The sequence below is a fragment of the Ureibacillus massiliensis 4400831 = CIP 108448 = CCUG 49529 genome (assembly GCF_000772965.1).
Classification (GTDB): domain Bacteria; phylum Bacillota; class Bacilli; order Bacillales_A; family Planococcaceae; genus Ureibacillus; species Ureibacillus massiliensis.
In genome coordinates, this window is record NZ_JPVQ01000002.1 from 173,015 (window position 1) to 230,685 (window position 57,671).

Here is a 57,671-nt window from a genome sequence, read left to right on the forward strand (position 1 = left end):
TATGGTCAACAGTTGTTAAATAGTCCCAAAGAGTTGCTCCAAAGCCCTTTTTGTTACCAATTGCGACAGAGCTCACAACCTTAACCTCCTTCAAAGTTTCAATCTAGATCTATTTATTGTTCTACAGATAAGCTCATGATATAGTCTGCTACTGCACTGATTTCTTCGTCTGATAATTCATTATACTTACCTGACATCAAGTTACCTGGTTTGTACTCTTCTGGATCATCAATCCATTTTACCAAGTTTTCTTTAGTATGATCTAAGAAACCAGCGATATGGCTACGATCGCCAAATGTAGTTAAATTTGGTCCCATTGCAGCTCCTGTAGGCATACCAGTTACAGATGTAACGGCGTGACAGCCTAAACAGTTTGCAGCAAATGTTGCTTCACCTAAATCAGTAGATTCAGCATCAGCTGTTTGTCCTTCTGTATCTTTCATTGAAGCAACCCAAGTATCGAATGCTTCTGGAGATAAAGTTTTAACTTTGAAATCCATTAAAGCGTGTGAAGGACCGCAAAGCTCAGCACATTTACCATAGAATACGCCGTCTTTTAAGTCTTCTGATTCTTCATCAAATTCTAGGTAGAACTTATTAATATTGTCTACGTTCGTATCCATCTTACCACCGATAGATGGAATCCAGAATGAGTGCTTAACATCTGCAGCTTTTAAATTGAAGTACACTTTTTCACCAGTAGGAACAACTAATTCTTGTGCTGTTACGATACCTAAATCAGGATATTCGAACTCCCACCAGTATAATTTTGCTGTTACATTTACTGTTAAAGCAACTTTTTCATTATTTTCATCCACTTCATCCATTGCCGCTACATCGGCAAATTTATAAGTAGACGTTAAAGTTGGTACAGCTAAGATTATTAAAAGTACAATCGGAATCACTGTCCAAATTGTTTCAAGTACATGACTACCTTCAACTTGTTTTGGCATGTGGTCTTCGCCTACTTTAGATCGGCGGAATTTAACAAAAGCATATAAATAAATAACAGAAACAACTACTACAACTAGCGTCATGATTGTAATTGAGAATAACAATAAATTAAATTGTTCTTTCCCAACTGCACCAGCTGGTTGAAGTGTAGAAATATATTCTTCACCACAAGCTGAAAGAAAAACTGTCATTACTGCCAATAGCGAAAATAGACGCCATTTTTTAAGCCCTTTCATCATAGCTTAATAAAACCCCTCTTTCTTTGTTGTATTATCATGTGTAAATTAGGACATTGGTATTTGCTATATATGTGAATTCTAATCTTAAGAAGAATCCCCTTAATTTAAAATGATTACACACGCTGTTTTAGATATTAAGTTGTGCTAATAAGTAATTCTTATGAATGATTCTAAGAAGAATTCAAATTAGCAAGCTAAATAAATATCGCAAAGATGATCATTAAAACAAAGGTTGTTGTCATGTGATTTAACGAATAGACAAACATTTTATTTGCCCATTTTATATCATCTTTTGTGCTAAAACCAGAAATCGCTAAACATAGCCATCCTAAGTTTAATAATGTTGCTAGTACTAAGAATACTATACCTAACTTATATAATAAGAACGGTAACGGTATTAACAACAAAATCCAAAGTAGCATTGATATTTTTGTCCTTCTAAAACCTTTCACAACAGGTAGCATCGGTATATTTGCAGCACTATATTCATTTTTACGTTTCATTGCAAGTGCATAAAAATGCGGTGGTTGCCATGCAAACATAATTAAGAATAATGCTAGTGTTTCCCAACTGAATGTAGGATCTACAGCAGCCCAGCCAATGATAGGTGGAATTGCACCGGATATACTTCCTACTACCGTGTTACTTACAAACCTTCTTTTAGCCCAAATAGTATAAAGAACTACATAAGCTAATATACCAATTAGTCCCCACATGCCGGCAACGATTGATGCCGTAAATAACAAAATTTCGCCTACAATTAAAAATGAAAGAGATATTGTCAAAACGATGTTTGGTTTAAATCTGCCAGTTACAGTTGGTCTTGCTTTCGTTCTTTTCATTATTGGATCAATATCCTGATCTATGTAATTATTCATCGCCGCAGATCCACCAATAATTAAAGCAGCACCTAACATCGTGTAAGCGATTAAATCAAGATATTGCAGAAAGTGCAAACCTGTAAACTGAAATGCTAACCACATACCAGTAAAGGTTGTTACTAAATTAGAATTAACAATTCCTATCTTGATAAGCGCGAGAAAATCTTTTAGAAAAGAATTAGTAACAGGACCTGTTTTTCTAGCAGCAGTTAGTGCTCTATCGTTTGACATAATTTCCTCCTTTCATTTTTGTAAGCATATTCCGCTCACAATAACTATATCGAAATTTGTTCTTGATTTCTAGATATTAAGTGAAATTTAGAACAAGATAGTCGAAATGGAATTGTTTGCAGGATTAAAAACACAATAGCACTATATTAACGCATTTTACTCCTATTTTTGTGAAAGTTAAGATACAAAGTTGTGAACAATTTGTGAAATAGCTCTACCTTCTATTATGTGAATCTCGTTTGAAGTTGTCTTTTATCCATTTATTCGCTATCATCATAAATGGCAGTAACGCTTTAATAGCGTTTTTTATAGATAAAGAAGGTGTTCTTTTATGCAACAAAGACAAAATAAACTATTAAAATGGATTGCAGTTGCAACAACACTCGGTATGTTATTTATTTTATTAGGTGGCGCACTTGTTACAAAAACAGATAGCGGTTTAGGCTGCGGTAGACATTGGCCTGGCTGTAATGGTGAGCTTATTCCTACAAAAATAACAACAGAAGTATTAATAGAATTTTCACATCGATTAGTTACTGGTGCTGTTTCAATCCTTGTACTTCTCTTAGTTATTATGACTTGGCGAAAGCTAGGACATATTCGAGAAGTGAAGTTTTTAGGTGTACTGGCAATCTTCTTCTTGTTAGCACAAGCGTTAATTGGTGCTGCACAAGTACTTTGGGGGCAAGGCGATTTCATTTTAGCCCTTCATTTTGGTATTTCTTTAATTTCATTTGCTGCGATATTGTTATTGTCAATGATCGTATTTGAAGTAGATACGAAGTTCGATGCTGATAAGGTATTTATAGATAAAAAACTTAAATGGCATACGGTCGGAGTCACACTTTATTCATATATTGTCATCTATACTGGTGCACTTGTTCGCCATACAGGGTCTTCCCTTGTATGTTTAGATTGGCCATTCTGTGACAACAGTCAGCCCTTTGCATTACCGAACAATATGTACCAATGGGTGCAAATGGGACACCGTATTGCAGTTCTAATTATCTTTATTTGGATCGCTTATATTACTTGGTATGCAGTGAAGCATTATAAAGATCAGCGCGTTATCTACTGGGGATGGATCGTAAACTTTACCCTAGTAGTATTGCAAGTCATTGCCGGTATGTTAGTAGTATTAACACTGCTTGATTTATTCGTATCATTACTGCACTCATTGTTTATTACATTATTGTTTGGAATGTTCTGCTACATGATTTTATTAATCGCGCGGAGCAATCATAATGAAAAGAGAAATATGTAATTATAATGGAGAAAGAGGAATCACATCTGTATGGTGAGATTCCTCTTTTTATATTTTGTCTATGAAGATGCTGTTTTGCGAAAGTTTTTTTCAAATAAAAAACCATAAACAAACTCGAATCTATGTTCCAGTTTGGCTATGGTTTAGAGAAAATCCTATAAATTAAATTCCTTATTCAAATTCTATCAACAAATCTCCAGTAGAAATGGCGTCTCCAGCTTTTGCATATACTTCTTTTACTACACCGTCTTTTGGTGCTTGGACAGTCGTTTCCATTTTCATTGCTTCAGTAATTAATAAATGATCTCCACGTTTTACGGGGCTTCCTTTTGATACAACTACTTTTAACACAGTTCCTGGCATTGTAGCACCAATTTGATTTGGATTACTTGGATCTGCCTTTAAAGTAATTTTACCGTCGACCTCAACAGTTAAGTCCTGAATAACGAGTTCTCGAGATTGACCATTTAATTCAAAGTAAAGAATACGTGTTCCATCATGTTGCGGTTCACCAATTTCAATCAACTTTATAATTAACGTCTTCCCTTTTTCAATCTCAACCTCTATTTCCTCACCGAGCTTAAGACCATAAAGGAATGTTGGTGTATCTAACACAGAGATATCGCCAAAAGAATCAGTAGCTGATAAATAGTCTTCAAATACTTTTGGATATAATGCATAAGCTAATACATCCTGCTTCGACATTTCACGGTTGAACTTTTGAGATAGCATATTTTGAATTTGATTGAAATCAACAGGCTCAAGTAATTCACCAGGGCGGACAGTTATTGCTTCTTTATCCTTTAGGATTACTTTTTGTAACTCTTGCGGGAATCCCCCATGAACTTGACCTAAATATCCTTGGAACAATTCAACTACTGAATCTGGAAAATCAATTGATAACCCTCTTGTATAGATATTCTCTTCATTCAAATCGTTTTGCACCATGAACAAAGCCATATCGCCAACGACCTTTGATGATGGCGTTACTTTTACAATGTCACCAAACAACATATTCACACGGGAATACATCTTTTTCACTTCTTCCCAGCGATCGCCTAATCCTACTGCTTTTGCTTGCTGCTGTAGATTACTATATTGTCCACCTGGCATTTCGTGAACATATATTTCAGAATGCGGACTCTTCATACCACTTTCAAAATCACTGTAGAAGCTACGAACATCTTCCCAATAATAGGATAGTTGCTCAAGTGCCTCGATATCTGCCTTAATCTCACGTTTACTACCTTTCATTGCATAATAAAGTGAATTGATGCTTGGCTGAGAAGTTAATCCTGACATAGAGCCTAGCGCAGTATCAATGATATCGACGCCCGCTTCAATTGCCTTGGCATAAGTGTAAATACCATTCCCACTTGTATCATGGGTATGAAGATGGATAGGTAAGTTCGTTGCGTCCTTCAACTCTGATACGAGGCGATATGCTGCTTCCGGCTTGAGTAAACCTGCCATATCTTTAATCGCTAATATGTGTGCACCCTGTGCTTCAAGCTCTTTCGCCATATCTTTATAGTACTGAACTGTGTATTTCGCTCTTGAATCATCCAATATATCTCCTGTATAACAAACTGCCGCTTCAGCGATTTTACCAGTTTGACGAACTTCATCAATCGCAATTTCCATACCTTTTATCCAGTTTAAACTATCAAAAATACGGAATACATCAACTCCAGCGTTAGCAGATTCTTTAATAAACTCTCGAATTAAATTATCAGGATAATTTTTATAGCCTACTGCATTCGCGCCTCTTAATAGCATCTGGAACAATACATTTGGCATTTGTTCACGAAGCTTTTCTAAACGTGCCCAAGGATCTTCTTTAAGGAATCTATATGCTACGTCAAACGTTGCCCCACCCCATAATTCAAAGGAGAAGAAATTGTGTAACAGACGGGCATTGTAATCAGCAATTTGATACATATCCTGAGATCTTACTCTCGTCGCAAGAAGTGATTGATGTGCATCACGGAAAGTAGTATCGGTAATTAACACATTTTGTTGTTCTTTTATCCATTCAACCAGACCATCTGCGCCTCGGCTGTCTAAAATTTGTTTTGTTCCAGCAGGAATATCTGTCTTTAAACTAATATTTGGCTTTGTAGGCTGAACGAAAATCGGTTTCTTCTGCTTTTCGATACCTGGAAAGCCATTTAGGGTTACATTTCCAATGTAGTTTAATAGTTTTGTTCCACGGTCTTTTCGAATAGGAAATTCAAATAATTCTGGTGTTGAATCAATAAAGCTTGTATCAAAGTCACCAGAAATAAATTTAGTATGCTTTACTACATTTTCTAAAAACGGAATATTCGTTTTCACTCCACGAATACGGAATTCTCGCAAATTTCTGTCCATTTTAGCTGCAGCTTCACTAAATGTATTTCCCCAAGTAGATATTTTAACTAATAGAGAATCATAGTACGGCGTTACAACAGCCCCTTGGAAGCCATTCCCCGCATCTAAACGAACACCAAATCCACCACTAGAGCGATAAACCATTATTTTACCTGTGTCAGGCATAAAATTGTTTGCAGGATCTTCTGTTGTCACACGTGATTGTATCGCATAGCCGAATAATGGAATATCACTTTGCTTTGGAATATTAATATAATCTGAATGTAATGCATATCCTTCTGCCACTTTAATTTGTGCGTGAACAATATCAATACCTGTAATCATTTCTGTAATTGTATGTTCAACTTGAATTCGCGGATTAACTTCAATGAAGTAAAATTCATCTTCAGCAACTAAAAATTCAACTGTTCCTGCATTGATATAATTTACATTTTTCATTAACTGAACAGCTGCATTACAAATTCGATCGCGAAGATCTTTTTGAAGCGCATTTGAAGGTGCAATTTCAACTACCTTTTGATGTCTACGTTGGATCGAACAATCTCTTTCATATAAGTGAATGATATTCCCAATGCTATCTCCTAATATCTGTACTTCTATATGCTTCGGTTTTATAATTGCCTTTTCAACATATACTTCATCTGATCCGAATGCAGCTTTTGCTTCAGATTTTGCCCGTTCATAGCTCGATGCCAATTCATCTTGAGATTGAACTAAACGCATTCCACGGCCACCGCCACCAAGAGCAGCTTTTATCATTAAAGGGTAGCCATAAGTATCCCCAAAGGCTTCTAATTCAGCAAGTGAACTGACTGGCCCATCACTTCCTGGAATTACTGGAATTTTAGCATTGATCGCTTGCTGTCTTGCCTTTACTTTATCCCCGAACATATCTAAATGCTCTGATTTAGGTCCAATAAAAATAATACCTTCTTCTTCACAGCGTCTTGCAAAATGGACATTTTCAGATAAAAAACCATATCCAGGATGTATTGCATCAACATTGGCATGTTTTGCGATTTCGATAATTCCATCAATATCTAAATAAGCATCGATAGGTTTTTTCCCAACTCCAACTAAATAGGATTCATCAGATTTATAGCGATGATGTGAACCGCTATCCTCCCTTGAATAAATGGCCACTGTTCGTATGTTTAGTTCATTACAAGCTCTAAATATACGTATCGCAATTTCCCCTCTGTTTGCTACTAAAATCTTGTGAATCTTTCTCATCTTCCCACCCCTATTGTTTTTTCTTTTCTAACTTTACATACATAGAGACATTTATCAGTATACCCATAGCTAGTGATAGCATGATTAAAGAAGAACCCCCATAACTGATAAATGGTAAAGTAACACCTGTTAAAGGAATCAAACCGGAAACCCCACCTAAATTAATAAAAGTTTGGATGGCTAACCAGCTAGCAATACCAGCAGAAATCATTCTAGCTAGTGGATCTTTAGTTTTCATAGCAATATATAAGCCTCTAAAAACGATAAAACCTAGACCACCTAATACTAGAATAACACCAAAAATCCCCAATTCCTCTGCTATTATTGCCATTATAAAGTCTGTTTGCGGTTCTGGTAAATAACCTAGCTTTTGTACTGATTGTCCTAGTCCGACCCCTTCTAGACCACCTGAACCTATTGCTATATAACCATTTATAACTTGGTGTCCTGAACCAGATTCATATTCAAATGGATTTAAAAATGACTGTAATCGACCTAATCGATTGTCAGTAAAAATACTATCCCCTTTTACAAGTAGTATAAAACCCATCAACGCGCCACCAAGTAACCCTAGAACGGAGAAGAATTTAAGATATGCTTTAAAGCTCATTCCACTTGCTGCAACTACCGCAAATGCTATACCAGATAATATAATAACCGCACCTAGATCTGTCTCATTCGCAACACAGAAAATGATAAAAATCCAGATGATAATAGGGTAAATAATATTGTTTGGCTGTAAATTTTCTAGAGGATTATTTAGACTTTTTCTATAAAAGGCACCAGCAAAATACAAAATTACAAATAGCTTTGCAACTTCGGATGGTTGGAAATTCATTACCCCTAAATCAATCCAACTTTTCGAACCGGTTTGTTCCATACCTACACCAAAAAACCAAAGCCAAACTAGTATGAATATCATACCCGCCGTCATTGCTACCATCAATTTCTTATTGCTATAGTGTTTATATGGTAAAAATGCGCCAAAAAGAAATACTAGCGATGAAATAACTAAATTTATTAACTGTTTATTATAAAAATAATCAGGTGGCGCTTCTTCTTGAACAATAGCAACCATCATGCTTGAACTATAAATCATGATTAGCCCAAATAAACATAAAAACACATATGTAAAAAATATAGGATAATCAAAATTCCTCACATAATATGCAATGTATTTTCTCATTACCTAAAACCTCTTCATTAGAAAAAAAACTCAAATCGCATCTACAGCGTTTTGAGTTGATTCTATTATTTGTTTGTATATGCATCGTGCAATAAAGATAGTTCTTTTTCGAGTGTATCTAGAATCTGTTTTCCCTTTTCACGCGAAATTAAATCTAGTTTTACTGCAAAATCAATTTCTCTAGATAGCCCAAACATCTGTGTATCTAATACTTCTTCATATAAAGGACAAGACGGCATTGTTAAATGATCCATCTGAACTTTTATTAATTTTGCAATTTTATCTGCATCATGAAGTAATAATTCTAAAGCTTTCTCTTGAAAGGAAGCTTGACTTTTCGTATCCATGAGGACGCCCCCATCATTTGATATTTCTTCTATTCTATCTTTATAAAGTTTATCTTTTGAAAGATAAAAAAGCAAGTGAATTCACACTAATTGAGTCATACTAAATTATATTTCTTTATTAATTTATCCTACAAGCGTTATACTGTACATGATATCTATTTTAGGGGGAGTAGTAGAACATGGAAAATATCATTCCTATAAAAGGTGCTGTTACATATAAAATCACATTAGATCCTACTGTTTGGATATTCGACGATCGTCGTCTTGATTTAAAAACATATTTTACAGAAAAAAATGAGCACGAATCAGAAGACTTAAAATATTTACTCGCTATGGGTAAACATTGGTCGAGAGAAATAATGGAAGGTGCTACATTTCCACCTACTTTAAAAACTGAAAGAAAGTTTGATCGCCAAGGTATGAAAACTGGTACATTTGGCATTGAAATAAAATATTTCCTTAAAAACGCAGGCGTACAAGATGATGCTACTCGTGTTGTTTTTGAATGTAAGGATGGTTCAGAGCATTCATTTTCCCTTGAAGAGGCAAATACATTGATCTTTAAATTCAGCCAGGATGGTAAACCGCTTACAGAGGATGGGCCTGTTCATTTATTATTAGGCGATGGTTCTAATGTCGATCATCCTATAAAAAATATTAGTGCAATTCGTGTTGAGTAGGAGGAACGTATATGCGTGTTAAATGTGTCATATGTGATACGATAAACAACATCAATGATGACTTACCACTTTCAAAAAAATTACGTAATCGACCTATTCATACGTATATGTGTGATAATTGTCATGACAGAATTTCTAAAAAAACGGAAGCGCGAATCGCAACGGGAAAATTCCGTTTCTACCGAAATTCAACAAGACAAGCAGAAGAGTATCTATAATTTTTTTAACATTGAGATATTGCTTTGATTTAACTAACAATTCCAGTCTCTAGCAAAGTGTTATTGTAATGAAATTTCACTATCGGTTAAATGACAAAAATCCTTGAACATTTTTATTGTTCAAGGATTTTTTATGTGTAAATGGAACCATCTATTCATCTTTAATTAACTTTTTTTCTAATAACTCAACCAGCTGGTACATAATCGTTGCAAAAATAGCTATTACCAGCAAGCTCATTAGTACAAGATTGAAATTAAATACTTGGAAGCCATAAATGATTAAATATCCTAATCCTTGTGATGACACTAAGAATTCACCTACAATTACACCAACCCAAGATAATCCAACATTTACTTTTAAGGTTGAGATAATCGTAGGAAAAGAGGCAGGTAATATCGCTTCTTTAAACATCTGTACACGTGTCGCATTAAATGTTTGTAGCACCTTTAAATAGTTTGAATCAACGGTTCTAAATGCTGTATAAATGACGATTGTTGATATAATAACTGAAATAATAGCTCCCATTGTGATAATCGATTTCATACCAGGACCCATTGCTACGATTAAAATTGGTCCAAGTGCAACCTTTGGCATTGAATTTAATACAACTAAATATGGATCCAGCACTTTTGATAGAAATGGTGACCACCAAAGAATAGCTGCTAATATTGTCCCTATAAAAGTCCCAAGGATAAAACCAAGGACGGTTTCAAATAATGTATAACTAGAGTGATAGAGTAGTGAATAATCACTTACCTTCTCAATAAGCAGTTCTACAATTTTAATAGGTGAGCTGAAGATAAGAGGATCTATCCAACGTAAATTTGAAGCCACTTCCCAAAGTCCGAAAAATAAGATTAAAATTAAAAGCTGATAAAATCGTACCCATCTTTTTTCTTTTCTTAGATTCGCTTTAAACTGTTCATGTAATTTATTGATGTTCAAGGCTCTCCAGCTCCTTCCATATAGTCTGGAATAGCTCGGAATAACTTGAATGTGAACGCGCTTCGAATGGAGTTAAATTTTTCAAATCAGCAGGAACTTCAAAGGTTTGATACAATCGACCAGGACTTGGAGAAAATAAGAAAATCCGATCACTCATGGCGATAGCTTCCCCAATGTCATGTGTGACAAGAACAGCAGTTTTCCCATATTCTTTCATTAGCTTATGGACTAGATCTTCAAGCTTTAATTTAGATTGGTAATCAAGTGCCGAAAATGGTTCATCAAGTAATAAAATTTTTGGGTCAACCGCTAAGGTTCTTGCTAATGCAACCCTTTGTCTCATTCCACCTGATAATTCTCTAGGATACTTTTTTTCTATCGAAGGTAAGCCAACATCTTCTAAGAGTGTTGATGCAATTCCCTTTGACTCTTCTTTATTTTTATTTAGTAATTTCAACCCCAGAGTTACGTTTTCCTCAATAGTCTTCCATGGAAATAAATAATCTTGTTGAAGCATATAACCAATTGACAAGTCAGCATTTGCAAAAACATCCTGATCCTCAATGAGCACTTTTCCTGCAGTAGGTTGGAACAATCCAGCGATAATTGATAAAAGTGTTGTTTTTCCGCAACCACTAGGTCCAACAAATGAAACAAACTCACTTTTTTCAATTGATAAATTAATATCTTGTAATGCTTCAGTCGCTGCTTCGCTAGAGAAATATGTGTGATGAACATTGCTGACAGTTAGAAAACTCATTTTAATCCGTAACCTTTTCTGCGAATGTAGTATCCACCAGTTCTTCGTATGGAATTCTTTCAGGTAATTCTCCAGCTTCATCCATAATATTTTGTAAATTGTTCCATTCTTCTTCATCTAAAATCGGATCTTTTGCAAATGATTCTTGAGCACGATATCGGTCAACAACTGTAGCAATTAAATCAACCTCTGTATCTTCGAAATATGGAGAAATTGCATTTGCAACTTCTTCTGCTGAGCTTGAATATACAAAATCTTGAGCCTTTTTAATGGCTCTTGTAAATGCTTCAACTGTTTCTGGACTTGCATTCATAAAGCTATCCTTCGCCATAAATACGGTATAAGGTACATGACCTGACTCAGTACCAAATGAAGCTACGATATACCCGACCCCTTCTTCTTCAAAAATACTTGCAGTTGGTTCAAATAATTGAACAAAATCACCAGTTCCTGAAGCAAAGGCTGTTGATATATTTGCAAAATCAATATTTTGAATTAACTCTAAATCCCCATGAGGATCAATACCATGTTGTTTTAAAACAAACTCCCCTACCATTTGTGGCATACCACCTTTACGTTGGCCAAGGAATGTAGAATCTTTTAACATATCCCATGTAAAGTTTTCAATTGGCTCACGAGAAACTAAAAACGTCCCATCAGTTTGTGTTAATTGCGCAAAGTTTTTGATTGGGTCGTTTGCGCCTTGAGCAGCGACATAGATTGACGTTTCTGACCCTACAAGAGCAACATCTATACCATCAGACAATAGGGCTGTCATTGTTTTATCTCCACCGGGAATCGTTGATAAATCAATTTCAAGTCCTTCTTCTTCAAAGTAACCATTTTCAATGGCAACATAAAGTGGGGCATAGAAAATGGAACGCGTTACTTCACCGACTTTTACTTTTTGCATCCCCTCACCGCCACCACAAGCTGCCAATACTAGTAGCATTAAAAATGAAAAGAAAACAAGTAAACTTGGCTTCAACCAATTTTTCACGTACTCTAACCTCCTCTTTCTCGATCTTTTATCTAGAGTAGATTATGCAAATACGAAAAAATGTGTTAATACCCAATGGAATATAGGCGGCAGGCTTAGAAGATTTATCGAAATTGGATTACTCTTTTTGCCGTTGTCTATTAAGCGCTTAGGGTTCTCTATTATCTTGGCGGCATTGTCTATTATCATTCCTATTGTATACAGCTTTTAATATAAAAATAAAAGCAAGCAGAGAAAACTTTCTATTTTCTCCACTTGCCTTATTTGTCAGGATATATCTAATAGCATTGATTATTTTGTATCTGCAGCAGATGCTTCTCGTTTTTCACGCCATAAGCGGATTTTGTAAACAATAAGAATTAATGCTGCTACAATTAGTCCTTCCATCATAGGTAATGAAAGGGCAAAGAATGTCAAAACAATACATCCTATGAACAGACAGATGTAAATAACAATGTTTTGCCAAAAATTTAATTTTCGTGCAAATCCTAGTTGATAAACAATTGCACATAAAATAAATATAGAAAAGAAAACGATATACCCAGCAACAGTATAGTTTGGTGCATTTTCATAAATGAATCGACTAATACCTGTTAACTCATTTAATACTTCTGTCTCCGTTCCATCTCTCATTTCAGATGCTTGTATCATCTTCCCCAACACCTTTCATCTTCCCCAATAGATATGCTATTCGTTTTTATTGTTCAGCGAATTTTTTCTTTTTCGCCAATTTTTCACGTTCATTTTTATCTAAAATTTGTTTACGTAGACGGATGGATACTGGTGTTACTTCTAAGTACTCATCTTCATCTAAAAATTCAAGTGCTTCTTCTAGCGTTAAGATACGAGGTTTTTTAATAACATTCGTTGCATCTTTCGTTGCAGAACGTACATTTGTTTTTTGCTTCATTTTTGTAATATTTACAGTAATATCGTTATCACGGTTATTTTCACCAACGATCATACCTTCATAAATTTCAGTACCTGGTTCAACAAATAGTGTACCACGGTCTTCAATTTGCATCATACCATAAGTAGTTGCTTTTCCTGTTTCCATTGATACAAGTGCACCTTGGTGACGTCCACCAACACGACCCGCAACAACTGGTTGATAAGAATCAAAAGTATGGTTAATGATACCAAAACCTTTTGTTAAAGACATGAATTCTGTTGTATAACCGATTAATCCACGTGCTGGAACCATGAAGATTAAACGAACTTGTCCGTTTCCTTCATTAATCATATCCAACATTTCACCTTTACGGTTACCTAAAGATTCGATAATTGAACCAACGCTTTCTTCTGGTACATCGATTTGTACACGTTCAATCGGCTCACATTTAACGCCATCAATTTCACGGATGATTACTTGTGGTTTAGACACTTGTAACTCATAACCTTCACGACGCATGTTTTCGATTAAGATCGATAAGTGAAGTTCACCACGACCAGAAACGATCCAAGCATCCGGTGAATCTGTATCTTCTACACGAAGAGATACATCTGTTTGTAATTGAGAACGAAGACGCTCTTCAATTTTTCTAGAAGTAATCCATTTTCCTTCGCGGCCTGCAAATGGAGAATTGTTTACTAAGAAAGTCATTTGTAATGTAGGCTCATCAATACGTAATGGTGTTAAAGCTTCTTGATGCTCCACAGGACATACTGTTTCCCCTACATTGATTTCTTCCATACCAGATACGGCAATCAAGTCACCAGCGTATGCTTCTTGGATTTCTTCACGTTTTAAACCGAAGAAACCAAAGATTTTTGTAACACGGAAGTTTTTCACTGTTCCATCAAGTTTCATTAGGGCTACTTGTTGACCAACATGAATTTTCCCGCGGAATACACGTCCAATTCCGATACGTCCAACGAAGTCATTATAGTCAAGTAGTGCTACTTGGAATTGTAATGGTTCTTCACGAGTATCTACTGGTGCAGGAATATGTTCGATAATTGATTCGAATAAGCATTTCATATTTTCTTCTTGTTTTGATGGGTCTGGATCAAGAGATGCAGTACCATTTACACCTGAAGCGAATACAACCGGGAACTCTAACTGCTCTTCATCCGCACCTAATTCAATAAGTAAATCAAGTACTTCGTCAACAACTTCTTCAGGACGAGCTGAATCTTTATCTACTTTATTTACAACAACAATAGGTGTTAATTTTTGCTCTAATGCTTTTTTCAATACAAAGCGAGTTTGCGGCATACAACCTTCATAAGCATCAACTACAAGTAAAACACCGTCTACCATTTTTAAAATACGTTCTACTTCTCCACCAAAGTCCGCATGTCCTGGTGTATCTAAAATATTAATTCTTGTACCTTCATAATTTACTGCTGTATTTTTAGCTAAAATTGTAATACCACGTTCACGTTCGATATCATTTGAGTCCATTGCACGTTCTTCAACATGCTCATTCGTACGGAATGTTCCAGACTGTTTTAATAATTGATCCACAAGTGTAGTTTTCCCATGGTCAACGTGCGCGATAATTGCAATATTGCGTAAATCTTGTCTTAAGTTTGACATTATTCCACTCCACATTCTTTTTTTCGTATGATTAACTGTGTTATTATAGCACATGAAGAAGTATCTTGTCTTTTAAAGTTTTTTTATCAAAATATTAATTACGTAAATTGATATGAATGAAATTTCCTAGCAAAAAGGGAGGCTTTTAAATGAATTTAGCAAAACTTGTCATGTTTATCTTTGCTTTAGCTGCAATTTTATCGATGGTTTCTATTGGCTATGCAATAGCTGTTCAAAGTGTATTTGGTGCGATAGCAGCAGTACTTGCTCTAATTGTAGTCTTTTTATTAGGATTTACAATGAAACGCAAATTTCGTAATCAAGGATTACTTTAATACAATTATTCCTTTTTATTTTTTCACTAAAAAAGAATTACATTCATTAAAGGACAAAACAAGACAAAATTCATTGTGTTGTTTTAACAAGCAAAACACCGCAATAGCTTTAAGTATCTACTTAAACGCTACTGCGGTGTTTTATTTTTCTTCAATATATTGTTCTAATATGAGTGGATGAATGGATGGGTTGGCGATGATAAACGTGTCTGTTGATAATAAATCAAATTTTTCTCCTTGGAAATTTGTTGCGACTGCACCAACTTCTTTTGCGATAATTATTCCTCCGCCAATATCCCAAGGAGAAAGTCTCATCGATAAATATGCATCCAACTTTCCACTTACGACAAATGCGATTTCCATTGCAGCCGAACCGTATGAGCGAGTACCACGCACAGTTTTTACTAAATCGATTATTTTTTCATGGTTTACTCGTCTATTGGGTGTAACCCAGCTTGCATTAATTCCAATAACAGCTTCTTTAATGTCGATTGGCTTTAACTTTCGTAGCGGTGAATCATTATACCATGCTCCCTCATCGGCGATGGCATAAAATAAATCCTCTCTCATCACATCAAATATGTACCCTAATTTGCCAATTCCATTAACAAAAAAACCGATTGTAATCATAAAATGACGATGTTGTTTCACGAAATTCATGGTACCATCGATTGGGTCAATTATCCAAACTGGCCCATCAAGGGATTCAACCTTTTCTCCCATCCCCTCTTCACCAATTATTTTATGATGTGGAGCGAAAGCGTTGATTTTTTCAATAAAAAACAATTCTGTTTCACGATCAATGTTTGTAACTAAATCATTAGCATCGGATTTTGTTTCAACTTTTAGTTCATATGAAAAGGCATCCCTTATACGTTTTCCCGCTTCAAATATCATTTCCTTTGCAAATTCATCAATACGATGTAAATCCATTTTCCCCCACCTTCCCAAACGGGGATACTGTATGAAATTATTGTAACATCCCCATACTTCATTATAACAAAAAATCACTTGCAGCTTGTGATTTGCAAGTGATTTTTAGTTGAATATGCAATTTTCATACATATGCATGAAGACCATCTAGCTCGTCTTGAATCTCCTTCAAGCGTTTTTTACATTTCTCCATTTCTTCTTCATTGTTTTCTTGCATAGCGGAATAAAGTGAGGCTAATTCATAATCAAGTTCTAAACGTAAAACATGTTCGTATTGCTTTTCAATGTCAACTTTACGTATAATTTTAATCATCTGTTTCATATGAATCACTTCCCTTTCCTTTTTAAAAAACTTTTTTCACGAAAAGCTATTGTTACAAGATTTTTCCCAAAAAACAATGAAAATAAACATCATTTTTGAAAGGTGGAACAAAGATGTTAAATAAAATTAAATGGACTAATGAAGATTTTGATGTTTTTAGAATTGATGGACTAGAGCAACGTATGGAAGCATTAACTACTATTGTGCGTCCAAAATTCCAAATACTTGGTGAGCACTTTTCTCAGTACCTTAGTTTGAATCAAGGCGAAGAGTTTTTCCCACATGTTGCAAAACACGCTAGAAGAACAGTAAATCCTCCTAAAGATTCTTGGGTTGCATTTGCTCCTTATAAACGTGGATACAAAGCTCTTCCTCATTTTCAAATTGGTCTTTGGGATACGTATTTATTCATCATTGTCGCGATTATCTATGAGGCGCCACAAAAAAATGTAATGGCGAAACGATTACTTGAGAATATTGAAATATTCGATAATCTTCCAAACAATTTCATCTTCTCAAACAATCATATGTCTCAAGATGCTATATCTTTAGAAATAGGTAGAGAAGAAAAATTGGAACATGCGTTAACCTATTTACACGACGTAAAGAAAAGTGATTTTCTGGTTGGACGTCATATTTCCCGTGAAGAGGCTGTTCAACTTTCGTCTGATCAATTCTTGTCGATTGCTGAAGAAACTTTTGAAGCACTCTTACCTATATACAACGTCATGATAAATAAATAGAAATTCAATTTTTGTTCAACTTTTTTGTGTGTTGTATAATTAATATGCACTAATGATAAGCAAACATTACATTTTTCTACTGATTTTCTTAATTCTTTTTTTATTTTTATTCAGTATATTTTTTAAACCCTTTAAGGAAAGGGAAAAAGAAAAGGATGTAGCTACAAAACTGATCTTGTAGCTACATCCTTTCATCTTTGAACTCGAATAATTTCTCCATCTTCTAATTCTTTTACTTTTTTCACAACTTGGTAGCTCACGTAGCCGCTCGCTTCTTCAAATTCGCGAAATACTGATTTTTCTTCAGCTTGGGATGGAACAATTTGCTTAAAACGACGATATAAAGCTAACATATCTTCACGTTTAATCCCTTTTTCATAAGCTTTTTCAATTCCTTCAAAAAATTGAACAACTGTTATAATCTCTTCTGTTGTCCAGTCTGGTGAAATCGGATAAGAGTATTCCATAAATGACCCTGCCTTTAATATTTATTGTCCCCATTTTACTCGGATTTTTTCAGCTTGTACAACCATTCGTTCAATTAACTCTTTGACGGTCGGTACATCTTGGATCATACCTGCAACTTGACCTGCCCAGCCATATCCATTTGAAAAGTCACCATCATAAATGAACCTTTTGTTTGCTTTCCCACTTATCAAATCCTTTAAAGCTTCATAAGTAGGAGATACTTTTTCAGTTTCTAGAATTTTTTCTGTAAATGCGTTTTTTAACACACGGGCAGGGGCACCAATTGAACGCTTTATAATCGTTGTGTCCGATTCACTACTATTTAGTAAAGCTTCAATATATTCTGGAGAAGCATGGACACATTCTTTCGTAGCTATAAATCTCGTTCCCATTTCAATACCTTCAGCTCCTAGCGCAAGAGCGGCCATCAAGCCTCTTCCATCACCTATTCCACCTGAAGCAATGACCGGTATGGAGACACTATTAACTACTTGCGGTACGAGAACCATTGTACCAACATCGTCTCGCCCTAAATGCCCTCCCCCTTCTTGACCAACTACCATAACCGCATCTGCTCCTAATTCTTCAGCCTTCTGTGCTTGGCGGCGTGCAGCTACGAGTACTAGCTTTTTACAATCTGCGTTTTCCAGTAATTTAAACAAAGGTGCTGGATTTCCACCAGTCATCGTGATTACAGGTACTTTTTCTTCAACGGCTACTTCTACCATTTCTTCATAGCCCTTCCCGTAATTCCCTATTGCAAAGTTAACACCAAATGGTTTATTTGTATTAGCTCGTACCTTATGTATTTCCTCACGTAAGCTTTGTGGTGATTTCAATGTTAAAGCGGTTATTTGGCCTAAACCTCCAGCTTCTGAAACGGCTGAAGCTAATTCTGAATAGGCTAAATATGCAAGTCCCCCTTGAATTATCGGATACTTGATGCCTAATAATTTTGTTACACGTGTCTCCCAATTCATATTTATCTCCCCTTTCGAAATACTAATAACATAATACTTTCTATTGATAAAGTAAAAATCCTTTATTTTTTTATAGTCACGAGTGTCAATAGGTGCTATAATTCTTCTTGTTTTGAATTTACGTAAAGCGAGGTGGTACCTGCGTTGTCACAATTAGAAACTCCATTGTTCGACGCACTACTCAAACATCGAAATAGACATCCAATCCAGTTCCATATCCCAGGCCATAAAAAGGGGCAAGGAATGGATCCGGCTTTTCGAGAGTTTGTCGGCGACAACGTTTTATCAATTGATTTAATTAATATTGCTCCACTAGATGATTTACATTCACCGAAGGGCGCCATAAAGGAAGCTCAAAGTTTAGCTGCTGAAGCCTTCGGTGCTGATTATACATTCTTTTCCGTCCAAGGTACTAGTGGGGCCATTATGACGATGATCCTGTCCGTCGTAGGTCCAGGAGACAAAATTATAGTACCTCGGAATGTTCATAAATCAACAATGTCGGCTATTGTTCTTGCAGGTGCCATTCCGATTTTTATCGCACCAGAAATTGATACAGAGTATGGGATTGCCCACGGTATATCTGTAGAATCTGTAGAAAAAGCATTGACTACGTATCCTGATGCAAAAGCGATGCTTGTCATAAATCCGACATATTTTGGATTTGCAGCTGATTTAAAACAAATAGTTGATCTTGCACATGAACGGAATATTCCTGTTATTGTTGATGAAGCTCATGGTGTGCATATAAAATTCCATGATGAGCTTCCCATTTCAGCAATGCAAGCAGGTGCTGATATGGCTGCTACAAGCGTTCACAAACTAGGTGGCTCATTGACACAAAGCTCTGTTTTAAATGTACGTGAAGGACTTGTTTCTATCAATCGTGTTCAGTCTGTTTTTTCAATGTTAACGACAACTTCAACGTCTTATCCGATCTTAGCTTCATTGGATAGCGCTAGACGCCAACTAGCAATTCATGGATTCGATTTAATTGATCAAGCAATTCGCCTTTCAAAGGATGCAAGAAAAAGAATTAATAAAATCCCACATTTAAAATGCGCTGGTCGCGAGTTATTAACTTCTTCAGCAACTTTTGATATGGATCCAACTAAGTTACTTATAAGTGTTAAAGATTTAGGAATTACAGGACACGAAGCTGAAGAATGGTTACGTAATAATGCAAATATTGAAGTTGAGTTATCTGACCTATATAACATTCTTTGTATTGTTACGTTAGGAGATACAAAAAAAGAACTGAACTTACTAATCAATGCATTACAACGTATGTCACAAGCCTATGATTCAGAAGCAATGGTTACAGAATCTAAGGTAAGTGTTCCAGACATTCCAGCCCTTGCAATGTCACCTAGAAATGCCTTCTATTCTTCAACAGAAATGATTCCTTTTAAAGAATCAGCGGGATATATCTGTGCAGAATTCATCATGGTGTACCCACCAGGAATTCCCATTTTTATTCCCGGGGAAATAATAACAGAAGAAAATATAAATTATATTCAAATGAATATTGATGCAGGTCTCCCTCTACAAGGACCTGAAGACAGAACGATGCAATATGTACGAGTAATTAAAGAACGTATGCCGATCTATTAAATAAAAAAGCATCAGCCTATTAAAGTGTAGCACTTGATAGGCTGATGCTTTTTATTCTAATTTAAATATACTGTGTTACTTGATTGCGACCATTTAGTTTCGATTCATATAGTGCTTTGTCTGCCATAGAAAACACTTTTTCAAGTTGCAATTCCCCATCTGGCATTAGTGTAACAACCCCACTGCTTACAGTCAAAAATGGATTGGTTTTTGAAGTTTCATGTTTTATTTTTAGTTGCATGACAGATTCTCTTATATTTTCTGCAAGTTTAAATGCATCCTTCTCCGATTCATGCAATAGCACAACGCAAAATTCTTCCCCACCATATCTAGCCGCAATAGAAGTAGGTTCATTGACAAATTGTTGTATACTTTTTGTAACCTTCTGTAAACATTCATCACCTAATAAATGACCATATGTATCATTAAATTTTTTATAGTAATCGATATCTATAATAATTAAAGAGAAATAATGAACTTGTTTTTTTGCTAATTCCCACTGTTTCACTACATATTCGTTTAAATATCTACGATTATACAGCCCTGTTAGCGGATCAATGTTCGCTTCTGCTTCCAGTATATTAAAATTGTTCGAAAGTTCATTTCGCATAATATCCACATTTTGAATTAACTCAGACAATTCATCCTGCTTCTTATAACTAGGAACATCCTTAAAAAAATCATGCTGTGTATAGCTTTTCACACAACTATTTAATTGGATAATTGGACTAATGACAGATTTTAATGTTCGAATATTAAACAATAGATTAATTATAATCATCACTATAATAGTGATTACTAAAGTAAATAAAGTATTGTTAATTCCATTTTGCATCTTATTTCGTACAATTGTTCTTTCGGCTTCTATTTGTTCATTAAAATTAGAAAAGATATTTCTAAATTCGTCCAATGCTTCTTTACCATTTTTCAACAATGGCGCACTTATTTGCTTTCCATTTTTTGATAATTCAACGAATGCCGAACCGTAATAGTTTTGCCAATACTCACCTTTGCCTATGAACCATTTTGCTTCATAATTTAAAGAAGGGAAATCAACAATATATTTTAATAATTCTGTTTTACTATGATTGAATTGTTGTAAACCACTTTCATAAGGTTCTAAAAATTCTTCATCATTGGTTAGACTGTATCCTCTTTGACCTGTTTCCTGGTCAATTAATGACCGATATAAATGGTTTGATGATTCTTCAATATGATCGAGTACTTGCTGACCTTGAATATTTTCATTTAAAAATGTGCGGATAGAGATTGCGGAAATAATGACTAATATAATTATAACAATGGCTGAAGCAACAACTGTATATAATAATCTAGTTCCTAATTTCCCTAACGATCGTATGTTCATTGTTGTACCTCTCGTTTAGCTATTTCAATCCTATTTTACCACACCTAGAATTTCACCGTCTTCCGACTAAAAAGTGACTTTTATTGTTACAAGCTATTATTCATCTAAAGAGGTCATTTCATTTTTATATAAATAGTGCAAAAATTGGACATATAATTGCCCCAATTACAGCACTAAGACTCATAGATACAGAGCCAATTGAGAGATCTTCTTCTCCATACTCACTTAATTTAGAAACTCCTACTCCATGGCTCGCACTTCCCATTGAAACACCACGACTTATTGGCGAACTAATTTTAGCCCATTTATATATATACGGTCCGAATATTCCACCAGTAAACCCTGCAATCATTACTAATACAGCAGTTAGCGGAGCAATACCTCCGATTGTTTCACTTACCTGCATAGCAATTGGAGTGGTTAATGATTTTGGTAGTGCAGTTAATATCCATTCTTTTTCAATTTTAAATAAAGTAAGTAATACATAAATGCTAATTAAACCACTCATCATAGCGATAAATAATCCCGATAGAATACTGTATTTATATTTTACAAGTAAATGTCTTTGATTATATAGCGGGTAAGCTAGACCAACTACGGCAGGGCCTAATAAGTTCTGCAACCACTGACCACCTTCCATATATACTTCAAAAGGAATATCAAAAATTAATAATCCTACTACTAATACGATAGACGAAGTAATAACCGGCATTAAGAAGGGATAGTTGTAACGTTTATATAATTTCGCCATTACCAAATAGACAATAATTGTACTAATGATTGATAGTGCTACTCTCAACATATTCTTCCTCTTTATCTCCCTTCTGTTCTAATTCAGTTTCTAAATCCTCATTTTCTATATTATTATGAATTTTTAATTCATCTTTTTCCATTATAGGTTGGTCTACTTCTTTTTCCTGGATTTCATCTAGATTATTTACTTCCACTGTTTGCTTTTTCCACATTTCTTCTTTTTTCTCGATTTTTTGGCTTAAGAAGCTAGTTATGAGGATAGCAAATAAAGTACTCACAATTACTCCAAGAATTAAAATTAACCCATTATAAGATAGCAATTGTGGATATTCAATAATTCCAACCATTGGCGGAATATAAAACAGTAACATAAATCCGATTAAAAAACTTGCTCCGTCACGAATTAATTCAATTTTAATCCATTTAAGTAGTAAACAAATAAACAATAAGATAAATCCTACAACACTTGGTGGTAAAGGGATTTTGGTTAATGTTACTATCAGTACACCTAAATAATGAAATATATATAAAATGAGTATTTGTAAAACTGTTCGTACAGTCCTCATCATACTGGAATATATCGATTCCTTTAAAATTTCAACCACCTCCTCAATAAAGACATTTTACGCCTGTTAAAAATGTATGTCTATGTTAGAAATATATAAAAAAGCAACCCGATCCGAAAGAATCGAGTTGCAGCCATTCCTTACTTACTATATTTACTTCTTTTTTACTAGTTGCTCCTAATCTTCTACCAGTTCTTTTCGATTTTTTCTTAACATTTTTGACAATAATTCATAAACGATTGGTACTATAATTAATGTTAAAATTGTTGAACTTAGCAACCCACCTATTACAGTTACCCCTAAGCCTTTGGAAATTAAACCACTTCCCTCTGCTCCAATCGCAAGGGGTATAAGTGCACCGATTGTCGCGATGGCTGTCATTAAAATTGGTCTTAAACGAGTCGCTCCAGCCTCTAAAATAGCATCACGCATTTTCATTCCTTCACGTTCCATATGAATAATTCTATCCACAAGAACGATTGCATTTGTTACGACAATACCTATTAACATAAGCATACCCATCATTGCAGATACAGAGATTGTTTCATTTGCTAGCCATAATGCAACAAGGGATCCTATAACCGTAAATGGAAGGGAAAATAATATCGCAAATGGTGCGAGCCCTTCTCCAAATGTGACCACTAAAATAAAATAGACAATAGCGATTGCTGCAAGCATAGCTAACGCTAATTGTGTAAATGCTTCTTCCATATCTGCGGTTACACCACTTACACCAATTTCAATACCCTTTGGTAATTCAAGATCTTTAATTTTCTGTTCCACTTCTGCAGAAGCTTTCGTTATATCTTTTGAAGTCACTGTCCCTGTGACATCTGCAAATAATTTACCTTTACTTCGTGAAATAGTGTTAGACACTGTTCCTTCTTGTAATTCTACAATATCGCCAAGCTGAACGGATGAACCTAAAGGGGTTGGTATTGATTGTTCAAGCATATCCTCTATGGAATTTGCGACTTCATTATTACTTTGAATGATAACATTTATATCAGAACCATCTTTTTCAAGGGTCGTAATGACTTCTTCTGTTTGATTCGGATTTAACATCATCGCAATTTGTATGGTAGACAATCCGTATTGTAATAATGTTTGCTGATTTACTTTCAATGTAAACTCATCATATCGCTCCGTGAGACTTGTGGAAACGTCCTTTAGATTACCCGATTCATGCATGATATTCTCTATTTCTAACACTGCTTCCTCTACCTCTGTTAAGTCGTCACCATAAACAGTATAACTTAACGAGCTACTCGACATAGACATATTAAAGTTTTGACTTTTCCAAGTGCCTGTTTGATCTAATTCTTGAACATATTCTTCAATCTCTGATTTTACATCGCTGAAATTTTCAGTCTCTGGATCAAATATGACATACATTAAAGCTCCGTCAGAACCTCCGCCCATAGCCATCATAGGATTACCACTTCCTCCTATTGAAACTTGAACAATGTCTACATTTTCTCTATCCATCAGTTCCTGTTCGACGAAACCTACATTTTCTAATGTTGTTTCCTCTAACTCACCAGCTTCAGGAGTATAGGTTAAATATAAAACCTTCTCCTCCTCTGCCGGTAAGAAACTAAAGCCAACTATTGGAGCTAAAAATAAACTAGCTAAAAGGACACCAACAGCTATAAGTGATGAAATCCATTTATGCTTTAATGACCATGCAAGAAGATCTTTATAATTACGAGCAAGTGCACTACTTTTACCTTCTCGCATTTTCGCATGACCTTTATTCCCGTACAGTTTTTTCTTAAAAAGACTATGGGATAGAGCTGGTACAACCGTAATCGCAACTAACAAGGAGGCTAACAGTGCAAAGGTCATCGTTAAAGCAAAGGGCATAAATAATTCTCCAACAATTCCACCTACTAATACGAGAGGTGCAAACACAGCAACTGTAACTAAAGTCGAGGCTAAAATAGGTTTAAACATTTCGATCGTTGCAGAACGGATTAAAGCTCGTCCTTTTAACGGTTCATTCTTTAAATGCAATCGTCGATATATATTTTCAACAACCACGATTGAATCATCGATTACACGTCCGATTGCAACCGTCATCGCACCTAAAGTCATCATATTTAATGTAATATCCATTTGTTTAAGGACGGTAAATGCAATCAATAATGATAATGGTATGGAAATAACTGAAATTATCGTTGACTTAATATCTCTTAAGAATATTAAAATAATGAAAATGGCAAAGCCTGCGCCGAAAAGTGCCTTGCTTAACATTGTTTCAACAGATTTTTCAATAGGTTCGCCTTGATCAAGGGTCGTATCAATAATTAATCCATCAACAGATGATTCTAATTCCTCAGCAATGTCCTTTGCTTCATTTACTACCGCAACTGTATTGGCATCTTGACCTTTTACTATTTGTACAGCGATAGCTTCTTTTCCATTTGTACGTGAAACAGATTCTACTTTACCAACCAATTCGATTGACGAAATGTCTCCCAATGACACAAATGGTGATGGATTAGTCTCCGTTGGTGTGACAGGTATCAATAATTCCTCTAATTGTTCTATCGTTGTAATTTTTCCATCAACAACTACAGATTGTTCTTTTTCTTCAAATGGAAATAAACCAAGGGGCATTTTTAAATCATTTGCCTGAATTATTTGTTTCACAGTATCTTCTGTTAAACTGTGGGATGCAAGAGCAGCTTCATCAAAGGTCAATTCAGCCTCATTCACATGTTGACCAGAAATAGATACGGATGAAACGCCATCAATTCCTTCTAATTTTGGCATCACAATTTCTTCTACAGTAGATGTTAATTCTGCAATGTCTTCTGTATCACTTGCAACACTTAATGCCAATATTGGAAATGCATTTATCGTTATTCGAGCTATGGAAGGTTCCTGTGCATTATCTGGTAACTTAATATTTTCTAATACAGATTTTATTTCTCTTTCTGCATCTGCCATATCTCTTCCGTATTCATATTCAATTTGTAGATTTGACATATTGGCATAGGAAGTAGAGCTAACGGAAGCGACACCTCTAAGATTGGTAACAGCGTTCTCCATTGGAATAGAGATATCATCCATTACTTGCTCAGGTGTTGCACCAGGATAGACTGTCATTACAGTAATGACAGGTATCGATATATCTGGGATTGTTTCCATATTCATTCGATAGGTAGAATAGAGTCCTGTACCCAGTAATATAATTGCTAGCAACCAGACAGCTAGCTTATTTTTCACAACAAAATTTACTAACCCTTTCAATTTAGCACCCACCTTTAACAATTCATTTAATAATTGTTTCACTTAAGGTTTGTCATTAAAGGATAGTTCATGCATTAAAAACCTTATAACAGAAAAAAAGTGTAGAAAAAGTCATTGGTTGACCTTCTCTACACTTCATTTGTTTCATTCTATTAATTTATTTTGAAATAATATGGATTGGGTTGCCAAGTAGTACTTCAGCAGTTTCCATTGTAATTTCACCTAATGTTGGATGAGGGTGAATAGTTAAAGAAACGTCCTCAGCTGTCATACCACCTTCAATTGCTAAACATAATTCTGAAATCATATCAGAAGCACCAGCACCTACGATTTGTGCACCCACTAATAATCCATCTTCTTTACGAGCAACTAATTTAACAAAGCCTTCAGTTTGGTTTAATGCTAATGCACGACCATTTGCTGCAAATGGGAATTTCGCAACATTTACTTCTAATCCTTCAGCTTTCGCTTGCTCTTCATTATAACCAACAGTAGCCATTTCAGGATCTGTGAAACATACTGCTGGAATCGCTAAATAATCAACCACTGATTTTTCCCCAGCGATTGCTTCAGCAGCTACTTTCCCTTCGTAAGAAGCTTTATGAGCAAGTTGTGGGCCATCAACGATGTCACCAATAGCATAAATGTTTGGAATATTTGTACGGCATTGTTTATCAACTTTGATTAGACCACGTTCAGCAAATTCAATTCCAATTTGCTCTAAACCTAATTCATCAGTATTTGGACGACGACCTACAGTTACTAATACATAGTCTGCTTCTACTTTTTTCTCTTCGCCGCCAGCTTCATACGTAACCACTACGCCTGTTTCGCTCTCTTCAACGCCTTTAGCAGATGCATTTACTTCGATTGTAACACCTTTTTTCTTAAGGCCTTTTTTCACAATTTGAGTCATTTGCTTTTCAAAGCCAGCTAAAATATCTTTACCGCCTTCAATAATTGTTACTTCAGTACCGAAGTTTGCGAAAGCTGAACCTAATTCAGTTCCGATATAACCGCCACCGATAACAACTAATTTAGAAGGTAGCTCAGCTAAATTTAAAGCACCTGTTGAATTAATGACACGGTTCGTATATTTGAAAGTTGGGATTTCAACTGGACGAGAACCTGTTGCAAGGATCGCATTTTTGAATGTATAAGTTTGTGCCGAATCACCATTCACAACACGTACTGTATTTGCATCTACAAAATATGCTTCACCTTTTACAGTTTCAATATTATTTCCTTTTAATAAACCAGCAACACCGCCAGTTAATTTTTTTACAACACTATTTTTAAATTCTTGAACTTTTGTAAAATCAAGCTTAACTTCAGAAGCAAAAACCCCCATGTCTTCTGAATGTTTTGCTTGTTCGAAACGGTGACCTACAGAAATTAATGCTTTTGAAGGAATACATCCAACATTTAAACAAACGCCACCAACTTCACCTCTCTCAACAACAGTCACTTTTTGCCCTGTTTGTGCTGCGCGAATCGCTGCAACATAACCACCAGGGCCAGCTCCTACTACGAGAGTATCAATCTCAATTGCAAAATCTCCTACTACCATTTTTTACGCCTCCATTAATAAAAGTTCCGGTTCGGCAAGCAAACGTTTTAAATGATTTAACGCATATTGCGCCGTCGCACCGTCGATCATTCGATGATCAAAGCTCAAAGATAATGCTAACACAGGTGCTGCTACAATTTCACCATTTTTTATTATAGGCTTTTCAGAAATTCTGCCAAGTCCTAAAATTGCTACTTCAGGATGGTTAATTACCGGAGTAAACCATTGACCACCTGCTGAACCAATGTTCGTAATTGAGCATGATGCACCTTTCATCTCATTTGGAGCTAGTTTACCTTCACGTGCCTTCGTTGCCAATTCGCTGATTTCTTTAGATAAACTAAAGATTGATTTACGATCTGCATGCTTAATAACTGGAACTAATAATCCTCGTTCTGTATCCGCTGCAATACCTATATTATAGTAATGTTTTTGGATAATTTCACTTGTTGCATCATCGTATGAACGGTTGAATTCTGGGAATTCTTTTAATGTTGATACTAACGCTTTTACAACATAAGGTAAATAAGTTAGCTTAATTCCTTTTTCGGATGCAACCTCTTTGAATTTTTTACGATGCGCAACTAATTCTGTAACATCTATTTCATCCATTAATGTTACATGTGGAGCAGTATGTTTTGAGTGAACCATTGCTTTTGCGATTGCTTTACGAATTCCAGAAATTTTTTCTCTCGTTTCTGGGAAATCACCTTCGAATTGAATTGGAGCTGTAGGTTGCTCATTATGGCCGGCTTCATTTGCTTCTACATTTCTAGTCTGTGATGGAGTACTTACTGTATTGTCTCCATTCAAGAAATTCTCGATATCTTCTTTTAGTATTCGACCATTTTTTCCAGACCCACTTACACTTCGAATATCTACATCATTGTCACGAGCAAATTTTCTAACTGAAGGCATAGCGATAATACGTTTATTTGTATCTACTACAGATCCTTCTGTTTGTGTCGGAACAGGAGCTGGTGTTGGTTCAGGAGCTAAATTCACTTGCTCAACACTTTGCTGCACTTCTGGTGAAGTTGATTTTTCTTCGTGATGATCATTTCCTTTTAACTGGATATTTTCATAACCTGGTGCATTTAAACGGATTAATACGTCTCCAACTACAGCGACGCTTCCTTCACCAACAACAACCTCTTCAACAGTACCTTCTACTGGTGAAGGGATTTCAACAACCGCTTTATCATTTTGTATCTCACATAATATATCGTCTTCTTTTACTAAATCCCCTTGTTTAACAAACCACTTTACGATTTCTCCTTCATGGATACCTTCACCGATATCAGGCATGCGGAATTCAAACGCCATAGTTATCACCCTTTCAATATGTTCAGATGTTAGTTTTCCTTCATACAACTTTGTGTATTATTCTTATTTGTAATTAGAATGTTAACACTTTCTTAGCCGTTTCAATAATATCTTTGTAATTTGGTAACCAAACATTTTCTGCTTGAGGGAATGGATACACTGTATCTGGCGCTGCAACTCTTAATACTGGTGCTTCTAAGCTTAGAATTGCTCGTTCTGTAATCTCTGCTACAACATTTGCCGCAATACCAGCTTGTTTCTGAGCTTCTTGAACTACAATCGCACGGTTTGTTTTTTCAACAGAAGCAATGATTGTCTCAATATCTAAAGGTTGAATTGTACGTAAGTCAACTACTTCAACTGAATAACCCTCTTTTTCAAGTTCTTCAGCAGCTTTTAAACTTTCATGTACCATTAAGCCATACGCAAAGATAGATAAGTCTTTCCCTTCTCTCTTTACATCTGCTTTACCAATCGGAATTGTATACGCTTCTTCAGGTACCTCTTCACGGAATGAACGATAAAGCTTTAAATGTTCTAAAAAGACTACTGGGTCATTATCACGAATAGATGAAATTAATAAACCTTTTGCGTCGTAAGGTGTTGAAGGTATTACTACTTTTAAGCCTGGCGATTGTGCCATTAAACCTTCTAAACTATCAGAGTGCATTTCAGGTGTATGAACTCCCCCTCCAAATGGAGAACGAATCGTAACAGGCGCTTGATAAACACCGCCACTACGATAACGCATACGAGCTAATTGACCGCTAATTGAATCCATTACTTCAAAAACAAATCCGAAAAATTGTATTTCAGGTACTGGTCGATAACCTTGTAGCGCTAACCCGATTGCCAAACCACCGATACCAGATTCAGCAAGTGGTGTATCAAAAACTCGGTCTTCACCAAACTCTTGCTGAAGTCCTTCAGTAGCACGGAATACCCCGCCGTTTACACCAACGTCTTCACCGAAAACTAATACGTTTTCGTCATTTTTCATCTCACAGCGAAGTGCATCTGTAATCGCTTGAATCATCGTCATTTGTGCCATAGGTTATTTCGACTCCTTTGCTTTATAGATTTCATATTGTTCTTGAAGGTTTTGAGGCATTTCCTCATACATATTTGAAATTAAATCTGTTACTTTTTGTTTTGGAGCTTCGTCTGCTTTTTTAATTGCTTCTTTTATTTCATCTTTTGCACGTTCAATTACTTCTGTTTCTTTCGCCTCAGACCACAGCCCTTTTCCTTCTAAATAGTTACGGAAGCGTACGATTGGATCTTTAGCTGCCCATTCATTATCAATATCTGTAGTTCTATATCGAGTCGGGTCGTCACCGCTCATTGTATGTGGACCATATCGATAACAAACTGTTTCAATTAAAGTTGGTCCTTCACCGTTAATAGCACGCTCTCTAGCATCGCGAGTCGCTACATAAACAGCTAAAGCATCCATTCCATCTACTTGAATACATGGAATTCCAGCTGCAATCCCTTTTTGCGCGATTGTTTTAGCCGCTGTTTGTACATCTCTTGGTGTTGAAATGGCATACTGGTTGTTTTGTACGATAAAGATAGCTGGCGCTTTAAATGCACCCGCGAAGTTAATTCCTTCATAGAAATCTCCTTGAGAAGATCCACCATCACCTGTATAAGTAATCGCAACATTTTTCTTGCCGCGCTTTTTCAATCCTAATGCTACACCAGCTGTTTGAACATATTGTGCACCAATAATAATTTGCGGAGCTAAGACATTAACACCTTCTGGAGCTTGATTTCCTACGAAATGACCTCTACTGAATAAAAACGCCTGCCATAGTGGTAGACCGTGCCATACGATTTGAGGTACATCTCGGTAACCAGGTAAAATCCAATCCTCTTTTTCTAATGCAAAGTGTGAAGCAAGTTGAGATGCTTCCTGTCCAGCAGTCGGTGCATAGAAACCAAGTCTACCTTGTCGATTTAAAGATATTGAACGTTGATCTAAAATACGTGTATAAACCATTCTAGTCATTAATTCGATAAGTTCTTCGTCAGATAATTTCGGGTCATACTCTTCGTTAACAACTTCCCCATTTTCGTTTAAAATTTGGAACATTTGAAACTTGTCTTCAATCTCTTGTAATACTGCTGTCGGATTATATTCTTTAGATAGTTTTTCTCCCATACGACACCTCTCCTTTTACTGTATTAATATTATTTTATTTTTCACTGGTACAATATGTTATGTTTCCAAGTATATAAGAAAAAAATTAATCGGTCAATCATTGATTTCTCTTAAAAACGTCACTTTTTCTTAAAAACTTTTTTCAACACCTGTTGTATATTAGATGGTAAACTGTGTTATAACAGAGGTTGACTAATCAATTTTTCTACATATACTAATTAGAGAATCCTTTAACGAAAATCCAACTATAGATTACCCCTCACAATTAAAATTTAAAATGTTCTTAATAAATTCTGTATGTCATAAGATATTTTTTAAATAGATAAATGTCTTTTTGATGTATACTCTAATTAGATTGTTGATTTGAAAGGAAGTTTTCGTATGATTTTAATGGATGACATCGTTCGTGAAGGACACCCTGCATTACGAAAGAAAGCTGAGGAAGTTCAATTACCTTTAACAGAGGAAGACAAAAAATTAGCAACTGAAATGCTGGAGTATTTAATTAATAGTCAAGATCCTGAGTTGTCCGAAAAATATGGACTACGCCCTGGCATCGGTCTTGCAGCAAATCAAGTTAATTCTTTAAAACGAATGTTTGCCCTACATGTAGAAGATGAAAACGGAGAGCTTTATAGTTTTGTAGCCATTAATCCAAAAATTGTGAGTCATTCAGTAGAGAAAACCTATTTACCAACTGGTGAAGGTTGTCTTTCAGTTGACCGACAAGTACCTGGGTATGTACCACGTTACGCAAGAATTACCGCAAAATTTTTCACGGTAGATGGCGAACAAAAAAAATTACGTTTAAAAGGATTGCCTGCAGTTGCATTCCAACATGAATTAGATCATTTAAATGGAATCATGTTCTATGATCACATCAATCAGGATGATCCATTTGCTCCAGTACCTGATTCATTTCCAGTAGAATAAAATAAAGAAAGGGAAATCCATCACAATTACCGGATTTCCCTTTTCTGTATACTTACTCTACCCAACATTCAGGAAAAATATTATTTTCTAACATATGAATGAATGTTTGCATATAATAAGGCGAAGTAACTTAAATTATCTTTAATTCTTTCATGATTTTTGCCAAACCACCTTCATCTACATGTTCAGCAATGACATCAGCAACTGCTTTCACTTTAACGTGGGCATTACCCATCGCTACACCTGTGCCAACAGCTTGTAACATTTCAATATCATTAAGTCCATCACCAAAGGCATATACATTTGATAGAGAGATATTCATTTTATTAAGAAGGATTTGAATTCCACGGGCTTTAGATCCATCTTTCGGCAAAATATCACATGAAAATGGATGCCAACGAATAAATTTCACATTAGGAAATTGCTTCGTATAAATTTTCTCATCCTTTACTTCCATAAAAATTAATGTTTGATACACATTATTTGTCTCATAAAATGATGGATCAATTGAAGGATACGGATGTTTTAAAGTATTTAAACTTTTTTGAATAAACTCGTCATTCTCTATTGTTGCTATCATCTTTTCGTCATCAATAAACACAACTGGATGGTTTCTTTCCTGACCAAATTGAATAATTTTTGTAAGCTCTTCTTTAGGTATACTATCTGTGAAAATCACTTCACCTTTATAGACAATATATTGACCGTTAAATGTTATGTATGTATCAATCTCTAATTCATCTATTATAGGTTGAATCATAAAAGGAGCACGACCAGTTGCAATTGCAATTTCATAACCATTCTTTCTTGCTTCTTTAATAGCATCCTTTGAAGATGCGGGTATTTTTTTCTCGCTATTATAAAGAGTTCCATCAATATCAAAAAACAATATTTTCGTCATCATCTAATCCTTTCCATGTATAGTTATATGTAAACGAAAAACACTTTACATATATAGTAGCCTCCAATATAATTTATGTAGGGAGTGATGTGCCATGTTAAAACGACTCAAAAAAAGAATTTTGAAACGATTAAATGGCATCCTCGGAAAAAAATCTATTGCTTAACGACTGTTCAGATTTTCTGAGCAGTCTTTTTTTATTTACAATTTTATAGAAGGAAGCCTGCCATTTATATAATAGCTTTTGTTCTATAATATCCCTTTAGGTTCATCTAAAAAAAGGTTTTTAAAGACACCGCCCTTTTCTTTATTTTAAATCAGTCACATGATAATATAAAGGAAATGCATTTTATTTTTAACTTTGTTTAGATGAATTCCCAACATTTATGATTTACTTATATTAATAAACTAACGGAATTCATTATTAAGATGTACTAAACAAAGTTTATCATCCACTAAGATGACCACAATTGTGATAGTAAATGCTGGACATAAAATCTTTTACGTATTTAATTGTTTATGAATAAACTCACAATTTGTGGAAAATAAATAGTAAAGATGCAAAAATGTTCGTATTAAAGGAGAGAGAAAATGATTTACAAAGTTTATTATCAACAAAATGCACAAGAGGTACCAGTTCGCGAAAACACAAATAGTCTTTATTTAGAAGCGTCTTCTGAGCGTGAAGTTCGTCAATACTTAAAAGACCGAAACTACAATATTGAATATATTCAATTATTAGAGGGCAACTATCTTGAATATGAAAAAAATAGCCCGAACTTCCGATTGGAGAACGCTTAAAAAATATGAAATTTGTAAAAAATGATCAAGCGGCCGTTTTCGCGCTCGGCGGACTGGGCGAAATCGGTAAAAACACATACGCTGTACAATTTCAAGATGAAATCATTGTAATTGATGCAGGTATTAAATTCCCCGAGGATGATTTGTTAGGTATTGATTACGTGATTCCTGATTATACGTATTTAGTGCGGAATGCAGATAAGATTAAAGGTTTATTTATCACTCATGGTCACGAAGATCATATCGGAGGAATACCTTATTTATTACGTCAAGTAAACATTCCTGTATATGGTGGTAAACTTGCACTTGGATTATTAAGAAATAAATTAGAAGAACACGGTCTTCTTCGTACAACGAAGCTAATTGAGATTACTGAGGATGATGTGATTAAATTCCGTAAAACATCGGTTAGCTTCTTTAGAACAACACATAGTATTCCAGATGCATTTGGTATCGTTGTTAAAACACCACCAGGAAATATTGTTCATACTGGTGATTTCAAATTCGATTTCACTCCAGTTGGACAACCTGCAAACTTGACTAGAATGGCTGAAATCGGACGTGATGGAGTATTATGCCTACTATCAGATAGTACGAATGCTGAAGTGCCTAACTTCACGATGTCTGAACGTAAAGTTGGCGAAAGTATTCACGATATATTACGAAAAGTAGAAGGTCGGATTATCTTTGCAACCTTTGCATCTAACATTCACCGACTACAGCAGGTTACAGATGCAGCGGCTCAACACGGACGTAAAATTGCAGTATTCGGACGCTCGATGGATAATGCAATTACAATAGGTCGAGAACTAGGATATATAACGGCACCAAAAGAAACTTTTGTTGATGCATCTGTTATTAATCGTTTGCCAGCGAATGAAGTAATGATTTTATGTACAGGTTCTCAAGGTGAACCAATGGCAGCATTATCACGAATTGCTAACGGTACACATAGACAAATTCAAATACAACCTGGCGATACGGTTGTATTCTCATCATCACCTATTCCAGGAAATACAATGAGTGTAAATAAAATTATTAACTTATTGTTCCGTGCAGGTGCTGAAGTCATCCATGGTTCCTTAAATAACATCCATACTTCTGGTCATGGATCTCAAGAGGAACAAAAGCTGATGCTCCGTCTAATAAAACCAAAATTTTTCATGCCAATTCACGGTGAGTATCGCATGCTGAAAATGCATACAAATTTAGCCGTTGATTGTGACGTACCTCAAGAAAATACATTTGTGATGGAAAATGGAGATGTACTAGCTCTAAGCTCAAATGAAGCGCACGTTGCTGGGCGTATACCATCTGGAGATGTATATATTGATGGTAGTGGCATCGGCGATATTGGTAATATTGTTTTAAGAGACAGAAGAATATTGTCAGAAGAAGGCTTAGTCATTGTCGTTGTAAGCGTAGATATGAAAAAACAAAAAATCGTGGCTGGTCCTGATATCATTTCACGTGGTTTTGTTTATATGCGTGAATCAGGTACATTAATCAGCGAAGCACAAAAAATGTTAAATAGTCATTTAAATGAAATGATTCAAGAGAGATCCACACAATGGACTGAACTTAAAAATGAAATTACTGATGTTTTAAGTCCATACTTATTCGAAAAAACAAAACGCCGTCCAATGATTTTACCAATCATTATGGAAGTGTAATAATAGTTGTCCATAAGAAAAAGTAGTATTCGAAATTTGAATACTACTTTTTAATTTACCCCATAGTCTTTTTAACAAAGCGATTAATATCAACATCCGCTCCAATAACGAGTAAAACATCCCCTAAAAGAATTTTTTCCTCCGCATTTGGCGAAATTAAAATCGTCTCATCTCTTTTAATGCCTACAATGTTAATACCATAATTAGCCCTAATATCTAAATCCTTAATTGAGAAACCGGCGATTCGCTCACTTGCCTTAATTTCCATAATCGAATGCTCATCTGATAACTCTAGATAATCCAAAACATTATTTGACATCATATTATTTGCAATTCGAATTGCCATATCACGTTCTGGATGAATAATATGGTCTGCTCCAATTCTCTTTAACACTTTTGCATGATAGTCATTTTGCGCTTTAACAGTCACTTGTTTAACACCAAGTTCTTTTAATATTAAGGTTGTTAAAATACTGGCTTGAATATTTTCACCAATCGCAACAATGACATGTTCAAAGTTTCTTATTCCTAGAGACTTGATTACTTCTTCATCCGTTGTATCCGCGATAATCGCTTGAGTCGCAATTTTTGCATATTCATCAACACGTTCTGAATGAGAATCAATGGCCATTACATCTGCTCCTAAACGAACTAACTCAGAAACAATGCTACCACCAAAACGTCCTAAACCAATTACTACAAACTCTTTTTTCATCAAATATCCTCCGCACTTTACATAGATGTAATCATTTTATCTTAGTGCAAACCTTTTGTAAAAACAATTACAAGGATTCTTTTATAATCGGCTATCCATGTATCATCTCGATATTTTTATTTTTTATCTATTTAAGATAAAAGGAAAACTCACCCAAAATAACCGGCTATCCATAGAAAAACGCAATGGTACTTAACCATTGCGTTAAATTTTATTGTTGTTCATTTCTCATTTCATCTAAAACTCGGTTTACGCGTTTTTCTAGCATTTTCATTCCGCTACCACCGGCTTGGAAATGACGTAAAACACCTGACTTATCAAATACATAGTACGCTGGAACATACTGATTTTCAAAAGCATCCGTTAATTTCATTTCGTTATCAACAAAAATCGGTTGATGAATATCAAATTGTTCAGCTACTTCTTTAATTTTATCTAAATTTGTATCTTCTGCTGAACGTGGCATATGAACTGCTACAACATTTAATTCATCTTTATAATTATCTCTGAAGTTATTAACCTCTGGCATTGCTTCCTTACATAAATGACAGCTAACAGACCAAAAGTGAATAAGGGTAGGCTTCTCACCTACTAATTCATTGCGTGAAACCTCTCCATTTAGCCATGTTGTTGCACCATTTAATTCAGGCATTGGTGAACGTAATTTCATTTCAAAAAATCCTCCTCAAGGTATAAGTAAAAATCCCCACCAAGTTCGTGGGGATATACTTTATTAAATTCAATAGCCTACAAATTGGTTCTTAAAGAGTTGCTTGACCTGGGCGCCAGTTTGCTGGGCAAAGTCCACCAGTTTGAAGTGCTTGAAGTACACGTAATACTTCATCAACATCACGACCAATATTATTGTGGTGAACAACTTGATATTGTAGTTCTCCCTCAGGATTGATGATGAATAAACCGCGAAGTGCTATCCCTTCATCTTCAATTAACACACCAAAATCTCTAGCTACTTTATGGTTTGTGTCTGCAGCTAAAGGATAGTTTAATTGACCAAGACCGTTTTGCGTACGATCTGTGTTAATCCAAGCTAAGTGAGTGTGAACTGTATCTGTAGAAACACCGATGATTTGCGCATCAAGATCTTCGAATTCATCATTACGATCGCTCATTGCAGTTATTTCAGTAGGACATACAAAAGTAAAGTCCATTGGGTAGAAGAATAATACTGTCCATTTGTCATTCTTCATGTTTTCTTCTAAAGATACTTTGCCAAAAGATTTGTCAGGCAATACTGCTTCCATTTCAAATGCAGGTGCTTGATTTCCAACCATTCGTTCTGCCATGTAAATCCCTCCAATATTTCAATTCTATTATCCCATCCATAATGGATGTTTCCCAAATTTACGATAACAAACGACATATTATTTTTCAATAATTTGGACATTTTATTAAATAATAACTTTTATAAAAGACAAAAAGTTGTCAAAAAATAGTATCTCAGTATTTTTACAATTTATACAGTTTTTATGGAATATTTTCTTCCATACAACTTGAAAATTGTAAAAATGTATGTATAATTGAAATCGTTATTGTAAACTTTAGGTTTTATATTTGTAAACTTTCATACTAAAAGTTTATGAGGACTAAACCAAAGGAGCAAAAGATAATGCAAATTGGTAGAAAAATTAAGTCCTTACGTTTAAAAAAAGGACTCACACAAGAAGAACTTGGTGAAAGAACAGACTTAACTAAAGGATATATTTCACAGCTTGAAAGAGATTTAAATTCTCCATCAATTGATACACTATTTTCCATTCTAGAGGTGTTAGGTACTACTCCAAGAGATTTCTTCGATGATCCTAATGGCGAGGAAAAAATTGTCTACACTGAGAATGATCAAACCTCTTATTTTGACGAAGAAAAAAAGTATGAGATAAAGTGGCTTATTCCTACTTCAAATGAAAAAGAAATGGAACCAGTCTACTTAACTCTCGAAAAAAACGGTGAGTATAAATTGTTCGAGCCTTCCTTAGCCGAAACATTTATCTATGTTTTAAAAGGTCGAATTCGTGTAGTAATTGGAGAAGAAGAATATATCGCAAGTGAAGGAAATGCAATCTATTATGAAGCATCTAGTAATCATCAAGTATTTAATGCCCATAATGGTAAAACGGAGTTGCTTTTAGTAGCAACTGAATCTTATTTGTAATTTAAGGAGGCGCGAGAGTTGAGTAACACAATTATTCGTTTTGAAAACGTATCAAAATCCTATGATGACGAGGTTGTTTTAAAGGATATTAATTTTGAGCTTGAAAAAGGTAAATTCTATACGTTATTAGGTCCATCTGGATGTGGTAAAACAACGATCTTACGCATTATTGCAGGGTTTGCTGAACCATCTCATGGTAACATTTATTTTAATGATAAAAAAATTAATAATGTACCTGCAAACATGCGACAAGTAAACACGGTCTTTCAGGACTATGCCCTTTTCCCTCATCTAAATGTATTTGAAAACGTCGCATTTGGGTTACGTGTAAAAAAATTAAAAGAAAATGAAATAAAAGAACGCGTTTTAGAAGCATTAAAGTTCGTGAATTTAGCTGGTTTTGCAAATCGCGAAATTTCTGAAATGTCAGGTGGTCAGCGCCAACGTGTTGCGATTGCTCGCGCTATCGTAAATGATCCTGAAGTTATTTTATTGGATGAACCACTTTCTGCCCTTGACTTAAAATTACGCTCAGAAATGCAATATGAACTTCGTGAATTGCAGCAACGTTTAGGTAAAACCTTTGTTTTTGTTACACATGATCAAGAAGAGGCACTAGCAATGTCTGATGAAATTTTTGTATTAAATGCCGGTGAAATTATGCAATCTGGTACACCTGTTGATATTTATGATGAACCAATTAACCGCTTTGTTGCTGATTTCATTGGTGAATCAAATATTGTAACGGGTATTATGATTGAAGACTATAAAGTACAATTCAATGGCAAAGTTTTCGAATGTGTCGATAAAGGAATGAAATCTAATGAAAAGGTTGATATCGTTATTCGACCAGAAGATTTAGAAATTACAACAGTAGATAAAGGTAAATTAGTTGTAAAGGTTGATACACAGCTATTCCGAGGTGTTCATTACGAGTTATCTACATATGATAAGGATGGTAATGAATGGCTTGTTCATTCATTGAAGAAAGCAGATGTTGGTGAAGAAATAGGATTAGACTTCGATCCAGAAGCAATTCATGTCATGAGATTAAACGAAACTGAAGAAGAATTTGATAAACGTTTAGAGTCTTATGGAGAAGAAGCCAATGACTAAAGCATCAAAGGGTTCATTATTTCCTTATGTTATCTGGATCGGTCTATTTGTCATTGCACCTATTATTTTAGTCGTCTATTATTCCCTATTAGACCTTGAAGGTAATTTCACTTTATCCAACTATATGAATTTCTTTTCACCTGCTTACTTATCAATGACGTTAACAAGTTTTTGGTATGCGTTTTTAATTACACTGTTTACGCTTTTAATTTCTTATCCTACTGCATACCTATTAACGAAAACGAAACACAAGCATTTATGGCTAATGTTTATCATTATTCCATCATGGATTAATTTATTATTAAAAACTTATGCATTTATCGGGATTTTTGGGCTTTACGGACCAATTAATGCCTTTACAAGTTTTTTTGGCTTAGAGCCAACACAAATATTATTTACTGATTTTAGCTTTATCTTTGTTTCTGTTTATATCTTTATTCCATTTATGATAATTCCTATCTTTAACTCGCTGGATAAACTAAACCCAACACTTGTCTATGCAGCACGTGATTTAGGGGCATCTAAATTTACAACATTCCGTCGAGTTGTATTTCCTTTAACCATTGAAGGAGTGAAATCAGGAATTCAAGTAACTTTTATCCCAGCATTATCGCTATTCATGATTACTCGCTTAATCGCAGGAAACCAAGTGATCACTTTAGGTACAGCAATTGAGCAGCAATTTTTAGTAGCACAAAACTGGGGTATGGGGGCTACAATCGCTGTATTCTTAATATTATTTATGGTTATTATTATGCTATTTACAAGTCAGAAATCAAAAGGAGGCAGCGTATAAATGAGAAAATTATCTCCATTATCAAAACTATATTTAGCCATCGTATTCATCATTCTTTACGCGCCGATTTTCTACTTGATTTTCTATTCCTTTAATAGTGGTGGCACAATGAGTGATTTTGAATCATTTACATTTGAACATTATCAAGCAGTCTTTGAAGATTCTAGATTAATCGTTATATTGATTAATACTGTTTTAGTTGCATTACTTTCAGGTCTAATTGCCACAATTTTAGGTACCTTTGGTGCTATCGGGATTGTGTCTTTAAAAAATAAAAAAATGAGAAGTACTATGCTTTCATTAAACAATGTCTTAATCGTTAGTCCTGATGTTGTAATCGGAGCTAGCTTCCTTATTCTATTTACAATGATTGGCGTCCAGCTCGGCTTTACATCTGTACTTATTTCTCATATCGCTTTTAGTGTTCCAATCGTAGTTCTTATGGTATTGCCAAAATTATTAGAAATGAACACTTCATTGATTGATGCTGCACAAGATTTAGGTGCAACAAAACGTGATGTAATGACTCGTGTAATACTGCCATATATTAAACCGGGGATATTTGCAGGATTTTTCATGGCATTAACTTATTCTCTAGATGATTTTGCAGTTACTTTTTTCGTAACGGGGAATGGATTCTCTACCCTTTCAATCGAAATTTACTCGATGGCTCGTACTGGTATCACGTTAACGATTAACGCAATTTCAGGCATTATCTTTATTGCTACTATTGTGATTGTAATTGGGTATTATTTTGTAACGAAACGTTCTAAATCTAGTCGTAGCGTGGAGGTGCAGCAATGAAATCATTAATACAATCAGCAATAGCAATAATTGTTGTATGCACTATCCTACTTTTCACAGCAAACCAATTAGAGGCTGGTGGCACCCAAGGTAGTAATAATACTATTACCGTTTATAACTGGGGAGAATATATAGACCCTGAACTGATAGATCAATTTACTGAAGAAACAGGAATAAAAGTCATCTATGAAACCTTTGATTCAAATGAAGCCATGATGACAAAAGTACAGCAAGGCGGATCAGCTTATGATGTAGCTGTCCCTTCAGAATATATGGTTGAAATGATGATCGAAGAAGACCTATTAATTCCTTTAGATCATTCAAAATTGCCAAATATGAAAAATATTGACCCTTATTTTTTAGATTTAGCATTTGATCCTGGGAACAAATATACAATCCCTTATTTTTGGGGAACAGTTGGCATTGTCTATAATCCATCATTAGTAGAAGACCATTTAACATTTGAATCTTGGAAAGATTTATGGGATCCTTCACTTAAAGACAAAGTATTTTTAGTTGATGGTGCTCGAGAAGTAATGGGAATGGGGTTAAACTCATTAGGTGAATCGTTAAATGCAAAAGATGATAATCTTCTACGACAAGCAACTGATAAATTAATTACTTTATCACCTAATATTAAAGCGATTATCGGTGACGAGATTACACCATTAATGATAAATAACGAAGCTACTGTTGCTTTAACATGGTCAGGCCAAGCAGCAGATATGATGTGGGAAAATGAAGAGTTGGATTTTGCAGTACCACAGGAAGGCTCCAATCTTTGGTTTGATAATTTCGTTATTCCAAAAACGGCAGCTAATGTGGATGGCGCACATGCATTTATTAACTTTATGTTAGACGCTGAGGTGTCAGCACAAAACAATGATTATGTTGGTTATTCAACTCCGAACGCAGCTGCAATGGAATTGATGGATCCTGAGGTTATAGAAGATGAACGATTCTATCCAAATGAAGAATTACGTGAAAAGCTAGAAGTATATGAAAACCTAGGCCTCGAATGGCTTGGTAAATATAATGAATATTTTTTAGAATTTAAAATGTCAATACGATAAAAGGTATTTGCTTTTAATGAAACTTATCCACTCATACTTTGGGTGGATATTGTTTTTGTTTTCATCAAAAATCTAGTTTATCCATTAACAATGTGATAAGCTATAGAATGCGGATTTCTTTGTAAAATTATGGGGGATGCTCTTTTAGAAAGAAAGGTGGACATCAATGACTCAGAAAATGAAAAAAGTAGTCATCGTAATCTTAATGGTTAACATGTTTATTACAATGGGTGGCATTGGGATTATTATTCCTGTTATCCCTTCTTATCTTGAACTGTTTGGTGTTGGGGGCCAAGTTCTTGGGTTTTTAATAGCATTTTTTGCATTTGCTCAATTTTTATTTTCCCCTGTTGCAGGTGATTTATCAGACCGATATGGAAGAAAGTTATTTATTATAGGTGGTCTTGTCGTGTATGGAATTTCACAGATTCTCTTCGGTTTAGCAACAGAGGTTTGGATTTTATTCTTATCACGTTTTTTAACAGGATTAGGCGCTGCATTTATAATGCCACCAATTATGGCCTATGTTGCCGATATTACGACGCCTGAGGAACGTGGGAAAGGTATGGGATTATTAGGGGCTGCCATTTCACTAGGATTTATGATTGGACCTGGTGTAGGTGGATTTTTAGCAACTGTGAATCTTCACTTTCCGTTCTTTGCATCAGGTATTGTTGCCCTTTCAGCAGCAATATTATCATTTATCATCTTACCGAATATAAAACCACAAGCTCAAAATGGTGCGGCTCCATTAGGAAAACGTGATAATTTAATTAAACAGTTAGCACGTTCTGTAAGTACACCTTATTTTGTACTGCTAATTGTTGTTTTCACATTTAGCTTCGGTATTGCTAATTTCCAATCTACACTGTCTATGTTTTTAACTTATAAGTTTGATTATTCGCCAACAGAGATTGCTATTGTTATTACAACTGGAGGATTTGTTGGGGTAATTCTACAAATGTTTATTATCGATCATTTATTTAAACGCTATGGCGAAATGAAGGTAATTTTAATTAACTTATGTGCAGCTGCCATTACGATGGTATTGATGATTTATGTAAATGGATTCTTTGTAATTTTAACGGTAGCAACATTGTTCCAAATTGCAACAGTCTTCATTCGTCCTGCTGTTAATACATTAATCTCTAAATTTGCTGGTCAGGAGCAAGGTTTTGCTGCTGGTATGAATAATGCATACATGAGTTTAGGCAATATGATTGGTCCAGCTTTAGCAGGGATGCTTCTTGATTGGAGAATGTCTTCACCATTCATTTTAGGTTCAATTATCTTAATTGCATGCTTTGCTTTAGCATATGGTTGGACTCGCAAAAAAGCGCCTTCATTAATGCATGCAGAATAAACTATTATTTTGATTGAGTCAGGAAGAGAATGGGACAAAAGTAATGAATCTGCTATTCAGGTACAAACTGATTAGCAGATTTTCGCTTTCAGCATTTGTTGCTCTCCACTTCGGCGGACGCGCATCCAGTGGCGAGCGGTGAGCCTCCTCGAGCTTTGCTCTGTGGGGTCTCGAACTGCTCTTTGCTCCCGCAGGAGTCGCCGCCTACGTTCCAAGCAACAAATGGTCATAGCAAATAATTACAACTTTAAATAAAAAATAAATTTAAAATTTTATTTATGTCCCAGCCTGTTTTGGATTTAGTATCGTTCGTTTCCGATAGAAGCTTCTCTTTGCATCGATAAAAAAACGGCAGATACCCTCTTTCGCTCCCTCCCCATTAGCCCTCAACAACGCTCTCCTACCTTTATATTAATATTTCGCATTGAATCTATCCCCTCTCTCATAGACTAATAACAAGAGATTTTTGTTATGGCAGTTAATAAAAGAGGTGGTAAAATGAAAAATTTAATTAAAAATATACCTACCCCTATCCTTGAGCAAATATTAGAAACTTCATTTAAATGGTTTGTGGTAGTTGATCGTGATGCAAAAATTGTATATATCAATCAAGAATACTGTGATTTTCTTGAAGTAAACCGGGAAGAAGCAATTGGAAAACATGTTTCAGAAGTTATTGAAAATACCGAAATGCATCTTGTTATGGAAAAAGGAACAGCAGATATTGCAGCTCCCCATTATATTAAAGGAACTTATATGCTTCCAAACCGTGTACCGATTGTCATTGATAACGAAATTGTAGGCGCCTTTGGAAGTGTGATGTTTCGTGATTTAAATGATTGGAAGAAATTAAGCTCTCATGTTAAAAAATCAATGGATCAAATCGAATCCAATATGAAACAATATCAAAATTCGTTTCATAGTTTTTATGATATTAAGGGTACATCTAATGCGATACGAAAAATTAAAGAGACCATTACAATGATTGCGCCAACAAAATTACCGGTGTTAATTGAGGGTGAAATTGGTACAGGTAAGGAAATGATTGCCCATAGTATACATGCTCTTTCTGATAGAGCTGAAAGAGAGTTTGTTAAAATTAACTGTTCGACCATACCAAAAGAACTGATAGATGAAGAATTGTTTGGAAAATGGATTGAAAGCGAACAAAGGCTAAAAAAAGGAAGAGTTCAACAAGCTCAAGGTGGTACCCTATTTATTGAAGAAATTAATGAACTTCCACTTACACACCAAGCGAAAGTTTTAAAAGTATTACAAGACCATATTGTCATTCCTAAGGGCACCGATGTTGAAATGAAAATTGATATAAGAGTCATTATGAGTTCTAATACACCTCTTGTTGAACTCGTTAAAGAAAAGCAGTTTCGGGAGGATTTGTTTTATCGTATACAAGCGATTACACTTCAAGTCCCTCCTCTTCGTGAGCGAATTGAAGATTTACCGGAATTAATCCAAACTTTTATGTTGAAGTACAGTACAGAAGCTGGGAAACGAGGAATTAAAATAAATCGGAAAGCTTGGTGGTTGCTTCAACATTATGATTGGCCTGGTAATGTACGAGAATTGCAAAATGTTTTACAAGCGATTCTTTACCTTATCGATGGCAATCAAATTACAGAAGATGTTTTACCACCTACCATTCGGAGACATAAACAACACTTAATCCGCACCAACGGAACTTTAGAAGAGATTTTATATCAAGTTGAGCATCAGGTTTTAGAGGAATTGTTAGAAAATGAGAGCGACAAACAAAAAATAGCACAGAAGCTAGGTATTAGTCGTTCAACCCTTTATGAAAAAATTAAAAAACACAACTTATGACCTAAAATCCAGTATTTCGAACACTATTCCGAAATACTGGATTTTTCATATACTCTAACAAACTAGCATTTAAAGCAATAATAAGACTATTTTCCGGATTGCTGGAATTCCCCCTCTTTTCCCCTTTCACATCTTTGACACATGTCTTTGCATATAGTGGATTATACTTTTTCTATTTTTTTGAAAGCGCTTTTTTAAGGCGTTTAATCTTCTTTTAAAGGAGGGGAGTTATTAATTAAGCATTAATCTTTTTCAATTTAAGGGGTTTTAAAGTTAAAGTGTTTTAAAAACTATTTCCGATTTAAAGGGGGTTATGGGGATGGATGCAAGTACAATTTTAAGTATGATTGGTCTTATTGGAGGTCTTGTTCTTCTTATTTGGTTAACACTTAAAGGGGTAAATATTATTATCGTTGGTCCAATTTCAGCACTATTTGTTGCCATTTTTTCAGGTATGCCTTTATTTCCACAATTAGCTGAAGAAGGAGTAGCGAATTTTGTTACAAGCTACATGACAGGTTTTACAGGATTCATTATGTCATGGTATTTAATGTTTTTACTTGGTGCAGTTTTTGGAAAAGTAATGGAAGATAGTGGTGCAGCAGATGCTGTTGCTAAATTCATCGTAGATAAATTAGGAATAAAATATGCAACCCTATCAATAGTAATTGCCTGTGCTATTTTAACATATGGTGGAGTTTCACTTTTCGTTGTAGCATTTGCTGTATATCCAATGGCAATTTCTTTATTCAAAGAAGCCGATTTACCACGTCGATTTATTCCAGCTACATTAGCATTAGGTTCCGTTACGTTTACTATGACTTCTGCAGGCTCGCCAGAAATTCAAAACTGGATTCCTATTGAATATCTGGGTACAACACATTTGGCTGGTTGGGAAGTAAGTTTAATCGTTGCTGTATTCATGGCTGTGTTTGGATACTGGTGGTTAAAGAGAATCATTAAAAAAGCCGTTGATAAAGGCGAACGATTTATCGCTCGTGATTCGGATCCAAAATTCGAAACCTCTCGTGCTTTACCTAACCCAATCGTATCAATGGTTCCATTAGCGGTCGTATTAATTATATCGTTTATTTTCCACCATGATTTAGCACAATCGGCACTCATACTAGCATTATTAGGTGGAATTATTGCAACATTCATTGTTAGTTGGAAATACTTCAAAAATCCATGGGAGGCTGTTTCTCAAGGAACACTCGGAGCGATTATAGCAATTGGAAATACTGCGGCAGTAGTTGGATTTGGTGGTGTTGCTCAAAAAGTACCTGCATTTCAAGTTGCAGTTGATGCAATGACAAGTATTCCAGGTTCTCCTCTAATTGGTGCTGCAGTTGCTGTATCAGTTATAGCTGGTTTAACAGGTTCTGCATCTGGTGGTCAAACAATTGCATTACCTTTAATTGCACCTGGGTATGTAGATGCTGGCGTTAATACAGAAGCGCTCCATCGTGTCGTTGCCATTTCATCCGGTGCATTAGATTCGCTACCGCATAACGGATACGTTGTAACAACAATTCAATCAGTCTGTGGCGAAAAACATAAAGATGCTTATTGGTCTGTAGCAGCTACGACAGTTGTAACACCTGTGATTGGTGTCATCATCGCAATCATTCTATTCTCATTTGGTTTAGGTCTTTAATTGAAAACTTAAGAGCTGCTATTTTCAGCGGCTCTTTTTTCTAGGAGGGATTTTCGTGACACAAAATAAAGTTGCGCTTATCACAGGGTCAGCACAGGGCATTGGCTTTGAAATTGCAAAAGCGTTTTATGAAAAAGGTACATTTGTTGTTTTAACAGATATGAATGAAGGTAAAGTAAAAGAAGCTGCCTCATCTCTTGGTGAAAATGCTATTGGTTTAAAATGTGATGTGACAAATGAAGAAGAAATTAAAGCGTCCATTGCTATAACTATTAAGCATTTTGGGAAAATTGATTACTTAATTAACAACGCTGGAATGCAATATGTCGCAATGTTAGAGGATTTTCCAACTGAAAAGTTTGAACTACTTATTAAAATCATGCTAACTGCTCCATTTATTGCAATAAAGCATGTAATACCTCATATGAAAAAACAAAAATTTGGGCGAATTATTAATATCGCTTCCATAAATGGTCTTGTAGGATTTGCAGGTAAGGCTGCATATAATTCAGCAAAGCATGGTGTCATTGGTTTAACAAAAGTGGCAGCATTAGAAACAGCAACAGATGGTATTACAGTGAATGCCATTTGTCCAGGATATGTAAATACACCGCTCGTACGTAATCAAATGGAGGACTTGGCAAAAACACGAAATGTACCCATTGAAAATGTATTAGAAGAAGTGATTTACCCACTTGTTCCGCAAAAACGTCTTTTAGAGGTTCAAGAGATCGCAAATTTAGTATTATTTATAGCAAGTGAAGAAACGAAAGGAATGACCGGCCAGGCTGTTGTATTAGATGGTGGCTATACAATTCAGTAGAATTTAAAAACAGACAAAAAGGTGAAGAAAACGGACTGTTTTCCTCACCTTTTATTATTATAAGCTTCTTATAAACTGTTCTACAAAATTGGCGTTAAAGGCTAGGAGATCTTCATCCGGCGTGATTTTTGCATGATGTAATCCATACTCGCAATTAGCGCCTGCCCAATACAATGCACCTGGTATTTCTTTTAAGAAGTATCCAAAATCCTCACCAGTCATTGCAGCAGGACTAAGAACAGCCTTACAGTTCTCAAATTGTTCTGCAAAGGATAATAACTTATTTGCACAATCTTCGTTATTATTTACTTCATAATACATCGAACCATAATCAATAGAAATTGAACATTCAAAGGATGCTTCAATTCCCTTACAAATCGCTTCAATTCTACGTTTAACCTCTTTCATAGCTTCCGCATTAAGGGTACGAATGGTACCTTCTAATCTCGCATTTTCAGCAACAATATTTTGTACCGTACCTGAAGTCATTTTACCTATCGTAATAACAGCACTTTCCATCGGATCAACATTCCTGCTAATAATCGTCTGTAATTGTAATATTAAGTTTGCAGCAGCAACTGTCATATCTCGGGTTTTATGCGGATAAGCTGCATGTCCCCCTAAACCTTTTAAGTCTATAAAAAGCTCAGATGTGTTCGCAAACAATAAGCCAGGTCGAGTAGCAACAGTACCTACAGGATGTTCAGGGGCAATATGTAATGCATAAATTTCATCTGGTAAAAGATCTGGACGCTCACTTTTTATCCATTCAAGCATTGGTTCTGCACCACCAGGACCTTCTTCAGCAGGCTGAAAATAGACAATGACATTTTGTTTTGGTTGATTTGTTGCAAATGCTTGTACAAGGGCTAAAGCAATCGTCATGTGACAATCATGACCACAAGCGTGCATTTGCCCTTCATGTGTTGAAGCAAAGGGCAAATTCGTCTCCTCAACAATTGGTAAGCCATCAATATCCGTTCGCCATCCAACGGTTTTTGTTGGATTGCTCCCAGCTATTTGAACAACGATGCCCGTTTTCCATGTTGAGATAGTTAAGTAATCTTGAGGAAGCGACTGTACTTTATTTAAAAGATACTTTTGTGTTTTAAATTCTTGAAACCCTAACTCCGGTATTTGGTGAAGGTCTCTTCGAATTTGGATCAGTGTATCCATCAATGACACCTTCTTAAATATTTCTTAAAGCGTCGATAATTTCAGTTTTAGATTTTGTTTTTTCATCGATTTTCTTTAATACTTTTGCTGGTACACCGCCAACAACTGTATAAGGCTCAACATCAGAAATAACGATAGCTCCAGCAGCCACTACAGCGCCTTTACCAACACGAACACCTTCTAAAACTACTGCATTTGCACCAATTACAACATCATCTTCGATAATAACTGGTTGTGCTGAAGGTGGTTCAATAACACCAGCAAGGACTGTTCCTGCACCAATGTGACAGTTTTTACCTACAGTAGCACGACCACCTAATACTGCACCCATATCGATCATTGTTTTTTCGCCGATTTCAGCACCAATATTAATGATAGCGCCCATCATAATCACTGCATTATCACCAATTGTTACTTGGTCACGAATAATTGCACCTGGCTCAATACGAGCATTTTGATATTTTAAATCAAGTAATGGAACACCAGAGTTACGACGGTCATTTTCTACTACATAATCTGTAATTTGAGCTGCATGTTGTTTTAATGCTGTTTCAATTTCATTCCATTCGCCGAAGACAACGACATTATTACCTTCACCGAAGACTTTTGTATTTTCACCATATGAAAGATTTGCTACGTTTTCACCTTTTACATAAACTTTTACAGGTGTTACTTTCTTTGAGTTTGCGATAAATTCGATAATTTGTTGTGCGTTTAATTTTTCAGACACAAAAAACACTCCATTTCTATGTAATCTATTAGACATGTAATGATTGTACTAAATTTTCTAATAAATAGCACGGCTTGACTTAAATTTTTGTTATTTTCTAAAATACTTATCATCTTCATACAATATGCATGCTTGATTTTTTACAACCTCTACAAATGCCGCAACTTGTCTTAGTTCAAATGCAGAATCATAACCGATTAACCAAGTATCTCGAGTTAGTCCTATATCCTTATCTGTATTTGATAATGGAATTTTATTTACGTCTTCTTCCCCATCCAAAGTAATCGAAGGAAGTATTGCATAACCGATCCCATTCATGGCCATTTGTTTACAAGTTTCAATTTGATCTACGATAATTTGTCGTTTAGGGTTTGATGAAAAATGTCTTTGCCACCATAATTGAATTTCTTGGTAGTAGTTCGAATCACTTTTAAATTGGATAAAGGGACGATTCGTTGTTAATATATCGTCGATTTCTTTTATTTCTTTGTCGACCAAATACATCATATCTCGAAAAAGATGAATTTTTTTCCCTTTCCATTCCGCTTGACCGCGTACGATGCCAATATGAGCATCTCCCTCATAAAGTGCTTTCACTATTTCAGAGCTCCAGCCTGTGATTAATGAAATTTTTGCATCTGGATATGTTGTCACGAATTCTTTTAAAACCTTAGGAAGCCAGTTTTGTCCAACAATTGATGCACAAGCAATTTTTAATGTTCCGTGGACCTTTGAGTTTAGCGCTTGGATAGATTCAAACACTTCCTCTTTTCTTGCGATGGTATCAATGGCATATTGAATAACAAGTTCTCCAGCGGGTGTCGGCGTAAGCCCTTTCTGGGATCTTATAAATAACTGAGCACCCCACTCTTTTTCAATGGATTGTAATCTTTGAGATAATGCAGGCTGTGTTAAAAATAATCTTTCTGCCGCCTTTCGCATGTTTTTTTCTTCAGCTAGAATTTTTACAATTTCAGCTTCTGTTGCTGTCATGGGAAAGCACCTCCTTGAATAAAAATCGACAAAATCCAAATCTTTTGGATTTTGCCGATTTGATTATTTATTATGGCCAAACTATAATTCTATTGTTCTACTTGATAAATATATTTTTTTAATTGTTTCAAAATAACACGTCTTGTCAGTATCCCTACAAATGTTCCTTCTTCATCTACTACGCAGAGAAAAGCATGGTTTATGACCAAATCTAGTGCTTTTTGGAATGTATCTGTATTATATAAGTAAGTGACACCGCTTTCCATCACGTCATCAACTTTTATATCTGATAGTTTATCATATTCGATACGTTCTAAACCTAAAATGGCTTCTGTAATCATTTTTATGCTCAACAAACCATGTAAGCGATATTTTACATCTAAAACAGGAACTGAGGAATAACCAGTTTTTGTTAAGACGAGTAGGGCATGTTCTGCACTATTGCCAACTTGGACGTGCGCAACTTTTTCAGACGGAATAATAAAATCACTAATTGGCGTATCTAACAAAGCTCTTGTATTAAAAGAAATCATTTCCCACTACTCCCTTTACGTTCAAATTCAGAACCATATGCTGCTATTATTATCATATCATATTTGTCTAAATTATGACCACGACAACGAACGCAGTATTTTTCAGAAGTGGAAAATGATTTCAAAAATTTATTATTAATCGCTATCTTTAGTAACCATACTGTGACCAGTAGTAAAAAATAATAATACCCGTAAATAATCCAAAAATTACATACATGATTATTATTGGGTTCATTAAAATTGGATGATCACGAACTGATTTATTAATAGGTGTATCCGTTACAGAAGCTCTTTCAGTCGTTTTCCTCATGACAGCAACAGTCATGTAATAGGCAACCGCAAGTATAACAATTCCAGTTATAATTGCCGGCACAGTCCACATTCCCATTTTATCACGCTCCTTTCTTAAAATTACTAATAGTATTCAACGAAAGGGTACTTATTTATGCGATTCAAATTTCTTCGACCTAAGATTAGCGTGATATTCTTCAAAAAGGATTAAAGAAAGTGCCATATTTACTAATTTACTAAATATTCTTTAATAATGAGATCTACAGGTAAAGGTTTATTGTATAAATAACCTTGTCCTTTTCTACAATTATTTAACTTTAAAAATTCCTCTTGAAATTCTTCTTCAACACCTTCAGCAACAACATCCATGCCTAGATTTTCTGATAATGTAATAATTGCTTTAATAATTGCTTCATTTTTCTCATCTTTATTAATATCTGCAATAAATGATTGATCAATTTTTATAATATCAATCGGATATTTTTTCAAATAGCTTAAAGAAGAATAGCCAGTTCCGAAATCATCAACAGATACATATACACCAAGTTCTTTTAACTTTGTTAAAATCTCATGGGTTTCACTCACGTTAACCATAGAACTTTCTGTAATTTCGAGCTCTAAATATTTCGGTTCAATATCATATATGTTTAATAGCTGTTCAATTTTAGTCGCAAAATTTTCCTGTTTAAATTGCTTTGGAGAAATATTCACCGCAACTCTAACTGGACGATATCCTTTTACCTTCCACTCCTGAAGGTTTTTACATACTTGTTCTAATACCCAATCTCCCACTTGAATGATTAGCCCCGAGCTTTCTGCAAGCGGAATAAATTGAGATGGTGGTACATAACCAAATTTCCGATTATTCCAGCGTATTAAAGCTTCAAAACTGTCAATCTCATTCGTTTGTAAATCAATTTGTGGTTGTAAATGAATGGACAATTCATCAAACTCAATTGCACGACGTAAATGCGCCTCCATTAACACTTCATTGGGAAAGGCTTGACTCATTTCACTTCGATAAAATCTATAATGGAAACGACCATTTTTCTTAACATAATAAACAGCTTGCTCTGCTTGATGTAAAATACTTTCTAAATCATTATTATGTCCGTAAGTACTTATAGAAATACCTATCGATGATGTTAAGAAATACTCCTGGTCATCAATAATAAATGGCTCTTTGAATGCAGCTAAAATATTATTTGCAAAGAGTTCGATTTCGTCTCTTGAAAAATAACGTAATACAAATACGAATTCATCACCATTATATCTATAAAGCTCACTAAATTTGTTGCGGATTTTCGCTAATCGTTGACTTACCATTTTAAGCATTTTATCTGCCGCATCCTTGCCTAACGATTCGTTATACTTCTTAAAACGATCTAAATCAACTAGTAGTAATGCGATATTTAATCCATCGTTAAAGGTACTAAACTCATCGGTCCATTGTTCATTTAATGCTTTACGATTTAATAATCCAGTTAATTGATCATGATAGTTTATTAATTGATAAGGACTTCCATCTTCAATAAATAAATCGTCTACACTGTTAAAAACAATATGGATTCCAATTACTTGATTATTCCAATACGTGGGGAATGTTCGAATATTAAAAGGCTTTTCACATGCCATTTTACTATTTAACATCACTTTAGGCATACCCATCGTTATTCCTTTTAAAGTGTTCTTAAATAATGCACGAAATGGTTTTAGATATTCTTCAGCAAGAATATCAAAGATATTTTCTCCAACCAATGTCGAATTGGATTCTAATAATTTTCTCGTTGCTGCATGATTTGTATAGATGATTTCTCCATTTAAATTTAATGAAATTATAGGATTAATATGATGTTCAACAAAATTCAAATGTTTCTCGATTTCTTTGTTCTGTTCAAAGGCTTCTTCTATATGCTCAGAAACGTTTCTAAGAACGACAGAGTAGTATTGCTCATCTGCCAATTCTATTCTTTGTACATACACTGCACATAGAACATTAGAAGGATTGACCATCATATACTTTATTTCGATTTTGGGAAAACGAAAAAGTTCAATAATTTGATGCCAATCTATAAAATGAAAAAAACTATGTGCCTGTTGTCCTTTTTTAAATAGGTTTCCAGAAAGCTCTTTTGCTTTGTCATTAAGCATTTCAACAGTATATTCATCTTCTCTGCTCTTCACAATCACGACAGCGTCGAATGGATTTAGTTTAATGATTTCCTGTAAATATTGCTCTATTGTGTCTAGCGGTAAGTTTGCCATAGAATTTCCTCCATTAAACAAATATAAATCCATTGTATCTATGTATTGTAGTCAAGAATTCGGGAGAACCAAGACTACATTAAGAAACTAATCCTCAACGACAACTGTACTCATCGCCTGTTCAATATACAATTCTTGGCTATTAATTTGTATTCCATTTGGATCTTTTTCTTTATAGTGATATTTGCCAGTTGCATCTTGCATTCGGGCTTTTACATTGTCCGCTAGTTGCGTTATCAATATATCCATTACACGATTCTTCGTTTCTTTAGAATAGATTGGGAATAGTATTTCAACTCTTTTCACCATATTTCTTGTCATCATATCCGCAGAAGATAAAAAGACTTTATTTTCTCCATTATGATGGAACCAATAAATACGTGTATGCTCTAAAAAGCGTCCAACGATACTTGAAACTGTTATATTTTCACTTATCCCTGGTATACCTGGACGTAGGCAACAAATACCACGAATTAACAACTCAATTTTCACACCATTAATCGATGCTTCATATAGTTTCATGATGATATCTTTATCCGTTAATGAATTCATTTTTGCACGAATAAATCCATTTCCATATTTTTTATGACACTCAATCTCATCATTGATTAATTTAATGAATTCATCTCGAATATCAAAGGGTGCTACTACTAAATGGTTAAATTTCGGTTTTTCCGTATAACCACTTAAATAATTAAAGAAATTCGTTGCATCAATACCGAATTCTTTATTAGTTGTAATAATCCCCATATCAGTGTAGATTTTTGCCGTTGCATCATTGTAATTCCCTGTTCCAAGATGAACAAAACGTTCAATTTTGTCATTTCTTCTGCGAACAACAAGAGTAATTTTTGAGTGTGTTTTTAAGTTATTCATTCCGTATATGACTAAGCATCCAGCTTGTTCAAGTTCTTTTGCCCAATGAACATTGTTTTCCTCGTCAAATCGAGCTTTTAATTCTACTAAAACTGTTACTTGCTTGCCGTTTTCAGCAGCTTGTTTTAAACCTTGGATAATTGGTGAATTCCCACTTACTCGGTATAAGGTTTGTTTAATTGCTAGAACTGTCGGATCAACAGCGGCTTGTGTCACAAAATCAACAATTGGTTCAAAGGATTCGTATGGATGATGGAAAAAGATATCTTGTGTTAATGCTTTTTCAAATACATCCTCATGAGAATCTAAATCTTGTGGATGCTGTGGAATAAAGCTTTCATATACTAGATGCTCTCTACCAGCAGATATTTTTTTAACAAAGCTAAATAAAAACGTTAAATCTAGTGGTCCATCAATTTTATAAACATCTGACTCTTGGATTTCAAATTCATCGAGCAAGTAGTCTAATACTTCATCACTCATTTCGCCATCCCGAACCTCTAGACGGCTTCCTACTCCCCATTTTCTTTTTTTCAATTCTTTTTCAATTTCCACAAGTAAATCCTGTGCGCCTTCTTCATGAATTGTTAAATCAGCATTTCGTGTTAATCTGAATGCTTGGATAGACTTAACATTATATCCATAGAATAATTTATCGATATGACTTGTAATCACATCTTCTAGTAAAACGAATACTGTTCCTTCTTGGCTAGGAACTTCGATAAAACGATCTAATACTGAAGGTACTTGAACAATTGCAACACGTTCACTATCATCAATGCCAATGCTATTATCCTCAAGCATGACTAATAAGTTTAATGTTTTTCCCAATAGTGTAGGAAAAGGTCGATATGCATCAACTGCAACAGGCGTTAAGACTGGAAAAATTGTTTCTTCGAAAAGTTCATCTAAATATTGTTGTTGTGTACTATTTAAATGATCAAATTCTTTTAAATGAACATGCTCTTTTGGTAATAAATCAAATACTAAATGACGAAAAACCTCCATTTGTCTACGAACGAGGGACTGAGTTTTTTCTGCAATTTTTGTTAGCTGTTCCATTGGTGTAAATCCAGATTTATTTTCAGGCTTAAAAAAACCAGCACGTACCTGATCTTGTAAGCCTGCAACACGTACCATGAAAAATTCATCTAGATTAGAACTAAATATTGCGAGAAATTTTAAACGTTCTAATAAAGGGTTCGATTTATCTTCTGCTTCTTCTAGAACGCGTTCATTGAATGCTAGCCAGCTTAATTCACGGTTATTGTAGTATTTTGGCTTTCCGATTTCTTCAAGCATTTGTAAATAATTCTCATCATCCTGAAGCTCGTTCCATTCGTCAGAAGAGCTTCGTTCGATTTCTGTATTCATATCATTTATTCCATCCTTCTTAGTAAAATTCAATTTTAACAGGCTGTTTAAAAATGCGCTCAAGATGCTTTTTTTGTCGTTCTGCTTGGTATTTTTCTGCCATCGCACTATTTTTTGCTTCAATGTAGACCACAATAACATTATCTTCTTTTTCCAATCGAATTGATTTTACAACATTACGCTTAGATATATTTAAAGCATATACAAACTTTAGCATTGCGCCATATTCTTTTAATACTTTTAATTCATCTTTATCTATCCATGTTTCAAATGGTGCTGCAAATCTTCTAAAATAATCTCGATTTTTATATGAAGCAAGTAGAGCAAGCTTCACTCGTTCGATATGATTCATACCCGCAATAGACTGGTTTGCAATTAAGTAAAATGTATGCTGACTAGAGGAATCCAGTTCAATATACTCTCCTATTGCATATACTCTCGCTGCTTTTTTAATTAATTCAAAATATTTTTCATTATATTGAACTATATTTAAGCTGCAACATTCTTTATATAAATTTTCTGTTAAATTTTGAAGTGTAGAGCCTTCCTCTTCCGTTCTCCCATACTCGAACACAATTCGTCTTGCATTTTCTTCAAAAACATTATACTTATCAAAGGCATCAGGATTACTTTGAAGTACACGATTAATGATTAATCCTTCACGTAACCCTTTTTTACTAATTTGGAACGTATTCGAATCTACTACTTCCATCAGCATTAAAAATACTTCTAAAGCTATTCCAATAATATCTGCTCTATCAGTAGAAAGACCGTCTAGTTGTTTCAATTGCTCAAATGTCATATCACCAAGAAAACCTTTTAAACCAATTAAATCTTCTCGATGCATTTCATAATGATGTACACCAGAAATAGGATAATCTATTTGATGTTGATGTATTTGTGCTACGTTTCTTGCACTTCCACCAATCGCTACGATTGGTAATTTAACATCATTTATCCAAGATATACCAGAAAATTGCTTTTTAATATATTGACGTAAAAGTTTTTTCTCCGTTTCATTTATTAAATCTCCAGAAACAAATAATTGTTTTAATGAAACAGTTCCGAATGGAAGACTATAGGTTTTTTGAAGCTTTTTATCTATATATAATGTAAGTTCCGTTGAACCTCCACCAATATCTATAGTTACTGCCGAAGGAGTATCCATAGAATGTGCCACTGCTAAAAAACCAAAATAGGCTTCTTCCTCCTCGGATAATAAGTCTATTTTTATTCCAGTTTCTTTTTTCATTCTGGAAAGTATTTGCTTTTTATTTTTTGCTTGTCTAATTGCAGCTGTTGCAACTGCTTGAATATCTACAACTTCAAAATCATCTAAAATTTTTTTAAATGATATAAGTGTTTCTGAAAGAACCTGTATACCTTCTTCAGACATTTCGCCATTATCCTGTAAATAGCTTCGTAACCTTGCTACTTTTTTGATATTTCCAAATTCATGTAGCCCTTCATTTCTATCGTATTTATAAAGTACAAGTCGAATTGTATTAGAG

53 protein-coding genes (2 of these 53 running past the window's edge) are annotated in these 57,671 nt (G+C 34.9%); 18 read left to right on the forward strand and 35 right to left on the reverse strand.

Annotation, left to right across the window (positions count from 1 at the left end; genetic code table 11):
* The 3 genes from CD30_RS02320 to cyoE all read right to left on the reverse strand — a co-directional run.
* Positions 1-76, reverse strand: partial view of a cytochrome c oxidase subunit I gene (locus tag CD30_RS02320; RefSeq protein ID WP_036171961.1) — the beginning only. Its footprint begins 1,820 nt before the window's first position; only the first 76 of its 1,896 coding nucleotides appear in the window; its start codon is at positions 74-76; its stop codon lies off the left edge, out of view.
* A 37-nt stretch (positions 77-113) separates the two neighbouring features.
* Positions 114-1,193, reverse strand: coding sequence for a cytochrome c oxidase subunit II (coxB, locus tag CD30_RS02325; protein ID WP_036171968.1), 1,080 nt, complete (start codon positions 1,191-1,193; stop codon positions 114-116).
* 194 nt (positions 1,194-1,387) lie between these two features.
* A complete protein-coding gene (cyoE, locus tag CD30_RS02330; RefSeq protein ID WP_036171970.1) occupies positions 1,388-2,305 on the reverse strand; it encodes a heme o synthase in 918 nt (305 codons plus the stop codon).
* A 331-nt stretch (positions 2,306-2,636) separates the two neighbouring features.
* Here cyoE and CD30_RS02335 point away from each other — a divergent pair, with 331 nt between their 5' ends.
* Positions 2,637-3,569, forward strand: coding sequence for a COX15/CtaA family protein (locus tag CD30_RS02335; RefSeq protein ID WP_036171973.1), 933 nt, complete (start codon positions 2,637-2,639; stop codon positions 3,567-3,569).
* A gap of 171 nt (positions 3,570-3,740) precedes the next feature.
* Here CD30_RS02335 and pyc read toward each other — a convergent pair whose 3' ends face one another.
* From pyc to CD30_RS02350, 3 genes are all read right to left on the reverse strand, one after another.
* A complete protein-coding gene (gene pyc, locus CD30_RS02340) occupies positions 3,741-7,175 on the reverse strand; it encodes a pyruvate carboxylase (protein ID WP_036171976.1) in 3,435 nt (1,144 codons plus the stop codon).
* 10 nt (positions 7,176-7,185) lie between these two features.
* Positions 7,186-8,361, reverse strand: a complete 1,176-nt coding sequence (locus tag CD30_RS02345) for an FtsW/RodA/SpoVE family cell cycle protein (protein ID WP_036171980.1) — start codon at positions 8,359-8,361, stop codon at positions 7,186-7,188.
* 65 nt (positions 8,362-8,426) lie between these two features.
* Positions 8,427-8,708 (reverse strand): Fpa/YlaN family protein, encoded by a 282-nt coding sequence (locus tag CD30_RS02350; protein WP_036171983.1) that lies wholly within the window; start codon positions 8,706-8,708, stop codon positions 8,427-8,429.
* Between the two features lie 179 nt (positions 8,709-8,887).
* On the opposite strand from CD30_RS02350, the gene CD30_RS02355 reads away from it, so the two are divergent.
* Together CD30_RS02355 and CD30_RS02360 are read left to right on the forward strand one after the other, a co-directional pair.
* Positions 8,888-9,388, forward strand: a complete 501-nt coding sequence (locus tag CD30_RS02355) for a molybdopterin-binding protein (RefSeq protein WP_036171986.1) — start codon at positions 8,888-8,890, stop codon at positions 9,386-9,388.
* A gap of 11 nt (positions 9,389-9,399) precedes the next feature.
* Positions 9,400-9,606: a YlaI family protein gene (locus CD30_RS02360; protein WP_036171989.1), complete on the forward strand. Its 207-nt coding sequence runs from the start codon at positions 9,400-9,402 to the stop codon at positions 9,604-9,606.
* 151 nt (positions 9,607-9,757) lie between these two features.
* On the opposite strand, the gene CD30_RS02365 is transcribed toward CD30_RS02360, so the two are convergent.
* The 5 genes from CD30_RS02365 to typA form a co-directional block, all read right to left on the reverse strand.
* Entirely contained in the window at positions 9,758-10,552 is a 795-nt protein-coding gene (locus CD30_RS02365; protein ID WP_036171992.1) for an ABC transporter permease, read from the reverse strand.
* Positions 10,539-11,312 carry an ABC transporter ATP-binding protein gene (locus CD30_RS02370; protein ID WP_036171995.1) on the reverse strand — a complete coding sequence of 258 codons (774 nt, stop codon included), beginning with the start codon at positions 11,310-11,312 and terminating at the stop codon, positions 10,539-10,541. Before CD30_RS02370 ends, CD30_RS02365 begins: the two co-directional genes overlap by 14 nt.
* A gap of 1 nt (position 11,313) precedes the next feature.
* On the reverse strand, positions 11,314-12,312 hold the full coding sequence (locus CD30_RS02375; RefSeq protein ID WP_036171998.1) for an ABC transporter substrate-binding protein: 999 nt from the start codon (positions 12,310-12,312) through the stop codon (positions 11,314-11,316).
* Between the two features lie 291 nt (positions 12,313-12,603).
* Complete coding sequence (locus CD30_RS02380; RefSeq protein ID WP_036172000.1) at positions 12,604-12,963, reverse strand: YlaH-like family protein; 360 nt, start codon at positions 12,961-12,963, stop codon at positions 12,604-12,606.
* A 46-nt stretch (positions 12,964-13,009) separates the two neighbouring features.
* Positions 13,010-14,854: a translational GTPase TypA gene (gene typA / locus CD30_RS02385; protein ID WP_036172004.1), complete on the reverse strand. Its 1,845-nt coding sequence runs from the start codon at positions 14,852-14,854 to the stop codon at positions 13,010-13,012.
* 149 nt (positions 14,855-15,003) lie between these two features.
* On the opposite strand from typA, the gene CD30_RS02390 reads away from it, so the two are divergent.
* Entirely contained in the window at positions 15,004-15,189 is a 186-nt protein-coding gene (locus CD30_RS02390) for a DUF5325 family protein (RefSeq protein ID WP_036172007.1), read from the forward strand.
* Positions 15,190-15,330: 141 nt separating this feature from the next.
* On the opposite strand, the gene CD30_RS02395 is transcribed toward CD30_RS02390, so the two are convergent.
* Complete coding sequence (locus CD30_RS02395; protein WP_036172010.1) at positions 15,331-16,122, reverse strand: inositol monophosphatase family protein; 792 nt, start codon at positions 16,120-16,122, stop codon at positions 15,331-15,333.
* A gap of 124 nt (positions 16,123-16,246) precedes the next feature.
* Positions 16,247-16,444, reverse strand: a complete 198-nt coding sequence (locus CD30_RS02400) for a hypothetical protein (protein ID WP_036172013.1) — start codon at positions 16,442-16,444, stop codon at positions 16,247-16,249.
* 113 nt (positions 16,445-16,557) lie between these two features.
* On the opposite strand from CD30_RS02400, the gene CD30_RS02405 reads away from it, so the two are divergent.
* Entirely contained in the window at positions 16,558-17,187 is a 630-nt protein-coding gene (locus CD30_RS02405; protein WP_036172015.1) for a YktB family protein, read from the forward strand.
* Positions 17,188-17,378: 191 nt separating this feature from the next.
* Here the strand turns inward: CD30_RS02405 and CD30_RS02410 are convergent, their stop codons facing one another.
* Positions 17,379-17,654 carry a UPF0223 family protein gene (locus CD30_RS02410; protein ID WP_036172018.1) on the reverse strand — a complete coding sequence of 92 codons (276 nt, stop codon included), beginning with the start codon at positions 17,652-17,654 and terminating at the stop codon, positions 17,379-17,381.
* A 21-nt stretch (positions 17,655-17,675) separates the two neighbouring features.
* Positions 17,676-18,635, reverse strand: coding sequence for an NAD(P)H-dependent flavin oxidoreductase (locus CD30_RS02415; RefSeq protein WP_036172019.1), 960 nt, complete (start codon positions 18,633-18,635; stop codon positions 17,676-17,678).
* A 144-nt stretch (positions 18,636-18,779) separates the two neighbouring features.
* Here CD30_RS02415 and CD30_RS02420 point away from each other — a divergent pair, with 144 nt between their 5' ends.
* On the forward strand, positions 18,780-20,249 hold the full coding sequence (locus CD30_RS02420) for an aminotransferase class I/II-fold pyridoxal phosphate-dependent enzyme (protein WP_036172022.1): 1,470 nt from the start codon (positions 18,780-18,782) through the stop codon (positions 20,247-20,249).
* Between the two features lie 61 nt (positions 20,250-20,310).
* Here CD30_RS02420 and CD30_RS19390 read toward each other — a convergent pair whose 3' ends face one another.
* From CD30_RS19390 to pdhA, 8 genes are all read right to left on the reverse strand, one after another.
* The gene (locus tag CD30_RS19390; RefSeq protein ID WP_052126020.1) at positions 20,311-21,615 is read right to left on the reverse strand and encodes a diguanylate cyclase domain-containing protein; all 1,305 of its coding nucleotides are present in this window, start codon (positions 21,613-21,615) and stop codon (positions 20,311-20,313) included.
* A 124-nt stretch (positions 21,616-21,739) separates the two neighbouring features.
* Positions 21,740-22,417, reverse strand: a complete 678-nt coding sequence (locus tag CD30_RS02430; RefSeq protein ID WP_036172024.1) for an LrgB family protein — start codon at positions 22,415-22,417, stop codon at positions 21,740-21,742.
* A complete protein-coding gene (locus tag CD30_RS02435) occupies positions 22,389-22,973 on the reverse strand; it encodes a CidA/LrgA family protein (RefSeq protein ID WP_235801990.1) in 585 nt (194 codons plus the stop codon). Before CD30_RS02435 ends, CD30_RS02430 begins: the two co-directional genes overlap by 29 nt.
* A gap of 138 nt (positions 22,974-23,111) precedes the next feature.
* Positions 23,112-26,192 (reverse strand): efflux RND transporter permease subunit, encoded by a 3,081-nt coding sequence (locus CD30_RS02440; RefSeq protein ID WP_036172027.1) that lies wholly within the window; start codon positions 26,190-26,192, stop codon positions 23,112-23,114.
* A 157-nt stretch (positions 26,193-26,349) separates the two neighbouring features.
* A complete protein-coding gene (gene lpdA, locus CD30_RS02445) occupies positions 26,350-27,762 on the reverse strand; it encodes a dihydrolipoyl dehydrogenase (protein WP_036172030.1) in 1,413 nt (470 codons plus the stop codon).
* A gap of 3 nt (positions 27,763-27,765) precedes the next feature.
* The gene (locus CD30_RS02450; protein ID WP_036172033.1) at positions 27,766-29,088 is read right to left on the reverse strand and encodes a dihydrolipoamide acetyltransferase family protein; all 1,323 of its coding nucleotides are present in this window, start codon (positions 29,086-29,088) and stop codon (positions 27,766-27,768) included.
* A 73-nt stretch (positions 29,089-29,161) separates the two neighbouring features.
* Positions 29,162-30,139 (reverse strand): alpha-ketoacid dehydrogenase subunit beta, encoded by a 978-nt coding sequence (locus tag CD30_RS02455; protein WP_036172037.1) that lies wholly within the window; start codon positions 30,137-30,139, stop codon positions 29,162-29,164.
* Between the two features lie 3 nt (positions 30,140-30,142).
* On the reverse strand, positions 30,143-31,255 hold the full coding sequence (pdhA, locus tag CD30_RS02460) for a pyruvate dehydrogenase (acetyl-transferring) E1 component subunit alpha (protein ID WP_036172039.1): 1,113 nt from the start codon (positions 31,253-31,255) through the stop codon (positions 30,143-30,145).
* A gap of 381 nt (positions 31,256-31,636) precedes the next feature.
* On the opposite strand from pdhA, the gene def reads away from it, so the two are divergent.
* Positions 31,637-32,188, forward strand: coding sequence for a peptide deformylase (def, locus tag CD30_RS02465; RefSeq protein ID WP_036172042.1), 552 nt, complete (start codon positions 31,637-31,639; stop codon positions 32,186-32,188).
* Positions 32,189-32,318: 130 nt separating this feature from the next.
* On the opposite strand, the gene CD30_RS02470 is transcribed toward def, so the two are convergent.
* Positions 32,319-33,089 (reverse strand): Cof-type HAD-IIB family hydrolase, encoded by a 771-nt coding sequence (locus tag CD30_RS02470; RefSeq protein ID WP_036172166.1) that lies wholly within the window; start codon positions 33,087-33,089, stop codon positions 32,319-32,321.
* A gap of 591 nt (positions 33,090-33,680) precedes the next feature.
* Between CD30_RS02470 and CD30_RS02475 the strand changes: the two genes are divergently transcribed.
* Both CD30_RS02475 and rnjA read left to right on the forward strand, forming a co-directional pair.
* Complete coding sequence (locus CD30_RS02475) at positions 33,681-33,890, forward strand: DNA-dependent RNA polymerase subunit epsilon (RefSeq protein WP_036172045.1); 210 nt, start codon at positions 33,681-33,683, stop codon at positions 33,888-33,890.
* A 5-nt stretch (positions 33,891-33,895) separates the two neighbouring features.
* Positions 33,896-35,563 carry a ribonuclease J1 gene (gene rnjA, locus CD30_RS02480; protein ID WP_036172048.1) on the forward strand — a complete coding sequence of 556 codons (1,668 nt, stop codon included), beginning with the start codon at positions 33,896-33,898 and terminating at the stop codon, positions 35,561-35,563.
* 55 nt (positions 35,564-35,618) lie between these two features.
* On the opposite strand, the gene CD30_RS02485 is transcribed toward rnjA, so the two are convergent.
* The 3 genes from CD30_RS02485 to CD30_RS02495 all read right to left on the reverse strand — a co-directional run bounded on the left by CD30_RS02485 (position 35,619) and on the right by CD30_RS02495 (position 37,582).
* Positions 35,619-36,278, reverse strand: a complete 660-nt coding sequence (locus tag CD30_RS02485; RefSeq protein ID WP_036172052.1) for a potassium channel family protein — start codon at positions 36,276-36,278, stop codon at positions 35,619-35,621.
* Between the two features lie 211 nt (positions 36,279-36,489).
* Positions 36,490-36,948 (reverse strand): TlpA family protein disulfide reductase, encoded by a 459-nt coding sequence (locus CD30_RS02490; RefSeq protein ID WP_036172054.1) that lies wholly within the window; start codon positions 36,946-36,948, stop codon positions 36,490-36,492.
* 91 nt (positions 36,949-37,039) lie between these two features.
* Positions 37,040-37,582 (reverse strand): peroxiredoxin, encoded by a 543-nt coding sequence (locus CD30_RS02495; protein ID WP_036172059.1) that lies wholly within the window; start codon positions 37,580-37,582, stop codon positions 37,040-37,042.
* Positions 37,583-37,905: 323 nt separating this feature from the next.
* Between CD30_RS02495 and CD30_RS02500 the strand changes: the two genes are divergently transcribed.
* From CD30_RS02500 to CD30_RS02540, 9 genes are all read left to right on the forward strand, one after another.
* Complete coding sequence (locus CD30_RS02500) at positions 37,906-38,448, forward strand: helix-turn-helix domain-containing protein (RefSeq protein WP_036172062.1); 543 nt, start codon at positions 37,906-37,908, stop codon at positions 38,446-38,448.
* Between the two features lie 18 nt (positions 38,449-38,466).
* The gene (locus CD30_RS02505; RefSeq protein ID WP_036172064.1) at positions 38,467-39,564 is read left to right on the forward strand and encodes an ABC transporter ATP-binding protein; all 1,098 of its coding nucleotides are present in this window, start codon (positions 38,467-38,469) and stop codon (positions 39,562-39,564) included.
* A complete protein-coding gene (locus CD30_RS02510) occupies positions 39,557-40,360 on the forward strand; it encodes an ABC transporter permease (protein WP_036172067.1) in 804 nt (267 codons plus the stop codon). Before CD30_RS02505 ends, CD30_RS02510 begins: the two co-directional genes overlap by 8 nt.
* Positions 40,361-41,164 carry an ABC transporter permease gene (locus CD30_RS02515; protein WP_036172070.1) on the forward strand — a complete coding sequence of 268 codons (804 nt, stop codon included), beginning with the start codon at positions 40,361-40,363 and terminating at the stop codon, positions 41,162-41,164.
* Positions 41,161-42,237 carry an ABC transporter substrate-binding protein gene (locus CD30_RS02520; protein WP_036172073.1) on the forward strand — a complete coding sequence of 359 codons (1,077 nt, stop codon included), beginning with the start codon at positions 41,161-41,163 and terminating at the stop codon, positions 42,235-42,237. The genes CD30_RS02515 and CD30_RS02520 overlap by 4 nt, the downstream gene beginning before the upstream one ends.
* Before the next feature lie 166 nt (positions 42,238-42,403).
* A complete protein-coding gene (locus CD30_RS02525) occupies positions 42,404-43,600 on the forward strand; it encodes an MFS transporter (protein ID WP_036172076.1) in 1,197 nt (398 codons plus the stop codon).
* 498 nt (positions 43,601-44,098) lie between these two features.
* Positions 44,099-45,442 carry a sigma-54 interaction domain-containing protein gene (locus CD30_RS02530; RefSeq protein WP_036172168.1) on the forward strand — a complete coding sequence of 448 codons (1,344 nt, stop codon included), beginning with the start codon at positions 44,099-44,101 and terminating at the stop codon, positions 45,440-45,442.
* A gap of 334 nt (positions 45,443-45,776) precedes the next feature.
* Positions 45,777-47,099, forward strand: coding sequence for a GntP family permease (locus CD30_RS02535; protein WP_170933633.1), 1,323 nt, complete (start codon positions 45,777-45,779; stop codon positions 47,097-47,099).
* Positions 47,100-47,154: 55 nt separating this feature from the next.
* Positions 47,155-47,922 carry a 3-hydroxybutyrate dehydrogenase gene (locus CD30_RS02540; RefSeq protein ID WP_036172082.1) on the forward strand — a complete coding sequence of 256 codons (768 nt, stop codon included), beginning with the start codon at positions 47,155-47,157 and terminating at the stop codon, positions 47,920-47,922.
* A gap of 57 nt (positions 47,923-47,979) precedes the next feature.
* On the opposite strand, the gene CD30_RS02545 is transcribed toward CD30_RS02540, so the two are convergent.
* The 8 genes from CD30_RS02545 to CD30_RS02580 form a co-directional block, all read right to left on the reverse strand.
* Positions 47,980-49,098: an N-acetyldiaminopimelate deacetylase gene (locus CD30_RS02545; protein ID WP_036172085.1), complete on the reverse strand. Its 1,119-nt coding sequence runs from the start codon at positions 49,096-49,098 to the stop codon at positions 47,980-47,982.
* Positions 49,099-49,111: 13 nt separating this feature from the next.
* Complete coding sequence (gene dapD, locus CD30_RS02550; protein ID WP_036172088.1) at positions 49,112-49,828, reverse strand: 2,3,4,5-tetrahydropyridine-2,6-dicarboxylate N-acetyltransferase; 717 nt, start codon at positions 49,826-49,828, stop codon at positions 49,112-49,114.
* Between the two features lie 90 nt (positions 49,829-49,918).
* The gene (locus CD30_RS02555) at positions 49,919-50,821 is read right to left on the reverse strand and encodes a LysR family transcriptional regulator (protein ID WP_036172090.1); all 903 of its coding nucleotides are present in this window, start codon (positions 50,819-50,821) and stop codon (positions 49,919-49,921) included.
* A gap of 89 nt (positions 50,822-50,910) precedes the next feature.
* Entirely contained in the window at positions 50,911-51,354 is a 444-nt protein-coding gene (gene cbpB / locus CD30_RS02560; protein ID WP_036172094.1) for a cyclic-di-AMP-binding protein CbpB, read from the reverse strand.
* Positions 51,355-51,502: 148 nt separating this feature from the next.
* On the reverse strand, positions 51,503-51,742 hold the full coding sequence (locus CD30_RS02565) for a hypothetical protein (protein WP_036172097.1): 240 nt from the start codon (positions 51,740-51,742) through the stop codon (positions 51,503-51,505).
* A gap of 131 nt (positions 51,743-51,873) precedes the next feature.
* The gene (locus tag CD30_RS02570) at positions 51,874-53,910 is read right to left on the reverse strand and encodes an EAL domain-containing protein (RefSeq protein ID WP_036172100.1); all 2,037 of its coding nucleotides are present in this window, start codon (positions 53,908-53,910) and stop codon (positions 51,874-51,876) included.
* 87 nt (positions 53,911-53,997) lie between these two features.
* Complete coding sequence (locus CD30_RS02575) at positions 53,998-56,160, reverse strand: RNA degradosome polyphosphate kinase (RefSeq protein WP_036172103.1); 2,163 nt, start codon at positions 56,158-56,160, stop codon at positions 53,998-54,000.
* A 19-nt stretch (positions 56,161-56,179) separates the two neighbouring features.
* A protein-coding gene (locus tag CD30_RS02580) for a Ppx/GppA family phosphatase (protein WP_036172106.1) crosses the window boundary here: on the reverse strand, positions 56,180-57,671 show its 3' portion. The gene runs 35 nt beyond the window's last position; only the last 1,492 of its 1,527 coding nucleotides appear in the window; the start codon falls outside the window, past its right edge; it ends in the stop codon at positions 56,180-56,182.

Bases quoted from the DNA above. Each gene is read 5' to 3' on its own strand.
- coxB (WP_036171968.1), bottom strand. From the start codon at position 1,193: ATGATGAAAGGGCTTAAAAAATGGCGTCTATTTTCGCTATTGGCAGTA.
- cyoE (WP_036171970.1), bottom strand. From the start codon at position 2,305: ATGTCAAACGATAGAGCACTAACTGCTGCTAGAAAAACAGGTCCTGTT.
- CD30_RS02335 (WP_036171973.1), top strand. From the start codon at position 2,637: ATGCAACAAAGACAAAATAAACTATTAAAATGGATTGCAGTTGCAACA.
- pyc (WP_036171976.1), bottom strand. From the start codon at position 7,175: ATGAGAAAGATTCACAAGATTTTAGTAGCAAACAGAGGGGAAATTGCG.
- CD30_RS02345 (WP_036171980.1), bottom strand. From the start codon at position 8,361: ATGAGAAAATACATTGCATATTATGTGAGGAATTTTGATTATCCTATA.
- CD30_RS02350 (WP_036171983.1), bottom strand. From the start codon at position 8,708: ATGGATACGAAAAGTCAAGCTTCCTTTCAAGAGAAAGCTTTAGAATTA.
- CD30_RS02355 (WP_036171986.1), top strand. From the start codon at position 8,888: ATGGAAAATATCATTCCTATAAAAGGTGCTGTTACATATAAAATCACA.
- CD30_RS02360 (WP_036171989.1), top strand. From the start codon at position 9,400: ATGCGTGTTAAATGTGTCATATGTGATACGATAAACAACATCAATGAT.
- CD30_RS02370 (WP_036171995.1), bottom strand. From the start codon at position 11,312: ATGAGTTTTCTAACTGTCAGCAATGTTCATCACACATATTTCTCTAGC.
- CD30_RS02380 (WP_036172000.1), bottom strand. From the start codon at position 12,963: ATGATACAAGCATCTGAAATGAGAGATGGAACGGAGACAGAAGTATTA.
- typA (WP_036172004.1), bottom strand. From the start codon at position 14,854: ATGTCAAACTTAAGACAAGATTTACGCAATATTGCAATTATCGCGCAC.
- CD30_RS02390 (WP_036172007.1), top strand. From the start codon at position 15,004: ATGAATTTAGCAAAACTTGTCATGTTTATCTTTGCTTTAGCTGCAATT.
- CD30_RS02395 (WP_036172010.1), bottom strand. From the start codon at position 16,122: ATGGATTTACATCGTATTGATGAATTTGCAAAGGAAATGATATTTGAA.
- CD30_RS02400 (WP_036172013.1), bottom strand. From the start codon at position 16,444: ATGAAACAGATGATTAAAATTATACGTAAAGTTGACATTGAAAAGCAA.
- CD30_RS02405 (WP_036172015.1), top strand. From the start codon at position 16,558: ATGTTAAATAAAATTAAATGGACTAATGAAGATTTTGATGTTTTTAGA.
- CD30_RS02410 (WP_036172018.1), bottom strand. From the start codon at position 17,654: ATGGAATACTCTTATCCGATTTCACCAGACTGGACAACAGAAGAGATT.
- CD30_RS02415 (WP_036172019.1), bottom strand. From the start codon at position 18,635: ATGAATTGGGAGACACGTGTAACAAAATTATTAGGCATCAAGTATCCG.
- CD30_RS19390 (WP_052126020.1), bottom strand. From the start codon at position 21,615: ATGAACATACGATCGTTAGGGAAATTAGGAACTAGATTATTATATACA.
- CD30_RS02430 (WP_036172024.1), bottom strand. From the start codon at position 22,417: ATGTTGAGAGTAGCACTATCAATCATTAGTACAATTATTGTCTATTTG.
- lpdA (WP_036172030.1), bottom strand. From the start codon at position 27,762: ATGGTAGTAGGAGATTTTGCAATTGAGATTGATACTCTCGTAGTAGGA.
- CD30_RS02450 (WP_036172033.1), bottom strand. From the start codon at position 29,088: ATGGCGTTTGAATTCCGCATGCCTGATATCGGTGAAGGTATCCATGAA.
- CD30_RS02455 (WP_036172037.1), bottom strand. From the start codon at position 30,139: ATGGCACAAATGACGATGATTCAAGCGATTACAGATGCACTTCGCTGT.
- pdhA (WP_036172039.1), bottom strand. From the start codon at position 31,255: ATGGGAGAAAAACTATCTAAAGAATATAATCCGACAGCAGTATTACAA.
- def (WP_036172042.1), top strand. From the start codon at position 31,637: ATGATTTTAATGGATGACATCGTTCGTGAAGGACACCCTGCATTACGA.
- CD30_RS02470 (WP_036172166.1), bottom strand. From the start codon at position 33,089: ATGACGAAAATATTGTTTTTTGATATTGATGGAACTCTTTATAATAGC.
- CD30_RS02475 (WP_036172045.1), top strand. From the start codon at position 33,681: ATGATTTACAAAGTTTATTATCAACAAAATGCACAAGAGGTACCAGTT.
- rnjA (WP_036172048.1), top strand. From the start codon at position 33,896: ATGAAATTTGTAAAAAATGATCAAGCGGCCGTTTTCGCGCTCGGCGGA.
- CD30_RS02485 (WP_036172052.1), bottom strand. From the start codon at position 36,278: ATGAAAAAAGAGTTTGTAGTAATTGGTTTAGGACGTTTTGGTGGTAGC.
- CD30_RS02490 (WP_036172054.1), bottom strand. From the start codon at position 36,948: ATGAAATTACGTTCACCAATGCCTGAATTAAATGGTGCAACAACATGG.
- CD30_RS02495 (WP_036172059.1), bottom strand. From the start codon at position 37,582: ATGGCAGAACGAATGGTTGGAAATCAAGCACCTGCATTTGAAATGGAA.
- CD30_RS02500 (WP_036172062.1), top strand. From the start codon at position 37,906: ATGCAAATTGGTAGAAAAATTAAGTCCTTACGTTTAAAAAAAGGACTC.
- CD30_RS02510 (WP_036172067.1), top strand. From the start codon at position 39,557: ATGACTAAAGCATCAAAGGGTTCATTATTTCCTTATGTTATCTGGATC.
- CD30_RS02515 (WP_036172070.1), top strand. From the start codon at position 40,361: ATGAGAAAATTATCTCCATTATCAAAACTATATTTAGCCATCGTATTC.
- CD30_RS02520 (WP_036172073.1), top strand. From the start codon at position 41,161: ATGAAATCATTAATACAATCAGCAATAGCAATAATTGTTGTATGCACT.
- CD30_RS02525 (WP_036172076.1), top strand. From the start codon at position 42,404: ATGACTCAGAAAATGAAAAAAGTAGTCATCGTAATCTTAATGGTTAAC.
- CD30_RS02530 (WP_036172168.1), top strand. From the start codon at position 44,099: ATGAAAAATTTAATTAAAAATATACCTACCCCTATCCTTGAGCAAATA.
- CD30_RS02545 (WP_036172085.1), bottom strand. From the start codon at position 49,098: ATGGATACACTGATCCAAATTCGAAGAGACCTTCACCAAATACCGGAG.
- CD30_RS02555 (WP_036172090.1), bottom strand. From the start codon at position 50,821: ATGACAGCAACAGAAGCTGAAATTGTAAAAATTCTAGCTGAAGAAAAA.
- cbpB (WP_036172094.1), bottom strand. From the start codon at position 51,354: ATGATTTCTTTTAATACAAGAGCTTTGTTAGATACGCCAATTAGTGAT.
- CD30_RS02565 (WP_036172097.1), bottom strand. From the start codon at position 51,742: ATGGGAATGTGGACTGTGCCGGCAATTATAACTGGAATTGTTATACTT.
- CD30_RS02570 (WP_036172100.1), bottom strand. From the start codon at position 53,910: ATGGCAAACTTACCGCTAGACACAATAGAGCAATATTTACAGGAAATC.
- CD30_RS02575 (WP_036172103.1), bottom strand. From the start codon at position 56,160: ATGAATACAGAAATCGAACGAAGCTCTTCTGACGAATGGAACGAGCTT.